The sequence below is a fragment of the uncultured Fibrobacter sp. genome (assembly GCF_900316465.1).
GTDB lineage: Bacteria > Fibrobacterota > Fibrobacteria > Fibrobacterales > Fibrobacteraceae > Fibrobacter.
On record NZ_ONDD01000007.1, the window covers coordinates 1 to 57,671 of the forward strand.

Here is a 57,671-nt window from a genome sequence, read left to right on the forward strand (position 1 = left end):
AGCCCGGCGACTACGTGAAGGTGAAGCTCGACGACATTCGCGGATGGACGATTCGTGGCAAGTTGGTTTAAAGGAATGAGGTTTTTGATATGAAGGCAAAATCAATTTCTGTTTTACTTGCTTTTTTGGCAGCAAACACATTCGCGCAGACGATGGCCGATGCACAAAAAGCATACGTTGCCGGCAACTGGAAAGAAGCTGCCGCCGCCTACGAAGCCGCCTGCCCCAAGGAACCGGATTCCCTGCGTGCCGAATGCTACCTGTGGAACGTACTCGCCCTTTCGCAGATGGGTAGCGCCCAGTCATTCAAGATTGCAGGCAACCGCCTCGACAGTTTGATCAAGACAACTAACCCGCAGCGTGCAATCTATGCGGACTTGATGATGACCAGCGCCCAGTTCCGACTTTACTTGGGCAAATACGACAAGGCCGCCGAAGACCTGATTCAAGCTATCGAGACTTCGCACCCGCACCAAGCCATTGTACTGCAAAAGGTTTGCAAGGCCGTCAAGGCAAAGGTAAAGTCGGAAGACCTGATCGACCGCTGCAACCTGTTGAACAATCCGGATTCGCTCAAGGCAATTCAAACCGCTTCGCAGGCCAAGGCCGCTCCTGCCGCCCCCGCAAAGGTTGCCACTCCGGAACCCAAACCCGCTGTTGCCGAACCAGCACCTGCAGTCGAACAACCTAAGGTTGTCGCTCCTGCTGCAACAGCACCTGTCGCCGCACCGGCTCCTGCTCCCGCAGTACCTGCAGCATCTGCATCGGCAGAATACTGGACCTTGCAGTTGGGCGCATTTGGAACAAAATCAAATGCAGATTTGCTGGTTTCGAATCTGAAAAAGCAAAAAGTCACTTGCACGATTATTGAACAGCCGCGAGGCGAAAAAACGCTCTATTTGGTGCAAACAGGCAAATTTGAAACCAAGGATCAAGCTGTCGATTTCGCAGCAAACAAGCTTGCACCCCTAAAAATTGAATATCAGCCCCTTTTGAAAAGGTAAATTTGCACAAAAAAGCGCTTTTTTCACGTTTTCCCCTGCAAAAAAAGCATAAATTGTTCTATATTTGAGCAAACCCCGAGCCGGGGTGGTGAAATTGGTAGACGCGCCGGACTCAAAATCCGGTACTCGCGAGAGTGTGAGGGTTCGATTCCCTCCCCCGGCATTATTTTTGAAGGAAGAAACTGATGGCGAATTGGTGCAAGATTCTCACAACGGTGCTTTTGTGCGGCTCCATTGCGTTCGCACAGTTTGACGACGACGAATCTTCCGAAGATTCCTATTCTTACGGGGCCTCCGAGGAAACAACAGACGACGGTTTTGCCGACGACAGCAACGCTGAAGAAACTTCTAGCGCAAGCGTTGGCGAGGCATCTGCCACTGCAGACGAATGGCAGGGATTCAATTACGAAGAAATGGGCCTCACCCAGTGGGAATTCCAGCAGGCCAAGCAAGAAGGTGTTTCGAGAGATAAGCTCACTCACCTCGTCGAAATGGGCGTTCGTCCGTCCGAATATTTGCAGAAGCCCTGGGAAAAGCTCGGCGTTTCTGAAGAAGAATGGCTCGCCCAGCGTTCTGGCGGTCTTGAAGACGCAGACATCGACCGCTCTTACCGCAACCACTCCGGCGACCAAGGCTACGCTTACCTTTCCCTCCTTGTTCCGTCGCTGTATCAGTGGCACAAGCAGGAATCCATGAAAGCCATTTGGATTGACGCTCTTTGGGGCGTAAGTGTCGGCGCAACGGTTTACCTTGCAATCGACGGCAATTCCGCTTGGTGGTATGGTTTGATTTTTGTGGCTGGCGCACACATTTGGTCCTTTGCTGACGCTTTCTTCAGCACCCAATGGGACAGCAACCCGGACGCAAACCGCTTCAGCTACGGCATTCTCCCGACCCCGGAAAAGGGTGTTGCGGGATTCTTCAATGTCAAGTTCTAAGCGCATCATGCAGCTAGAATTACTCAAGAGCAAAATTCATCGCGCAACTGTAACCGACGCAAACCTCAATTACGAGGGGTCGATTACTATTGCCCGCGACTTGATGGACGCCGCCAATATTCTTCCCTTCGAAAAAGTGGGCGTTCTTGACGTGAACAACGGCAACCGCCTGGACACCTATGTGATTGAAGGCCCAGCCGGTTCTGGCGTGATTTGCCTGAATGGAGCCGCCGCCCGACTTGTTCAGCCCGGCGATCTCGTGATTATCGTTGCTTATGCAACCATGAGCGAAGAAGAAGCCAAATCGTGGAAGCCTACAGTTATCCACGTCAACAACAAGAACGAAATCGTCTAATTCGCATTTGCTATATTCTAGCCATGCGATTTTTATTGCTAACCATAGTCCTTACTGCATTTGCTTTTGCGGAAAGCCCCGTAAAGGCAGACTCTGTTGTTAGCAAAAAAGATTCTTCCCTTGTGAAAACCGCCGCAAAGGACACCATTGTTGATACAGTCTACGTGGTTCCTGACGACGGAATTCCCTGGAACCGGGAGCATTTTGACCCCGATCGCCTGGTAAGGCACGAGACTTTTGACCCCGCCCTTAAAGTCGCCTACACCTATTCCGTGAGCTTCATGGGTGGCACCTTCGGTAGTTTTGCCCAGCAAAGCTACATGGCACATCTCGCCTACGAGTTTACTCCGGAGCTTCATTTATATGCAAACGTGGGGCTTTGGATGCCGCTGTATTCAAATTTTCGCTTTGGAACACCAATCGCCAAAGAAGACGCCCGCCAAGGAAACGTAGGCGTTGTCATACCAGACATAGCCTTGGAGTACAAACCCAACGAGAACATGTCTTTCAGGCTCATGTTCGTGAACGAAAACGATGCATTCAAGGCTTACGGGCCCTACCGCTACTTGTATGGCGGATGCCCATGGAGAACGCCTTATTACTGCAGGTAAGACAAATAACATTATGACATCAGTTCACATTTTTCTAGATTTGCACTAGAAAATGAACAAAAGCCGTTCCAAAACATTTCCTTTTTCATTCGCCATCATGGCCGTTTTAGCGGCATTTCTTTTTACAGGTTGCGAAGAAGAAAAAAAGCCCCAAGTCGTAAAGGTCAAGAGAACCTACAAGGGCGATGTCGAAGTGTTGAATAGTTGCGGCATGCAAGGGGCTGCAGCCAAAATGCGCTCTTACCTGCGCGATAACGGCTTTGACATTGTAAGTTCAAGAAACGACCGTCTGCAGAATTACGACGAGACCGTTCTTGTTCTTAGAAACCCCGAATGGGAAGGCGCGAAGGCGCTCGCCCAAGCGCTCAAGACCGACAACGTGTTGATTGTCCATAGCGACCGCGCTGTCGTCGATGCCGCCGTATACATCGGAAAAGACTTTAATCAAATCATTGAACCCGAACAGGGAGAAGAAAAATGACAACAAAAATCAAAGACCTGCCAGAGTCCGTAAATATCGGCGCTAGCATTCTTTTTGAATTGCGCGCCCAAGACGTCCAATTGATTGACCTTCGCGGCATCAAGGACGTGACCGACTTTTTCCTTGTCGCCACTTGCGAAAGCGAAGCCCAGATGCAGGCTATTTTGAATGAACTCCGCAAGGAATTCAAGGCCGCCAACATTCCGTCCGTGGGCGTGGAATACAAGGAAGGCGTGCGTTGGGCCGTGTTCGACGCTGGCCTCGACCTGATGGTACACCTGTTCGAAGAAGAAAAGCGTAACGAGATTTCTTTGGACCGCCTGTACGCCGACGGCACGATTGAAACTCTCGATGAAAACGACTTTGTGAAGAAGACCTCCAAGAAGAAGAGCAGTGAAGATGAACTCGTTTGAGCAAGAAATCGCAGAAGCGCTCGCCGCTACCGGTTCCTTCGAAAAGGAAGCCGCCCTCAAGCTTATCTCTGTGCCGCCTGACACCACGCACGGCAACTTTACCATTCCATGTTTTTCTTTGGCAAAGGTGATGCGTAAGGCTCCGAAGATGATTGCCGAAGACTTGGCCGCCCAGGTGAAACTCCCCGCCGGACTTTCAAAGGTGGAAGCCGTGAACGGCTATCTGAACTTCTTTATTGACCGTGGATTCCTCGCGAAGTCTACGCTCGAAGAAATCGCCGCGAAGGGTTTGGAATACGGACACGCCGCCCCGAATGGCAAGGTCGTTTGCATTGACTTTAGCTCCCCGAACATCGGTAAGGAACTCGCCTTCCACCACCTGCGCTCGACAATGATCGGAAACTCGCTTTCCCGCATTTACAAGGCTGCAGGCTACAAGGTGGAACGCATCAACCACCTCGGTGACTGGGGTACCGCTTTCGGCAAGCTCATCGTGATGTACCTCCGCGAAAAGCGCCCCACCGACGACGCCACACTCGACAGCCTGACCGTAAAGGAACTCAACATCCTTTACGCCGCCTTCTCCAAGGCCAGCAAGGAAGAGCCGGGTCTCGAAGACGAAGCACGCGCCGCATTCACCAAGCTCGAACAGGGCGACGAATTCTACCGCAAGCTTTGGACCGCCTTCCGCGCCGCAACGCTCAAGGAACTCATGCGCATCTACGACATGATGGGCGTGGGCTTTGACCACTACACCGGCGAATCCTTCTTTGAAGACAAGATTCCGGCCATCCTCGACGAACTCCGCGAAAAGAATTTGATGGTGAAGAGCCAGGATCTGGACGTGGTGATGCTCGACGAATTTGACCTGAACCCCTGCCTGATTCGCAAGAGCGACGGCTCTACGTTGTACGCTACCCGCGACCTCGCCGCCGCCTGCTACCGCAAGAAGGAATACAACTTTGACAAGTGCCTTTACGTGGTGGACCTCGGACAGGCGCTCCACTTCAAGCAGGTGTTCCACGTGCTCAAGAAGATGGGCCGCGAATGGTACAAGGACATGTACCACATTCCGTTCGGCGTGATTCTGCAATTGGTCGACGGCAAGTGGGAAAAGGGCAAGACCCGTACGGGTACCGCAAGCCTTCTGCGCGACGTGATCGAAGCCGCCCAGAAGAAGATTCTCGAATTCATCAACGAGAAGAATCCGGAACTCGAGAACAAGGAACTTATCGCCCGCCAGATCGGTATTTCCGCCCTCACCTTCAACGACCTGAAGAACAGCCGCTTGAAGGATGTGCGCTTTGACTGGGATGCCGTGATGAGCTTTGAAGGCGACACCGGTCCGTATGTGCAGAACGCCCACGTGCGTCTTTGCAGCATCATGCGCAAGGCCGGCTACACGGTGAACATCGCCGATGTGGATATGGCCCAGCTCAGCGACGATGCCGCTTACAACCTCATCAACATTCTGTCGAAGAAGGGCAAGAAGATTCTGGATGCTGTCGCTGGCGATGAACCGAGCGTTCTCGCCCAATATGCCCTGGAAATCGCAGAAGCCGCGCACAAGTTCATCCACGAAGACCGCGTGCTCGGTTCTGCCGAAGAAAAGTCCCGCCTGTTCTTGGTTCAGGCAACGCAGATTGTGCTCGAGAACGTGCTCGACCTGCTCGGACTCTTCCCGATCCGTCAGATGTAAGCCGCGCCTTCGGCGCGAGCTTCTCGCTACATAATACAGAAAGGGCTCCCGTTCGGGAGCCTTTCTTTGTTGAATGTCAACTAAAGATTAGTTACCGTTGATGCAACGGACGGAGTAGGCGTTGGTCTTGCTCGGCACCAGCTGGCGGACCATCTGGTCGCTCATGCGGCCCATTGCCCAAATCCAAATAGTTTCGTTACGGCCATTCTGTGCAGACCAGAAGCCGGCGTATTCACCCATGTCTTCGTAGCGGACGATAGACTTACCCACCATCTTGCGGTAACCCGAAGAGAAAATGGAGAAACCGTATTCGTCGGTACCGCCACCGCCCTGCCAACCGGTGGTAGCCTTCATCTTGTTTGCAAACTTTTCGCACTTGTCGACACCGTCATAGCACTTGGTGAGGCCAGTCAGCAAGTCCATCCATTCGCGGTCACGCGGCAGGTGCCAACCTTCGGGGCAAGCCTTACGGGCGCCTTCCAAGTCATACAGACGACCACCGCGGGCGCAGTAGTTTTCCTTGTCTTCGTAGCACCAGGAATGGCCTTCGACATTGTAGTTCACGTTCTGGGCGAACCATTCACGGCCTTCGACCTTGATGGTGCGGTAGACCTGGCCATCACGCGGGTCCTTGACCATGCCCGAAACGTCGCGGAGAGAAGCGCGGTGTTCCTGTTCGGCGCGGCGGTATTCCACCACCTTTTCGCGCTTGTACTTTTCGCGGGCTTCCAGGTTTGTCGCCCAGGCTTCTTGAGCCTTGGGGTTCGTGAACTTGATTCTCAGATCGCCCACGGCAAAGAGTTCATCGCCACAAGCGAGGTCAACGCCAGCAATGTTAATGACAAGCTGTTCTCCACCGAAATCGCGCGGCTTGTTGAAGAAAGAAATCCATGCTTCCATGGTTTCGTTACACTTGTTATAGAAGCCTTCCTTTTCAATCTTGTCAGCGGGAACGGTCATGTTACCGGCTACAGAAAAAGCGAACAAGCTGTCAGCAACCTTGAAAGAAACCGGCTGGACTTCTTTATAGTGCGTGTACTTACCGAAACGAATCTTGCCTTCGATCTTGGCAGCAGAATAATCACCTTCGCCTTCGGCATTATAAATAGCATCCCAGGACTTTTGCGGAACAGCAACGGCCTGGACAACAGCCATACCGAAAACAACGGCAATCATAGACTTGAAAGAGAATTTACGACTCATTTTTCCTTCTCGTATAAAGTTTCCGGTTTAAAGTTAGAATATTTTAGATTTTCGGAAGGAGAGCAAAGACTTAATCCCTGCGATTTTATAATTTTGGGCTATGGCTATTACTCGTTATATTTTGCAGATTCATTGCCCTGACCAAAAGGGCCTTATTGCCGGAACAACCCAGGTACTCGCCAAGGCGGGTGCAAACATTGTTGATTTACAGCAACATACGGCAAAAGATATCGAAACTTTCTTTCTACGTGCCGTTTTTGAAGCGGAATCCGAAAATATCGAAGAAGTCCGCAAGCACCTGGAGACCCTGGAAGGTCACCTCCACCTGAACTGGAAATTGTTCGATACCACCAAAATTGAACGCGTAGCCATCTTCGTCTCGAAGACGGACCACTGCCTTTACGACCTTTTGCTCAAGAGACGCGATGGAGACCTCCCCTGCGAGTTCAGTTGCATTGTGGGTAACCACCCCGACCTGGGCCCCGTGGGCGGAACCTTCGGTGTACCGTTCTACTATGTGCCGTCGAACCCGGACAAGAGCATTCCCGAGAACCGTTTCCGCGAAATTATCGCCGAAACCAACACCGACACGGTGGTTCTCGCCCGTTATATGCAAATTTTGAGCGAATCCTTTACAGAGGAATTCAAGTACCGCATTATCAATATCCACCACGGATTCTTGCCGGCATTCAAGGGCGCCAAGCCCTACCACCAGGCATGGCACAAGGGCGTGAAAATCATCGGTGCCACGGCCCACTTTGCCACCGAAGACCTGGACCAGGGTCCAATCATTTGCCAGGACATTCAACGCGTGCCCGAAACAGCAAGCATCGACGAACTGGTTGAACTGGGTAAGGATATCGAAAAGCGCACGCTTTCGGCAGCCCTCAAGCTTTGGCTGGAACACCGCGTATTCGTTTATGCGGGCCGTACCTTTATCCTCTAGAATTTTACAGGAGACAATATGTCCGAAGAACTGAACCAAAACGAAACCCCAGCCGAAGTCCCTGCTGAAGTCGCTCCGGTTGTTGAAACCGAAACTGCTCCGGCACCCGAAGCCGATATCGTTCCGCAGGAAGGCGCTGTAGAAGAAGCCATTGCAACACCAACCCAGCCCCAGGTGATTGTCCAGCGTGAACGCGGTTTCTCGCATTACGTCGGATTCGCTCTGCTGAGCGTCTTGTGCATTTGCTTCTACTTTATGCCGGGTATCGCAATCACTTTCGCCATCAGCTTGATTCCGGGCATTTCGCTCGGCGCCGTTGCCGCATGGACTTTCAGCGCTATCTTCAGCGTGATTGCCTGGGCAATTTTCAAGATGAAGATCAAGGGCTTCAAGAAGTCTTTCTATTTCTACATCGGACTTTGCGTGCTCATTTCAATCCTCTTGGTTGTCATTGAAATCCTTACAGAAGAAACGAACGTGTTTGCAAAGATCGTAAGTCTTCTGTGCGGGGCCGCATAACCATTCACTCTTATAGACCTTATTATGAATAACAAAGACCAATTTGTTCATTTTCTCGTTGAAGCCGGCGCCCTCAAGTTCGGCAACTTCGTGACCAAGAGCGGTCGCGAAACCCCGTACTTCATTAATACCGGAGAATTCCGTACCGGGCGCACGCTTTCCAAGCTCGCCGAATTTTACGCCGCTGCATTCATGAAGCATTTCGACGGCAAGGCCCAGAACCTTTACGGACCGGCCTACAAGGGCATTCCCCTGTGCGCCGCCACCGCCATGAAGCTTTCTGACGTGTACAGCCAAGACCTCACCTTTACCTACAACCGCAAAGAAGCAAAGGACCACGGTGAAGGCGGCATGCTCGTCGGTTACAAGTACGCCGAAAAGACGAACGTCGTGATTATCGAAGACGTGATTACGGCCGGTACCAGCGTGAACGAAACGATGCAGGCACTTTCGAAGATCGAAAATGCAAATGTCATCGGTCTCTTGATCTCGGTAGACCGCAAGGAAAAGCTCGACAACGGAAAGTCTGCACTCCAGACCGTGCAAGATGAATACGGCATCGAAGCCCACTCTATCGTAAACATCAACGACATCATCGCATTCCTCGAAAGCGAAGAAAATCGCAAGAAGATCAACGCTCCCGAAGGAATCCTCGACAAGGTGTACGCCTACCGCGAAAAGTGGGGCGCTCCGTAATCAGCAAGGATTAATGGCACGCCTTTGGGGAACATTGTTTGTGATGGCGGCGCTACTCTTCACGGGTTGCGCCGATTCTTACCAATGGTCCGCAAAGCACCCCGCTTACAAGCAAGCCCCCTACGGAGAGCTTACGATAGCGGGACTTCAGAAGGCGTTCGTCATTACCCGAACCAAGTGGTTTGCAAATCGTCTGGACTTTGGCGATAGCACGCAAATCAAGGCGACCGAGTTCTGCGCAAAGGCCATGGAACATGAATTCCGCGGCGGTTACAGCAAGCTCAGCGTGTTGCCCGATTCGCTTTTGGCAAACTTCCCCGAAGAAAGCCAAAAACTCGATGACAGAATCTTCATGAAAGGCAAGCTTCCAGAGCAAGGCGTAACAGTTATCGCCCCCGATGGAACCACGCCCCCGCAAATTCTGTTGATTCACGAAGTCATTATCGGCACCGACCTGAAGCGTGAGAACTTCTTTGATTACGCCCTGATTCATAACGAATTAGAAGACAAGCGTGACGTCAAGAATATCAGCGCCATTGTATCGTATACATTGTGGGACAATGTAAAACAACGTCCGTTGTTTAGCGCCGTCGACGAGATCCAGCACCCCGTTATCAAGCTGACCCTGAACGACCTTGAACAGTTGATGCGTTTGACAGTCCAGCAGATTCGCAAGAACATGTACACGGGGGCAGGCAAATGAAACACCTCTCCCTAGTCGCATTTGTCGCCGTCATTTTGACGCAGGCATTCTTGGCCGGAACCGCACACGCCAAGGACATATTCTTTGATTCCCACTGGACTCTTTGGCAAAACGCAGACATTCTGATTTGGACACCCGATAAAGACCCGGCAATCGACCCCAAGGAATTCTGCCTGTCGCTACGCCGCAACAATTCTGGCATTGGCGAACCCAAATGCAGACTTTACGGCGAATGGGAACGCGACACCGTCGCCATGCGTTACGCCACCTGGCTTTCTAACAATATCGAGCCCGGCCTCAACGCGCACCTTTTAAAGGCCCGTCACCCCGCCATGATGGCTAAGCTCCAGGCCCTCGAAGACAAAATCGTTTTGTTCATCGCAGACAAAGGCGACAATCTGCAGATTGCCATTTTCGACGAAACGACGCTTGAGCCAAGAACTGCTGGCACCGTCAAAAAGAACAACGACAAGATCGCCCTAGGCGACGACATTGCAAGCGCCTTCTTCGGTCGCAACACCAAGCGCCGCTTGACAAAAGAAGAACGACTCAAAATGGAATCGGAACCCGACGACCTATACAAGGAAACTCCGACGTTCCGTTCTTGGGCAGGCGTTTCGGCCGGCTATGCCCAGGCCCACATCCCGTTCACGCCTTACAGTTGGTACAAGCACAAAATCAGAAGCCGCGTTTCTAATTACCGCGCCACCCGCGACTCCGTAAGCCTCTGGAATTTCATGGACGATTCCACCCCGCTATTCACATTGTATGCAGGCGGAATCTGGTTTGGCTTTATCGGTGGCGAAATCTTTTACCGTTATTCAAACCACGACGTTAAAATCGACGACCGAGACGAAGTCTACGACGAACTGGACCACTGGAATTTCACCCAGCATGAAATCGGTCTGAACGTGATGTTTGCAAGATCCTACGCTCCCCTCAAATGGCTTGATTTGCACCTGTTCGCATTCCTTGGATTCCAATACAGTTTCTATTCCGAAGATATCGATGTCAAGGATTCCAAGAAAAAGCCCTCGAGGGAATACCAGACCCGCTTTAAGACCGAAGACCCCTACAAGGGAGCTCTCTTTGGATTTGGCACGCAATGCGTGTTCCTGCAGCACTACGGTTTGAGCGTACGTACGGGTATTTCAAGCCGCGGCAAGGATGTCTATGTGGAGCCTTCTCCCGATGCCGCCGCCGAGCCCACTACCATTGGGGCCACCACTGTTGACTGGTTTATCAGCGTTGGGTTGGAATACCACTGGACTCCATTCAAATAGAATTTTCTATCATTGCACTCCTTTGGAGTGCATTTAGTACGGCTCGGCCATGCCAAAGCAATAAATTGCTTTGCCGCGTCACTCGCCTTTTACTAAATTTGCGCTCACTATGAGTGAAGAAGTAAAAGAAGAAAAGAAAGAAGAGAAAGTTAATCCGTTTCTGACTCCCGTCAAGATTATCGAGCCCGAACACAAGCTACCCGACTACACTTTTGACATGCTGCCCGAAGAACAGAAAGCAATTTTGGCGCAGCACGGCTGGACCGACCTGATGCCGGTACAGCGCAAGACGATGCCTTACATGCTGGCCGCCCGCGATATGCTGGTGCAATCCAAGACCGGTTCGGGAAAGACCGGCGCCTACGTTCTTCCGCTTTTGCAGGTGATTGTTCGCGACCACGTTTTCCCGCAGGCACTTATCCTGGTGCCGACCCGCGAACTCTGCTTGCAGGTGCAAGACGAAATTGAAAAGCTCTCTGCCGGAACGGGCATTCGCTCGGTCGCTATTTTCGGCGGTGTAAGCTATGAGCCCCAGCTCAAGGCACTCCGCGCCGGCGTGCATATCATTGTGGCAACCCCCGGTCGCCTGATGGACCATGTGCAGCGCGGCAACGTGGACTTCCTCGACATCCGCGACTTGATTCTGGACGAAGCCGACGAAATGCTCTCGATGGGTTTCTACCCCGACATGCAGAAGATCCGCAAGTACCTGCCCAAGGCAATTGCTTGCACCATGTTCAGCGCCACCATTCCGCAGACGGTGAAGAGCCTCGCCCGCGAATTCCAGCGTCCGAGTGCCGAATTCCTTTCGCTCAGCTACGACAAGGTAATCGCCAACAACCTGGAGCACCGCTGGTATCCCTGCGACGTAATGGACAAGGATTCCATGACCATCAAGGTGCTGGAATACTACAATCCTGAAAGCTGCATGATTTTCTGCAACAAGAAGAGCGACGTGAGCTACCTGGAACAGGTGCTTTCGGGCTACGGATTCAACGTAGGCGCTCTGAGTGGCGATGTCGCCCAGAATATGCGCGAAAAGACCTTGAACGCTTTCCGCGACAAGAAACTCCGCATTCTCATTTGTACGGACGTGGCAGCCCGCGGTATTGACGTGGACCACGTGACACATGTGATCGTGTACGACCACCCCGATGACCACGAAGTGTATGTGCACCGTAGCGGACGTACCGCCCGTGCGGGCCGCAGCGGACTTTGCATTTCGCTGATTACGCCGGTCGAAGAAATCGACATGAAGCAGACTGCTGCCGACTTCGGCATCAACTTCATCAAGATGGAAGTTCCGACAAACGAAGAAATTGCGAAGAAAGTAAGCGAACGCGTGCGCGCCAAGCTCGAACAGGAAAAGAACCACTTTGGAGGCCAAAAGGCCCGCGAACGCATCAGCCGCGTTATCCCGCTGGTAAAGGAACTCGCAAACGGTACCGAAGAAGACCAGATGCTGCTCGCCTACCTGGTTGACCGCTATGCGTGGAAGAAAAATTAATTAGAAGGCAATAAAAATGGCCAAAATTAAAATCAAATCCGCAAAAGAAATCGAACTGATCCGCGACGCAGGTGCCCTCGCCGCAGAAACACTCATTCGCGCAGGCGAAATGTGCAAACCGGGCGTATCCACTCTGGAAATTGATGAATTCATCGGCGACTATACCCGCAAGAACAAGGGTATTTCTGCCTGCATGGGCTATCACGGTTATCCGCGTTATGCCTGCATTAGCATTAACGAAGTCGTGTGCCACGGTATTCCGAGCGCAAACACCATCCTGAAAGACGGCGATATCGTGAACATCGACATCACGACGATTCTTTCGGGCTACCACGGCGACACATCTGCCATGTTCTGCGTGGGTCGCGTGAGCAACATCGCCCAGGAACTGGTGGACACCGCCAAGTTCTGCATGGAAGAAGGCATTCGCGTTGCCGGCGAAGACGGCGCCCGCTACTACGATATCGGAAACATCATTCAGGATGTCGCCGAAGAACACGACTTTAGCGTAGTGGAAGACTACTGCGGTCACGGCATCGGTCGTGGATTCCACGAAGAACCGACCCTTTACCACTTCCGCAACAACGTTCTGAAGCAGTTCATCGAAGTCGGTCACGTGTTCACCATCGAACCCATGATTAACGTGGGTCGTCCGGGCACCAAGACTCTCAGCGACGGCTGGACTGCAGTGACCCGTGACGGTTCTTTGAGCGCCCAGTGGGAACACACCGTGGCCCGTACCAAGAACGGCATCGAAATCCTGACGCTCCCCCGCTAACCCATGTCGATACTCGGGAACTTACGCAACAAGGCGGTGGAAGCCTTTGTCAAGAACCACGAACTGGTCAAGCGCTTTGGCGATGTCCAGTCCGTGTCTATTGATTCGGACAACGGCACCGCCGACGTGAGTGTTCTTTTGCACGGCGAAATTTTCCCGATCAAGTTTCGCGGATACTATTATTTTGACGATACCGACACAGGCACCGATATCGTCGTCCGCAAAATCACCTGCGAACGCCAGTGGATTGACCAGGCACTTTCGTACTGGCTCGAAGGCAAGACCCTCCGCTACAACCTCCCCGGACTCGCCGGCGGCCTCGCCAAGATTATCTTCTAAAATCGCATATTCCTCATTTCACATTTAATAATGTATATTAGTCTCGTAAGGAGACTTTTATGAGCGATTGTACCGACGAAAAGATGGAAAAAATCAAGGAAAAGCTGAGCGCCTTGTTGTTCGAGCTGATTACCGATATTCCAGAATCCCTGCACTCCCCCACTGAAAATTCTGACGAAAAAATCAAGAAACTGATCCGCCAGGCCGCCGTCAAGGCATCCCTGGTGAGCGCCACCCTTTCGGTTCCGGCCGGTGTCACGGGCGTTTTGACCTCCATTCCGGACATTGCCGCCATCTGGCGCATTCAGGCCCAGCTGGTGTCTGACATTGCCGCAACTTACGGAAAATTCGCCCAACTGAGCCGCGAAGCCATGGTCTGGTGCCTGTTCCGCCACAGCGCCGCCCAACTTGTCCGCGACATTGCCGTACGCACCGGCAGCCGAATTGTGGTCCAGAAGGTCTCTTTTGCCGTCCTCGAGAAGCTTCTCAAGAAAATCGGCGTCAAGGTCTCTACCAAATTCCTGGGCAGAGCCGCCCTCCGAGCCATTCCGGCCATCGGGGCTCTCGGAAACGGAGCCTATTCCTTCTACGACACCACCGAAGTCGGTAAAACGGCCGCAAGCTATTTCAAGGCTCTGGCCGACAATCCCGACGATTCCCTTGCCGAAGAAGCAGACGTAATCGTCGAAAATGCCGAAAATCAGGTTTAAAAGCCAATCTCAAGCCTATTCCCATAATCAAGCCCTTGAAAGGGGGCTTTTTTTTTCTATCTTTGGGCGCAACTCAAACAAACATCAACTCCATTTGTGGAATAAAATATGAAAAACATTGAAAAGCACAGAAATATTGGTATTTCTGCCCACATCGACTCCGGTAAGACCACCCTTACCGAACGTATCCTCTACTTCACAAAGCGTATCCACGCTATCCACGAAGTTCGTGGTAAAGACGGCGTCGGTGCCACGATGGACTCCATGGAACTTGAACGCGAACGCGGCATCACGATTCAGTCCGCTGCTACGTTTGCAAACTGGACCCACACCAAGTCTGGCGAAGCCGACTCCATCAACATCATCGATACCCCGGGGCACGTGGACTTCACGATCGAAGTGGAACGTTCTCTCCGCGTGCTCGACGGTGCTATCCTCGTGCTCACCGGCGTGGAAGGTGTTCAGTCCCAGTCTATTACCGTTGACCGCCAGATGAAGCGCTACCATGTGCCGCGCGTCGTGTTCGTGAACAAGTGCGACCGCTCCGGTGCAAACCCGCTCCGCGTGGCTGTCATGCTCAAGGAAAAGCTCAACCACAAGCCCTGCGTCATGCAGATTCCTATCGGTCTCGAAGACCAACTGAAGGGCGTGGTCGACCTCGTCGAAATGAAGGCCTACTACTTCGAAGGCGCTAACGGCGACGACATGATCGAAAAGGAAATCCCGGCCGAACTCGTTGACCAGGCCAACGAATACCGTGAAAAGCTGATCGACTGCTGCGCAGACTACAGCGACGAAATCATGGAAAAGGCTATGGAAGGCCAGTATGGCGTCGACGAAATCGACAAGAACCTCATCAAGGCCACCATCCGTAAGGCTACCATCAGCCTCGAAGTGACCCCGGTGTTCATGGGTTCCGCTCACAAAAACGTTGGTGTCCAGAAGCTCCTCGACGGCGTTATCGACTACCTCCCGAACCCGACCGAAGTTGAAAACAAGGCTCTCGACCTCGACAACAACGAAGCCGAAGTCGTGCTGAAGTCCGAAGACAACGCACCGCTCGTCTGCTACGCATTCAAGCTCGTGAACGACCGCTATGGCCAGCTCACCTACATCCGTATTTACCAGGGTACCCTCAAGAAGGGCGACATGATCACCAACATGGCCACCGGCAAGAAGGTGTCCGTGGGCCGTCTCGTGCGTATGCACGCTGACGAAATGGTGGATATCACCGAAGCCGGTGCAGGCGACATCGTTGCTCTGTTCGGTATCGACTGCGCTTCCGGTACGACCTTCACCGACGGCAAGAACCACTACAACATGACTTCTATGCACGTGCCGAATCCGGTGATCGAACTCGTGATCGAAGCCAAGAACCGCGACGACCTGGACAACATGTCCAAGGCTCTGAACCGCTTCACCAAGGAAGACCCGACGTTCCAGGTGGAAGTCGACAAGGAATCCGGCCAGACCATCATCAAGGGTATGGGCGAACTTCACCTCGACGTTTACATCGAACGTATGCGCCGCGAATACAAGTGCGACGTGACGACCGGTGCTCCGCAGGTGGCTTACCGCGAAACCATTACCCGTCCGGCCAAGTTCGACTACACCCACAAGAAGCAGACCGGTGGTTCTGGTCAGTACGCTAAGGTTGTCGGCGAAATGCGTCCGATGGCTGTCGAAGGCGACCAGGAAAAGGTTTACAACTTCGTGAACTCCGTCGTGGGTGGCCGTATTCCGAAGGAATACATCCCGTCTTGCGACAAGGGTTTCCAGAGCTGCATGGAAGCCGGTTCCTTGATCGGCTTCCCGGTTGTGGGTATCGAAATGGAAGTCCAGGATGGTGCATACCACCCGGTCGACTCTTCTGATATGGCGTTCCAGGTTGCAGCCCGTATGGCCTTCCGCGAAGCTTTCGAAAAGGCTGGCGCTCAGATCCTCGAACCGATCATGAAGGTCGAAATCCAGACTCCGACCGAATTCCAGGGTTCTGTTGTTGGTAACGTTTCCCAGCGTCGTGGTACCATCACTGGTACGAGCGAAGAACTCGGCATGACCACCATCACTGCCGAAGTTCCGCTTTCCGAAATGTTCGGTTACGCTACCGACCTTCGTTCTATGACCCAGGGTAAGGCTGAATTCACCATGGAATTCTGCAAGTACCTCCCGGTTCCGAAGAACATCCAGGAAGAACTCATCAAGAAGTACGGCGACAAGGCCAAGGCTCGTGCCTAACAGACCGCACGGCTCTATCGCATTCATAAAAATGTGATATCGCCTTGCTCTCGCCACCACGACTCGTTAATACAAGTCGCTTGTGGCTCACAAAAAAGCTAAAGCCAAGCTTCTTAGAAGTTTAAAATCCTCGGTGCAACGCACCGGGGATTTTTTTTGTTTGAATAAAAACTTTCTATGAGCCACAAAAAGTCCCGCAGAAGGGAGACCTCTGCGGGACAAGTGGAATTAGAAGAAAACAAGCGTGCTTCCGGTCTATTCTACCCCGTGATTTGCTCCAGCATCCCTTCGCTAAATCAGAATGGACTGGAAGCACATTACTTAATATACCATCGGGATCAGGAATGCGAAAATATTTTTTCAACTTTCGTATTCCAACATGGAATGCTCCAAATTAGAACGACCTGGATGCAGCCTTCGCTTGTTTCCACATTTCTTGCAGGCCTTCGAGGCCAACGTCCTTCATTTCCTTGCCTTGGTCGCGGGCCATCTGTTCTACCACGCGGAAGCGGCGTTCAAATTTCGAATTCGCACGTTCCAGCGCCAAGGCCGCATTGAAGCCACAGTGGCGCGCCACATTCACCAAGCTGAACATGATATCGCCGAATTCATCTTCCATGCGTTCCACATTGCGATTTTCCGGCGAAGCCGCTTGCATTTCGGCACGGAATTCACTAAATTCTTCCACAGCCTTGTTAAAGACAGGTTCAGCCTCGGTCCAGTCAAAGCTCACTTTGGCGGCACGGCGCTGAAGCTCTTGAGCACGGGCAAGCGTCGGCAAGCTTTTGCTTACTTTGTCCATAGCGGACTTGCCTTGCATTTTTAGATTATTCGTTTCTTGCGCCTTGATGCGTTCCCATTGGCGAACTACGCCTTTCGAATCATCAACCTTTGCATCGCCAAAAACGTGCGGATGGCGTCGGATCATTTTTTCGCAGATTCCCTGCACCACGTCGTCGATTGAAAAATCGCCGTTCTCTTTAGCAACCTGGGAATGGAACACCACCTGGAACAAGACGTCGCCTAATTCTTCGGCCATGTGAGCCTTGTCATTTGCCTGGGCGGCATCAATGTATTCGTGGGATTCTTCGACTAAATACGGGAGCAACGACTGGTGCGTCTGTTGCTTGTCCCAAGGGCAGCCTTCCGGGGAGCGGAGGGTCGCCATAATTTTCACCAAGTCATCAAAGGAATATTTCATGACAGACAAAGATAGAAAGTACGAAACACTTGAACCGAAACAATTCCCGCTTTCCCTCAGGGAATCTCCATTAGCGCCACCGTTACTATACGTTCGCGGTAACTTGCCTGCAAGCGATTGCATCGGGATAGCCATGGTAGGCACACGCCGCCCCACCAGTTCCGCCCGCGAGCTTTGTCGACGCTTGGTGAAGTCGTTGCAAGGGACTCAAGCCGTCGTTGTTTCTGGGCTTGCGCAAGGCATCGATTATTATTGCCACGAAGCGGCGCTTGATTTTGGGATTCCAACGATTGCTGTTATTGCGCAGGGACTGGGCGTTCCTATTCCAGGAGACCGAGCGACACTCGCCCGCCGCATTATTGATGCCGGTGGGTGCATTATGACCGAATACGAAGAAGACTTTCCCTCTTTCAAAGGAAACTTTCCTGCACGCAACAGGATTATCAGCGGTCTCAGCCGCGCCACAGTTTTAGTACAAAGTAAAGCTAAAGGCGGTGCACTCATTACCGCCGACTATTGCCTGCAAGAAAACAAGCTATTGATAGCCGTTCCCGGGGACTTCGATAGCGAAGCTGCCGCCGGGCCAAACAAGTACTTGGATCAAGGAAAGGCCAAACCTGTCTTTGTACCCGAAAGCCTACGAGTAGTCGCGGGACTCCCCAAGACTCAAACGGAAACTCATGAAAACGCGGCCGTCAGCCTAAAGCAAATCGAAGCAATCGGTTGCAATCTTTCTCTCGAAGCCCTTGCGCTATTTAAGCAATTCAATGGTTTCAAGAAGACTTTTCAGGAGTTGCAGAACGAATGTAACCTCAAGTCCAACAATATTTTAGCTATATTAACAGAGTTAGAACTTTCGGGTCTAGTCCATTCACCGGACAACTTCCAGTTCTACTTTAATGGAGCAACTTGACGTGAAAAAGCGTTTTTTCTGGATAATCCTGTTTACGATTGTCGCAACATTTGCGATTGTCATTTCGCAGTTGATGTTCGGAAAAAACAGCTTGAAGCAGCAGCAAAAAATCACGCAGGACATCGCCAAGTACGAAGCGCAGATCGATTCCCTGCAGCACGCCATTGACTCTTGCAACATTGAGATTGAACGCCTCAAGAAAGATTCCCTGTACAAAGAGAACCTGTTACGCACGCGTTATGGCATGAGTCGCAAAGGCGAGCGCGTATTCCAGATGGTGAAATAATCTCACGCCATCTTGGAGGCGTCGGTACTCTTCATGGCATCCATCGAAACCTTGCCCGCAAAGAAGCTGTAAGCTGCCGGCACAATAAAGAGCGTCATAAACGTCGCAAACGTAAGACCGCCTGCGATGGCGACACCCATCGCGATACGGCTCGGGGTGCCCGTGAGAATCAAGGGCACAGCGCCCAATACCGTCGAAAGGCTCGTCATGAGGATTGGGCGGAAGCGGCGTTCCGCCGCTAACCGAGCCGCCTCAAGCTTGTTACAGCCCGTATTCGCCGCAATCTGGTTTGCAAATTCCACAATCAGAATGCCGTTCTTCGTCACAAGCGCAATCAAAAGAATCAGCGCAATCTCGCTAAAAATATTGAGCGTCTGGCCCGTAATGAACAAGCAAGCGAGCGCACCCGCCAAAGCAAGCGGCACCGTAAAGAAGATGACAAACGGAGCGCGGAAACTTTCGAACTGGCCCGCAAGCACCAAGAACACCAGCGCAAGCGCCAAGAGGAACACGATATAGAGGCCGCTGGAACTTTCTTCGAATTCCTTCGACGAACCACTCAAAGCCGTACTCACGTTCGGGTAATCCTTCAGCAAGTGCTTTGCGATACGGCGCATCTCTTCCACGCCGTCGCCAATCGTCTTGCCCGGCACAAGGCCCGCCTGAATAGTCGCTGCGCTAAAGCGATTGAATCTCGGGAGCGACGGCGATGCGGACTGTTCGCTAAAGGTGATAAAGTTTTCAACGCTCACCAGTTCGCCCTTGCCATTCTTCACCGAAAGCATTGCAATGTTTTCGGGCATGCTACGGTACTGATAACCCACCGCACCGATAATGTCATACTGGCGACCATCCTTGTAGAATTCGCCGTAGCTTTGGTCGCTAATGGCAAGTTGCACCGCCTGCGCAATATCGTTCACCGACACGCCTTCTTCGTTGGCCTTGTCGCGCAAAATTTCAATATGAAGTTCCGGCTTGGTAAAGCGCAGGTTCGTATTCACCACGCTGAAGACAGGACTATGGCTCGCTTCTTCTTCGAACTTGGGAACAAGCGTACGCAATATTTCGATATTCGGGGCCTGCAACACGAACTGCACCGGAAGGCCACCGCGTTGCGTACTGATACTCTGCGGTTCAAACACCATCACGCGCAAGTCCGGGTATTCGTTACCGAGCAGCTGGATTTCGCGAGCAATCACGCTCTGCGGGCGACGCGCCTTTTTGTTGTCATTCAAGGTCAAGCGCATTCTTGAATTACCCGCATTCCATGCACCCGCCTGGAATTCAGTGTATTCGTTGCTATCTAGCAGGGCAATCACTTCTTCGGCAAAGGCATCGGCCATGCGCTTGGTTCGCGTCAGCGTCACGCCTTCTGGCATATTCAAGTTCACCATGACGGCATTCGAGTCTTCAGTCGGAGCCATTTCGCTACTCATGTTATTGAAGCAGAAATAGGCCGCCACCAAAAGGCCCGCCACAATCGGGAACAAGAGCAAACGCATTCTGAGGAAGCCCCCGAGAAGCACCGAATAGATTCGGTTCATTCCGTCAAAGAACGGTTCCGTCACACGGAAGAACCATCCCTGCTTCTGCTTTTTCAAGAACTTGGAACAAAGCATCGGCGAAAGCGTCAGAGCGCACAACGTCGAGAGGAATACCGTACCAATCATCACCGCCACGAATTCGCGGAACAAGAGACCCGTCGTACCGCCCAGCGCAAGCACCGGTACAAACACGGCCATCAGCACCACAGAGGTCGCAATCACGGCAAAGAAGATTTCATTCGTACCCGCCACAGCTGCCTGCTTAGGAGTCATTCCCTTTTCAATCTTGTGGTAAATATTTTCCACAATCACAATGGCATCATCCACCACAAGTCCAATGGCGAGCACCATGGCAAGCAAGGTCAGCACGTTGATCGAGAAGCCACACAAGTAAAGCACAAAGAAGCTACCGATTACAGAAACCGGCACCACCACCATCGGGATAAGCGTTGTGCGGCCTTCGCGGAGGAAGGCAAAGATAATCGCAATCACCAACAGGAATGCAATGAAAATCGTCTCCACCACTTCTTTAATAGAAGCACGGATGTTGATAGAAGTATCGCGACCATAAAGAAGATCAACGCCTTCGGGAATTTCGCGGCGAATGTCTTCGACTCGCTTGTAAAATTCATCGGCAATTTCCACGTGATTCGACCCGGGCTGCGCCATCAACGCAAGCGTAATGGAATTCTTGCCGTTGCGCCTAAAGCCAGTACGAGTATCCTTCGGTTCGTAGTGAATGTCAGCCACATCGGAAATGCGAATCACGGTGCCGTCAGCAGCCGTCTTGATAGCGATGTTTTCAAAAGCCTTCGGATCAAGGATACGACCGAGCGTGCGGATCGAAAGCGTGGTTTCGCTACCTTCGATAGAGCCCGAAGGCAGTTCCAAGTTCCCCTTCTTGAGAGCCGCCGACATCTCGGCGCCAGAAACGCCCAAAGCCTGCAAGCGCACCGGATCAATCCACAAACGAACCGTCGGACGTTTCTCGCCCCAGATTGCAATTTCGGAGACGCCATTGATGGTCTGCAAGCGTTCCTTCACAAAGTTGTTCGCCAGTTCCGAAACTTCCATCGGATCGAGCTTGTCACTCACAAGGCTCACCATCAAAATCGGGTCGTTATCGCTGTCAGACTTGTAGACGGTCGGTTCATCGACATCATCCGGCAACCGACGGCGCACGCGGCTCACGCGGTCGCGGATTTCGTTGGCGGCCGCTTCCAGGTCCATCCCGGTTTCAAATTCAATATTGATGAAGGAGAATCCATCGCGACTGGTAGAGGTCAGAGCCTTAATGCCAGAAGCACTGTTGATGGATGCTTCCAATATTTCGGTGACTTCGGCTTCGACCACGGCAGCGTTTGCGCCCGGGTAAGAAGTACGCACCTGAATGAGCGGGTAGTCTACGTTCGGGTATTCACGCACGCCCAAGTTAGAAGCACCGAAGGCGCCAAGCAAAATAATCACGAGCGCCATCACGGTCATAAGGACCGGGCGACGTACGGAAAGGTTCGCGACACTCATCGTTCACCTACTCCACTTCGTAATCGGTGTTATGACGGATTTCGCGGATACGGACGGAAGCCCCTTCGCGAAGGCTAATCAAGCCAGAGGTGATTACCGTATCGCCTTCATCGAGACCACCGGTGACATCGACTGCAATCGGAGTGCGGAGGCCAGTTTCGACATGCTTGATTTTGGCCTTACCGCCAGTCGCTACAAATACGTAGGCGCCATCTTTATCGAGAGTAAATGCTTCTGCCGGAATCGGGATGCTTTTGGCCATGCCCGCCTGCATCGTAACATTCACCTTGGCGTAAGAGCCTGCCAAAAGTTCATTGCCGGCATTTTCGACTTCGACAAGCACCTGACGCGTGCGGCTGCTTTCAGAGAGCGCAGCTTCCAACGCCTTCACCTTGCCGGACTTTGCCACATTGCGTTCTTCGTCCTTCACATCTACGGCATCGCCCACTTTAAGCGTCGAGGCGTAGCGCTGCGGGAGAGCAAATTTTGCCTTGAGTTTTTTCACTTCGCTAAGAGAAGCAATCGACGTACCCGTCGTAAGCCAAGCGCCCACGGACACATTCACAAAGCCGAGCTTGCCTGCAAACGGGGCACGCACTTCGGTCTTTGCAATTTGGGCCTTGATGAGTTCTACAGAAGCCTCGGCAGACTTGAGCGAAGCTTCGGCAGATTCCATGTCAGCCTTGGTGGCTCCGTCTTTTTCGAAAAGCGTCTTGACGCGATCAAACTTTTGCTGAGCAAGCTGTTGATTCGATTCCGCCTGCTTGAGTTGCGCACGGAGTTCGGAATCGTCAATTTTAGCGAGGAGCGCACCCTTTTGAACTTGGGCGCCATCTTTTGCATAAAGGTTCGTGAGTCTGCCCGACGCGGCCGCCGTCAGCTGCACATTGTTCAGCGGTTCAAGCGTCGCCATTGCGGAAAAAACTTTGCCCGCTTCATGGGCTTCGGCAATATAGCCTTCTACTGCGATTTCGCGAGCAGGCCTGCCACCCGGACCACCGGGACCGCCCTTGCCTGCAGCACCCTTACCAGGGGCCCCTGCACCGGGAGCGGAATCATTACCGCCACAGGCAATCAAGTACAAGGAAATAAACAACAAAACAAAAAACTTCATATAATTTAGATGCTTTTCAAAACCTTTTGGTTGCCAAATATACCTATTTTACTTTATATATTCACATTTACCACTTTCATGTACAAGCTCAATTTACAAATTCAAACGGCATTTTCAATATAGAATATGGAATAGACTGGATTTGAGTTACACCAAAGCCCCAGCCCTGAACACCATCATTGTCACTATCAAGCACAACCTTCAGTTTCGTAGACTTTACCTTTAATTTCTTTCCTGCAAGCGAATCAGCTACATATTTCCCAAGCAAAGATTCATTCGCATCATAAAGAGATATCGTATCCCCTGTCCCAACAAAGGTACTTTCGGCAAAAGTAACATAGTTGGCAGAATTCCCATCAAATAGATATTCACACACATAACGACTTTGGGGCAAATAGTTATGCTCCGTTTGACATTGAGATTTTTTGAGTTCAAAATCAGACACTAAAGAAGCGATTTGAGCAGTCCCCGTTTCATTATTTTCATAGCTAATTCGTGTTCCACGAATTACAACCTGCCAAACACCATTCTCTGGATTTTCCACATCGACAACTTCGACATTGTTCAAATGGTCAAAACATAATGAATCTAACAAATTCGAGGAACTGCAATTGTTGTAGGCATCACGAACATCCTGCATCCTTATTTTCTCAAGACCAGATGAAAAATCATCAATAAAATTTCCATTTATATCAATGAAATCCGTCGGCAGCGGGTCCAGTCTCCACGGATAATAATATCTTCCAGATGGACTGATAAGATACATATCCAAATCGTTCATTAATTTTGAATCTAAAAAATTATGTTCATTGGTAACAACTTTATAAATTCCAGGCGCATCATCCCAAACAAGGGTAGCCCTCATTTTTTCAGGACTTCCATTCACATAAACATTCCATCTTTTTTCCATTCCATTGGCAATTTCAAATTCCTTAAATCGGGGAAACTCCTTTGTCTTTGCTTTATAATTTTCAATGGTATTCAAAGTTGCTGCGGCATCAATCTTTCCCCAACCAGTTGCAAAGTCGGGGCCTTTACCATAGGGCGTAAAATAACCACTATTATTATGATGCGCAAACGTAATATCAGGATTCCATTCGAAATGGGCGTTCTCGGAATCCTCCATATCAATTGCAGAATGAATGATGAGTGACTTGACCGTAGAATTTCGCATAGACATTTTATCCAAGGGTTCGCCCGTGCACTTTTTGAATTTTTGATACATCAAGGCCGCCAAACCCGACACCTGGGGTGCCGACTCAGAAGTGCCACCATCACTTAAATACGCATACCCACAACTATCCCCCTGACATGAATATGGAGTAACAATTCCTTTTACAAGACCAAAATCAAGGCGTATAAAGTACGCCGCAAGGGTATCTGGCAACTGATTCAAACTCACACGAGTTGTTGCAAAATTCGTATCCACATTCCAAATCGTATTAATAAATTCAAACCAAGAATTTCCTCCTTGAGGATTATAAAACGAGGATTCATGGGTTCCAAAGAAGACACTTCCATACATTATATTATCTAATACGGATCCTTTCGCAAGTTTCATCCGAATTTCCAATTCATCCGTTGACAAAATATTTATCCGATTATCAAATTTCCACCCATTATATAGAGCTACAAAATTAGGTTCATTAACGCCTAACTGAAATAAGCTGTCATTATTCACATTTGGATTGACAATTGAACCACGATACGAAGAATAAAGATTTGCAGAATCAAGGCTTAATCGATTACTGCTAAAATCTAGCACCATATACGGCAAAGTCTCTCCTGCACGGAATAATTTTACATAATCAATTAGAATTTCAAACGGATTCTCTTGATTAACGAGTATTTCACTTGTCGCTCCAGGAGCCATCACATCCGGTTTTATTCGACCATCCCAAGTGGGTCCCATACTTGATGAATAAAACCGAACACCCTCTTTACTGGTAATATTTCCAACAGTAATCGCATTCTTTGAATTTGCCAACACAGAGTGGAACCCTTTTTGCACATCTTGAAAAGGTTTCCCTTCAAGTCCACCACTATTTGCAGCGGCATATATAACCGTTTTCGTAAGCGAATCCCCTTCAACACAACTAGAAGATTGATGATTTACATTACACCCTTTTTTCCAATTATCAAAAATAGCCTTATCAATTGTGTAAGCATCATTTCTATAAACACCGTTTATTTTTGTAGCATCCATATGCGAATGATTTACAACATGCCCTATTTGCCAATAAGGATTCGTTTTCCCTGAAAAAAAATGGACTTTCGGGGCAATTCCCCGATAAACACGATTCCTAGAATTCGTCCCATTACCACCAATAATCCCTGCCACACCCGTTCCATGCCACTCAACATCTTCTTTTATTTCATTTATTACAGAGTCAAAAGCCATATATCCAAAGTATTCATCTTCTCTAATAAATCTTTTTTTCATAATTCCGCTAGAATCCATTTCCTGAAAGTCTGGATGACTAAAATCAATACCTGTATCATAAACCCCTACAACAATCCCCTCGCCCGTATAATCTACGCCATTAAGCCATTTTGTGGAATCATTCATCGCAGATAAAAATGCTGCAGTGTTTTGAATGTCTGATAAATTTATCGCAAACTTTGAGTTATCATTCAAAGGAACGCCCTCGTACTGTTGCAAAACAAAATAAACATCACTATTTTTTTCGATACACTGAATTGAATCTATTAGCATTTTAACAAGTACATCATTTCTTGCATACTCAACATTCTCGCCCCCGCAAGTTTGCACAAATCCAATACAATTTGCAAAATCTACATCAGGCCAACACCCTACAATCAAAGGCAAGGTATCACTCATAGAATGTTCTGACACATTCAAAGACAAACGTGTCGTATCATTTACAGGTATCGCATTATAAAATCCATACAAAACACTATCCAAATACGCCTTGCGAACATCTGAATCCGATTTAAAAAGAATCAAGTCCTTGCCAAGATGTCGCCCCACTTCATATCTTACTATTCCGCTCTGGTCCAAAATTTCACGTTCCTTCAAAGAAAGCGGAACATCCTTGAATAACCAAAACCGCCCTGCAGGTACAATTTCCGAAGCATCTCCAGAATACCGTTCAACAACCATATTGACGCCTCTTTCGCTCCACAAAACGACATCCGCATTGACCTTCCCATTCAGCGGGTCATAGCCCCACATTAAATTATGGTAATCATCGTAAACCGGCATAAAGTAATTACGTTCAACCACATTCTCGTTATGCTGATAAGACCAATCCTGACTAGAATTCAATTCAACCAAATATTCATCTCTATATATTCGGAAATGAATCTCTACAGAATCCCCCGAATATAGCATTGCGTTCACTTTTAGTTTTACAATGGAAGTTTCGTCTAACGAAGTAACACTTGCAACAACAGGATAAAGCCATGTTGAGTAATCAACAGTTGCAGAAAGCAATTCTCCCTTTGCATAATAACGAATTTCGGGATTAAATATGATATCAGACGACGTATTTTTTAAGGTTAATCGATATTCTATCCAATTCCACTCTGTACGATAACGTTCACTCATCAGTTGAACTGATGGAATAGTGGCAAAAGCAATTTTTGTACAAAACAAAAAGAAGAATACAATATATTTACGTTTTTTCAAAACATACCTTTTTATTCAACGTTTTTTTCATCTTTTACACAACGAACTGCGTAATACTCTTTCTTAGATGCATTAATCAAATCTCTCACTTCAGATTCTAATACCACGCGATATCCATAATTATCAACAATTCCATATGCAAAATTTTCTTCCTCAGCAAGCCAAAAAACAGTTTCCTTTATTCGCAATTGTTCTTCACAAAACACATCATCACAAATCTCATTTTCTTCAAAAAAAACATCATCACAAGCCCAAAACATGTCTATAGAAGTTCGCGCAGGAATCAACTTACGATAATCACTGTATGTAGGAAGACGCCATCCTTCTGGACAAACTCCCCGAATATTTCCCTTACTATCGCATTTTACCCATTCATCTGCTGTTTCATAATAACCGCATCCCCTCGTTTTATCCGAAAAAATGGCTGCACTATCCATCATCGCGGACCATAGATAAAGTCGTCCATACTCGTCACATCCTGTTGACCAATTACCAAGGCACCGACTCGAAGAATCCAAGTCTGCGGTCGGTTGCAGATAAGCATAGTTCAAATTTTTTGCCATCCAAGTAACTTCACCACCTATAGTCACAGTTCTATATGTTTGCCCATCCCGTTCGTCAACCATTTCATCACAAACGATTGTAATTCTAGACGAGGAAGACGAGCTATATAAATAGCAGGCAGGTCCGGTACAACTTTGCGGCATCGAAGAAGAGCTCCATTCCATATCCTCACTGGACGAAGTAATCAAGGAAAATGATGAAGATTCCACTGCCAACGAAGATAGTTGCAAACCTGAGGACGATTCCTCTATAACAACCTCGGAACTCGAAGAAGCAACAGGTTCGGCAGAATCCGAAGACTCCACGAACGGATTAATTTCTGGACTGCTGGAATACGAAACATCGCCGGGGCTTGGTTTAGCCTCGTTCACGGACTCGTTGCCGCATCCGGCAAGAAGAAGCAATATTGCAAAGAGCAACCGTATCATTTCTACTTCACCTTGTTTATGCTCAGCAACTTTATTCCACCATATTCAACGTTATGATCCTGCTTGTAAATAACATATACAGGCTCCTTACTATTGGAAGCAGACAAAGCAAGGGATCCTGCAAGAGTCAAAGACAACGGACTTGCATTAAATTCATCCTCTATCAAGAATAATTTCAAATAGGGGCTGTATGTTGCACTACCTGGATAAGTATAAGTTCTCAACGCACTCGATAACAAATCATTACAAGTTGTATCCGTCCCTAGATTAAAGAACATTACGTTTTTTCCATTACTCACATCAAAGCCCAAACCGCAAACATAACCTATTTGCGCACACGAGCCCGCAGGCATACCTAGATCGTTTTGCGTATAACAAGTCTCCGTCGAAAAAACAGACGAGACGCAAATTGCGGCAATAAAGAGTATAATCTTTTTCATTTTAAACTTTTCCCTTCTTTTGAACAAATATAAATGTATATCCTAATATAATTTTTTTCAATCATTCATTTATTTTTCTTTTCCCCAAACGAAGAAAACAGCAAACTTAAATATGTAACAAACTCGTTCAAAGCCAATAGGCCTTTGGACAAGTCAATTTCTGGACTGCTGGAATACGAAACATCGCCGGGGCTTGGTTTAGTCTCGTTCACAGACTCATTGCCGCTCACTGCAATTTATCCCACCGGATTCAACCGAGGCGCAAGACCACCACTCCCTGAATTCCGAAATCTGATTTTCCTTAGAATTTCACGTTCATCAAGATGCCGCTGCCGTCCTCGTAGAATTCAGGCACAAATTCCATGCGCTCGGTAAAGCTCTTGGACGATGTCGCTCGATAAACTCTGATGGTATTAAGCACTGAAACTACACGGTTCAAAAGAAGGGCACCGACCGATACCTGGAACACGATTCGGCTCACGCGGTAATGACGCATGCGGCTCTTGAATTCATCAATATGTTCTGTCGTTTCAGGATTGTCGCTAGAGCCCCAGTCCCACTGGATGTCCGCAGACAAATCCTCGTCAATTTTTTTGCCAGCGCGGATCATTGCCTGGTTGTAGTCTTCGTCCATGTCGGGCGAAGAATTCTGGCCTTCGACGCCGCTGCGGCTACGGTAGTCACCCACCGTATTGAGCATAGAAACATCCTTGCTGCTGGAATTGAGTCCCGCATGACGCACGGCATAGTTATGGGCAGACGAAATATAACGTTCGCCAATAACGTAAGAACTGATTGCCGTAAACCAGAGGGCGATATCGGTCCACACGAACGGTCGCACGAACTGCTGTTCGCCGAGATAGCGTTCGCCCATACCAGGCAACACGGCCGAGGCACCCATTGCCAAGAGCCAACTCTTGTCGGAGTTCTTGCTCACATTCTCGTCAACGGAAATCACCGTCTGCGAAAACGCAGACACCGTCGCAAGCAACAGGACCAGGAACAGTTTCATTAAAAGCCCCAGCTTGCCTGCACGTTAAAACCAAAGCCGTCTACAAAAGACAATCCGCTATCGAAATGCAAGTGGTCATACCAAGAAAGTTCTTCTTCGTACAGAGCCTTGTTGTGCGAATTAGCCGTAATTGCAGCATCGACTGCAGAAATGATATGGTTCAGAATGAGACCGCCAAAGAACCAAGCCTGCATGTCGGCGTAGTCGTTGGCCTTGCCACGCATGCTGCGGTATTGCTTTTGGTGGTCCGATTCAGTCTTTGCCAACGGTTCGGTGGCGCTGTTCGGATCATCAAGAGCAAGCGACGTTGCCACGGAGACATCTTCGTCGCCAATGTCGTCCCAACCGAGAATATAGGCATCGTCTGCAATCAGCTGATAAACTTCGGACGGAGAATCGAACTTGACCTTTTTCATTTCTTCCTTCAAGCTCTTCGGATTCTTCACGAAATCGTTCACGTATTCCGCATCGCCCGAATAAAGCTTGTCGCGGTCATAGCAACGGTGCGTTGTAGCCGTTCCGAAAATGCCTTCGCAGAACGTTTCACGCGAACCCAAGTAGCGACGGCGGAATTCAGATTCGTAGTTCACGGCATCGGCATTATACAGACCGCGCATGCGCTTTTCGTACTGGCCAATGGAATAATGCGTCTGAGCGTACTTCTTGTACCTGTCGACCTGTTTGTCGTACTTATTCACGGAGTAATAATACCAGCCGCCCCAAAGGCCTGCTTCCAATGCGAGATAAATACCACCGCGGACGTAAGTGAAATTGGAACCACCCACATACATCTGACCGGAACCCGGCACAACCAAGGACATGAACAAAGCCTTGCGCGGGCTCTTGTAGCGGCCCTTCATTTCGTCGATACCGTTCACCTTGGACACCTTGACAGGGCCCAGCAGTTCGCGACGGTTCACGCTGCTAGAGGACGGAACATCGGCGGCAGAAGAAGAGGAACCTGCCATCGCAAGAGAATCGCGGATGCGGTTTTCTTCGTTATGCCTTCTCATTTCGGCAGCGTAAGCTTCTTCAGGAGTCATTTCCCTGACGGAATCGCCAGCGAGAGTATCTGCAAGGGCGGAATCTGCTTCAGCCGGCGCCTCGGCAACTGCCGCGGCAGAATCAACCGGAGCGGGAACTTCGCTACTGGAAGAAACAACGACTGAGCTAGAAGATGGTGCGACGCTAGAACTAGAAGCAACAACGCTACTAGAAGACTGCTTGACACTGCTGGAAGAAGCTACCGAGCTAGACGAAACTTTTACACTGCTGCTAGATGCAGGAGTTTTTACGGCAGGAGCTTTTTCTGCAGGAGCAGGCTTTGCTGCAACGCTACTGGAACTCGGAGCGGCTTGGACAGCCGCACTGGACTGAGCCGCTTCGGCTTCGGCCTCGAACTCCGCAAAAAGGTCACGGGGCTGGGCAAAAGACTGGGCAACAAAAACACTAGCCACACAGGCGATCAATGAATAGGCAAACTTGCGCATATAACGCTAAAATAGCAAAATAAGGGCATTTAGACGCATAAAAAGCCACTAGTTATTGGCTATTCGTAACTGTTTTTCAACAAAAAAGAAAAATTCCCCGATAAAGGCGGAGAACAGGCACAAACCAACACTTTTATACAAATACGAAGAACCACCTAGCGAGGGATTACCCCGTTAGGCGGCGAATCTTGGCAAACCTTAGAAAATCTAGATTAGATGCCGAGTTCCTGAGCAACAGCCTGGATACCAAGCTTGTTGATCGTGCGGAGACCAGCAGCGCTAACGCGGAGGGTCACCCAGCGGTCTTCTTCAGGAATGTAGAAACGCTTCTTCTGAAGGTTCGGCAGCTGCTTCATCAACTTCTTGCGGTTAGAGTGGGAAACCATGTTGCCCACGAGGCCGGCCTTGCCGGTAACTTCACAAATGCGGCTCATAATAAACTCCGTTGTTTTATAACGGACGCAATTTTAGAAAAAAATCGCTATTCCGTCAAGGTTAAATTATCAATCTTGCAATGCCTTTGGCAGGTTAAATTTGGTAGATTCGACCAATTTTACGAAATTTTCGATTTCTACGGGTGCAAATTTCTCTTTTATCCAGTCTACCACCCCCTGAACGAGCACTTCGGGAGCACTTGCGCCACTCGAAATACCCACCGAATCGATATTATCGAACCAACTCATTTCCAAATCCTCGACCGAGGCAATCAAATGGCTCGGAATCCCCTGTTCAAGACCAAGCTCCATGAGACGGCTGGAATTGGAAGAATTCTTGGCGCCCACCACCAAAAGCATGTCTACCTTGGAGCAAAGATCGAGGACTGCCGCCTGACGATTGCCCGTCGCATAGCAGAGGTCACCCGCATCAGGACCTATAATATTGGGGAAACGTTCCTTGAGCGCTTCAATAATTTTGCGGGTTTCGGCCACCGAAAGAGTGGTCTGCGTAATGTAGGCGAGTTCCTTGTCAGCGGGGACTTCCACCGTCCGTGCGTCGGATTCGTTCTTGATAAGTGTAATGGCGCCCGGCGGGAGCTGGCCCAGAGTGCCTTCCACTTCGGCATGGCCCGCATGCCCAATCAGAATGATATGGCGGCCGGCGGCATAATGGCGCTTGGCGCTGTAATGCACCTTGAGCACCAGCGGGCAACTGGCATCCAGCACCTGCAGTCCGCGTTTTTCGGCATCGGCATAAATTTCTTCGGCGACCCCATGGGCAGAGAAAATAACCACCGAGCCCGACGGGACTTCGTCCAGTTCATCAACAAAGACAACTCCCTCGGACTTAAGCGTATCGACCACAAACTTGTTGTGCACGATTTCATGGCGCACATAAATAGGGGTTCCAAATTTTTCAATAGCGCGTTCCACCACATGAATGGCGCGGTCTACACCGGCACAGAATCCACGGGGTGTCGCAAGAATCACCTTTTTCATAATATCCCTTTTATAAAATTCAACAACAGCTTATAAGAATTCAAGACCTTCATTCTTTCGGCCATCAGGAACGTCCGCACCGCATCGGGCGAAGGATGACGGCGACGCAAGAAATCCGCCGGAGTAAGAATCTGGGCAACCACGTGAGCATCGACCAGTTTCGCCACAACATCGTCATGGCCCTTAGCGTAAGGACCCACGCAAGTGGAAACACCCATCTGCAGCGGTTCCCAAAAATCATGGATGCCGAGTCTACGGTCAAACGAACCGCCCACGACAGCGCTTCTGGTTTTCAAAAGAATTTCACGAGAAAGTCCAAAGCGAGTCACCAAAGAAATGACACCGTTTTGAATGTTCGGATAATCTACCACAGGCAGTCCAGCCTCTTTCAACATTTTACGGAACAAATTCAGTTCCGAAAGTTTGCGTGGCATGAGCACCACCGCGTCGTGCTTGTCCACAGAATCTTTCGCCATGGCCACAAACGCCTCGGCTTCTTCTTGGTGGAACGACAAGAACGCGACATCGATTTCAGGCTTTTCGGGAACGCAGACCAAGCCTCCATCACGGGCCCAGTTTAAAAGTTTCCAGTCACCGCCCACGGTGCACGGGACAAAGCCCTTGCTTGCATACGTGAAGCGGCCAAGGTCAGCAGCCGTCTGCATGCAGGCATACCCCATTCCCGAAAAATTGATGAACGGGAACGACTTGCGATAACGCCCCGAAACAAGAGCAATGTTTCTGCGGGTCGAAAGTTTGGACATGGTCGAAAGGTAGCCCGGCCAAAGTTCGTTTTCGGCGAGAATCAAGCCGAGCGGCTGTACCGAACTCGCAAACAAATGCAATGCCGACGGAACATCGGCCGGAGCCATCGCCACTTCGACTGCGCCGGCACAGGAATCCTTTAAGAAAGCTACCACCTCGACCTTTTGCGAGGTAATCAAGATTTTTGGGCAATTCGGCAAGTCCTCTTGGAGTGCATACGCAAGTCCAAGAAGCATACGGCATTCGCCAAGGCTTGCCCCATGAAGCCAAAGGTACGGGCCATCACTCGGCCATGGGCCCAATAGGCGTTCTTCGATATGATATTCGCGATCAAGACGAGGTAACTTGCTTGCAGCCTTCGCCACCGTCTTAATGGCAGTTCCTACAGCAAGACGTCCTAAGTTCTTTACGTTTAAGTCCATAGCATGAACGCAATCTTACGGACAACAATCAGCAAAAGGATCATGATCATCCAGAGCCATGTAAAATGGTCTGCAAGGAACGCCTCTTTTGCAGAACGCATCGGTCCAGAGCGGTGGAATTCGCGCGGGAAAAAGGCAGGGGTCTGCTGCGCCCAGATTTTCCACTCGTCACCGAACTTTTTCTCCAAGAAGCGGTCGTCGAGTTTGCCCAGATAGACTTCAAACGCGACAAGAACCACAATGAACGGAATGACGCGCAGACTTAAACCCAGGTGCAAGAAGATCAGCGAAATTCCAAACGCCGCGTTGGCGACGTACAGCGGATGGCGCAACCTGGCGTAGGCACCCCAGGTCACCAACTCATCGGCTTCCTGGATGTCACCACGAGTATGTTCGCCAATGACGCGGCGCGCCTTGACACGCAGGTAAAATGCCAAGATGAAGATATTGATAAAAATAAGGAACATGATGAGTTCAAGGTCCGCCGGTTCGAATACCAGCATGATCAACGAAAGGATACCCAGGACCCACCCGCGATAGCGGAACAGGAACTCGCGTTTCGGTTCTTCTTCAGCAAGCGGCGCCGCCCCCGATTCCTTTGATTCAGCAGGCACATTCTGTTCGGCAGGATTTTCAATCGTATTCACCTGTTCTTGCTCTTTTTCCATTTGTCCATCCATAATTGCCTCCGCTAAAGCTTTGCAACATTAAATATACATTCAACTTCGGGAGATAGCACATCGTGACTTACAATAATTGTCCATTTGCCAAGCGATTCAGCCGTTTTTAGGTACGCTTTAAGTAGGGGTTCGCGGTCAACAAGAGCGACCGAAGCGAAAGGCTCGTCCAACAGTACCGTCCGACAGTCCGAAGCAAGCGCCCAAAGGAGCGCCACACGGGCACGTTCACCGCCCGAAAGGCCCGATTTCTGGAGGAGAGATGCCGCCCCGGAAGCCTGCATAAAGGACTCGATTGCCTGCGCAGCCTCGGCACCGCGCCCTTTTTCCAAAAGTCGCGAGAGCATCCATTTGGGCGGAAGTTCCAGGTCTTGGGCGACAAAGAACACATCGCTCGGGGTAAAAGCGTCGGCAAAATTCCAGCGTTCAAGTCTCGAAAGCAGACGCAAAAGAGTGGATTTGCCCACCCCGTTTTTACCACGGACAAGAACCGGCTTTTCGCGGGACCAATTGAGCGCAAGATCCGTAAATACAGGAGTCTCGGAGCCTTCGTAAGCGAATTTACCGCTGCGAATCGAGACTGCGCCGGAGGTTGCATCGGGCGTCGCATTAGGGGCCGCGGCAAAATCCTTGCCAGCGGATTTTCCGGACAATTCAAGCCGTTCAAATTCTTCGAGGACATTGATCGCCGAGACCGCCGAGCGGAACTGCGGCATGACGCGGGCGCATTCCTTGACCGGCTTGTAGCATAGGAGCACCGCCGAGGTAAACAGTACAAGGCCAGAGGCATCCATGTAGCCTCGGTTCATGAGGAGTGCGCAGAACGCCAGCACCAAGACCATCGCAAGTACCGAAACCGTTTCGGTCAAAAGCGAAAGGCCCGATTTTTTGATGGCAGCAGAGAGACCCGCATCACGGAGGCCGCGAACTTCTTTCAAGAGGCCGTCCGAGATTTCTTTGCGTTCATCGCGGCCGCTCCACTGCCTAAAAAGCCTACGGGCCAGCGACAGATTTCCGCGAAAGTCGGAACGGGACCGCAACAGGGATTCTTCGGCAGGGCCAAGCTTATGCAGTTTACGTTGAAGGACCGCCACTAGCGGCACAATCACCACGAAAAGGAATGTGGCGAGCGGCCAAGAGATGTAGAAAAGCACCGGCAAGAAAACCAGCAGTTGAAGCACCGCCTGCACGGCCTGAAAAAAGACTCCTCCATTATTCTGCAGCACGACCGTCGCCTCATAAGCGGATTCGACCATGCGTTCGCCCTCGGGCGTGTGGAAGTTCTTAGGAGCCAAATCGCGGAGCCTGTGCAGGAACCATGCCTGCACCCGGGCAGACACCTTATAAAGCCAACCCTCGGAAACTTTGGACTTGCCGTACAGGAATAATAGACGAAACATGGCGAGCACCACCATTCCCCCGACCCAAGCCGCCAGCGGAATATCTGCCTTGCCCCCGACAATATCAATAAAGGAGCGTATCCCCCAAAGCACCGCCGCATCGGCAGCACTTGCCAAAAGCGCCATCGGCAAAAAGCGGATTACACCGCCTTTCAGGGATTTTTTTAGCCATTTTCGCAAATTCACGCAGAAAAATTAACTTTTTTCGAGTAGCACCCTTGACTAAAATTAAATAGTTACCTATATTTGGCCCTACTAAACGCCCCTATCGTCTAGTGGCCCAGGACTCGGGATTTTCATTCCCGCAACAGCGGTTCGAAACCGCTTGGGGGTATAAAAGGAACCTTTCGAAAGAAAGGTTCCTTTTTTCAACCGCGACAAAGGGTATAAAAAGAGCTGATCAAAAGATTAGCTCTTTTTTTATACGCCCAAGCCAACCGCCTCACAGGGTAAAAAAGGATTTCTTTACTAGAGAGGGATTGGACAAAGCTTTCACTTCGTTTCAAGCTTTGCCCGCCTTACACTTTTTTCAAGGAGAGAGAGGGATGGGACTACAAGCTCATTTCATTTCGCTTGTAGCCCTTCGGGTTACGGCCGTTGGCCGTAATCCTTAACTGCACTTTGTTCGCTTCGCTCTCGCGCAGTTAATCGAACCCTCTCAAGGGTTCTCATCCTATTTTCAGTGAAACAAAAAGCGGGGCCTTACGGCTCCGCTTTTTGTTTCAAGGAGAGAGAGGGATTCGAACCCTCGGTCCTGTGACAGACTCCGGATTTCGAGACCGGCCCAATCGACCACTCTGGCATCTCTCCGAGGTTCGCACAATGTAGTAAAATATTTTTCGGTTGTCTACACCCATTTCTAAAGAAAAGCTTGCAACCCTTTGAAATCAGCCCCCATATTTCTACATTTGGCCGCAAATCCAACAACACGGATCCAAAAAAACTTCAGGTTTATAAGCGCGAGTGCGCTTCGGGGCTTTTCAAGGTTCAGCCGGGTAACCGGCGCTAGAACCATTCGATGGTGCGGCATGGGCCGCAGATGAAGTTTACGGGTCCCTGAAGGTGCATTATGACGAAGAATACTGAAGAACGTATTCCTGAAGAAGCTATTGACCCCAAATCCAAAATTGCCCGCGAAGCAGACGCGTTTTTGAACGCTATTGCAGGCGGTGCCGACGAAGACGAAGCTGATGAAGCCGCATTCCTGGAACTGAATCCGAACGGCGTGGTCGTCGACGAAGAAGGCGACGTACTCAAAAAGGGCAGAAAATCCGCCATCGAAGTCGGCACAAAGGTCGAATTTGAAGAAGGCGAAGTCGAACAGCCCGAGGAAGACGAAAGCGCCGAAGATTACGCCGAATCTAAAAAGAGTTGCGCAGAACCGGTAGTCGCTGAAGAGACTCCGGCCCAGGAAGAAGCCGCCGAAGAGATCGCAGAAGATTCCTCCAACGATTCTGACGATGAACCGGGCGATGAAGCCCTCGTGACCTTCGAAGACCTTGGACTTGCAGACGAAGTTCTTGAAGCCATCAAGGCCATGGGCTACGAGACGCCCTCTCCCATTCAGGCGAAGGCGATTCCCGCCCTTTTGCAGGGTGGAAACCTGCTCGGCACCGCCCAGACCGGCACCGGCAAGACCGCCGCATTCTCGCTCCCGCTGCTTTCGAGGCTCGACTTTAACGGTCACGAAACCTCGATGCTGGTACTCACGCCGACCCGCGAACTTGCGATCCAGGTGGCCGAAGCCATCCAGCAGTATGCCGCCAAGATGCCGAAGGTGCATGTGGTTCCGGTTTACGGCGGACAGGACATCGCCGTGCAGTTGCGAGCCCTCAAGCGCCAAGCAAACATCGTGGTTGCCACTCCGGGTCGCCTGATTGACCATATCAAGCGCGGCTCCATCGTGCTTTCGGGCGTGAAGGCCATCGTTCTCGACGAAGCCGACGAAATGCTCGACATGGGATTCATGGAAGATGTCGAAACCATCCTCAAGGAAATCCCGGCAAGCGCCCAGCGCGCCCTCTTTAGCGCCACCATGCCTAAAGAAGTCAAGAAGATTATCGAACAGCACTTGGGCGAATACGAAGAAGCCTGCATCGAAGGCAAGACGACGACGGTGGAAAATATCCGTCAGCGTTACCTGTTGGTGAAAAACGAACACAAAATCGAAGCGCTCGCCCGCGTGCTCGAAGGCGAAGACTTTGACGGCGTGCTGATTTTCGTACGCACCAAGCAGAACACGACCGAAGTCGCCGAAAAGCTGGAAAGCCGCGGCTTCAACGTGGCACCCTTGAACGGCGACCTCGCCCAGTCCATGCGCGAACGCACCATCAACCGACTCAAGATGGGCAAGCTCGATATCGTCGTCGCCACCGACGTGGCCGCCCGTGGCATCGACGTGGACCGCATCACGCACGTGGTGAACTACGACATTCCGTACGACACCGAATCTTACGTGCACCGCATCGGCCGTACGGGCCGCGCAGGCCGCAGCGGCAACGCCATCCTCTTTATCACTCCGCGTGAAAAGAAGATGCTGAAGATTATCGAAAAGGCGACCCGCCAGCCGATCGAGACCATGGAATTGCCGACGGCAGAAATCATCAGTGCAAAGCGCGTCGCCGCCTTCAAGGGCAAAATCAAGAGTGTGATTACCACCGGCGAACTCGACAAGTTCAAGGAACTTGTGGAAAGCATGGTGAGCGAAAGCGCTACAGAAGGTGCAGAACCGCTGACCGCCGCAGACATCGCTGCCGCAGTCATCAAGATTTGGCAAAAAAAGCAGCCGCTCTTCCCGGAACTCAAGCCGCTTGACGTTCCGCGCGAAAGAGGGGAACGCCGCGACCGCAGCAATGACAACTTTGGACTCGACCGCGAAGAAAAGAGTAGGCTCCGCAAGGAACGCAACGAAGGCGCTAACGGCGTCGAAGAAGGCTACTTGCGCTACTACCTGGGAGTCGGCCGCCGCGACCATGTGACACCGCGAGACATCGTAGGCGCCATCGCCGGCGAAGGCAACATCAGTAGCAGCAACATCGGGCGCATCAAACTGTTCGACAAGTTCAGCACTGTAGAACTCCCCGAAACCATGCCGCAGGAAGTCCTCGACATTCTCGCCGACATGACAATTCGCGGTAACGAATCCAGATTCCGCCTGATGACCGACGAGCCGCCAACCGGCCCCGCTCCGGGAACCCGCCCGCGCGCCAGCCGCGAAGACCGCCGTAGTTTCCATCGCGATGGAGACCGTCGCAGCAAAAAGTTCGACGACAAACCTTTCGAAAACCGCAAGGCCCGCCGCGAAAAAATGTTCGGCGACAAGAAGTTCGGCAAAAAAGAAGACCGTTTTCACAAAGACCACGACGAACGTAGCTTTGGAGACAAGCCCTTCCGCAAAACTCGCCGTTTCGGAAGAGTTTAAGTAAAGACAAGAGGTTTGCTCCGGCAAGCCTCTTTTTTACTATACTTGCGGCATGACTTTTTCGACTCTCATCGGCATCATTCTGTTGCTAGCCCTTGTCTTTTTTAAGATCAAGGGCAAATCGCCGAAGAAGAATCCGAAAATGTACCACGGCGATGGCCGCCGCAAGACATTCCGCGATTTTGAGCAGGAACGCCGCAAGGGCCTGAGCGATGGGATTCGCGGGCTAGACAAACCTTTTGAATTGGGCGGTTACGGCATCACGCATGCGCCTACCCGCAGCGAGAACTTCTTTAAGCCGGACCCGAAATTCAACGACGAGCGTATTGCAAACGACCCGCGAGGTATTTTTGGCGAAGCCGCCATGATGGCTTTGACCGCACGCGTCTGCGACACCGACAAGCGCCGGTATGTACTGATGCGAAACTTGTACATTCCCGCCCGCGCTGGCTACACCGAAATCGACGCCTTGCTTTTGCACCAGTCGGGTATTTACGTTCTAGAAAGCAAGAACCTTTCGGGCGAAATCGCAGGCGATCTTGAAAGCGAGCGATGGAACCAGCACTTGAACGCAAGCACCGAGCATACATTCCACAACCCGATTCGTCAAAACATCGGGCACATTTTGGCGCTAGAACATTTTCTGAAAATCCGCCATGAACAGGCGCACTTTATTTCGTTCGTGGTATTCAGCGACCGCTGCACCTTACGAAAAGTGCCCAAGGATAACGAATTCTGGAGTATCGTTCACTGCAGCGAATTGCAAGACGCTCTACTCAAGCGCATCACAAGCCGCAAGACCATTTACACTATGCAACAGCTTGAAGACTTTTATTATAAATTGCAAGGTTGCATGAACGTGAGCGAAGAAGTAAAGAAGCAACATAGAGATTACGCAAGCAAGAAAAATCATGAAGCAAACAGTTAAGAAGACTACCCTCGATAACGGAATCACTATTTTAACAGACTACATGCCGCACGCTTACTCGGTTGCAGTTGGCGTCTGGGTGCCGCGCGGATCGCGACACGAATCTAAAGATGAATTTGGCCTGAGCCATTTTTACGAGCACTTGGTATTCAAAGGGACAGAAAACCGCAGCGCCCTTGAAATCGCCCGCGCTATCGAAGACAAGGGTGGAAACCTGGAAGCCTACACCACTCGCCAAGAAACAGGCTTTTATGCGCAAATCGAACGCAGCCACTTGCCGCTCGCCATTGACGTGATTGCAGACATGCTCATGCACCCGCGCATGGACAAGAAGGAAATGGAAAAAGAACGCCGTGTGATTATTGAAGAAATCCACAGCTACGACGACATTCCCGAAGAAATCGTGGGCGACGTATTCAACGCCATTCACTTTAAGGGTTGCGGCATCGCGCATTCCATTACCGGAAACATCAAGCAAGTCAAGGCGCTCACCCACAAACAAATGCTCAAGTACAAGGAGCAAGTCATCAACGAGATCCCGCTCCTGATTTGCGCCTCGGGTAAAGTCAACCACGAAGAGCTTGTTGAACTTTGTGCAGAAAAATTTGCACAAAAGAAAATTAACGGCACGACCCCCACCGACATCTACAAGGCCCACGATAGCGTAAAGGTCGTACAGAAGCAAGACATTGCCCAGTCAAACCTTTTCTGGGGCTTAAGTTTTGACCGTTCCCTGGTAGACGAGCGAACCCGATGCGCGCTTTCGCTATTCAATGTAGCGATGGGTGCCGGAATGGCCAGCCGCTTATTCCAGAAGATTCGCGAAGATAAAGGCCTCGCCTACTCCGTGTATTCCACCGCCGACGTTTACCGCGACTGCACCGACTGGGGCGTATCCCTGGCTACCGAGCCGCACCAGCTGAAAACAGCACTCGATCTTTCGCTGAATGAGACACGCAGTTTCTTGAAGCACGGATTCAACAAGGGCGAATTCGAACGCACCAAGACAAACATCTTGGGTGCTATGTACCTGGGCGCCGACAGTCCCGAAAAGCGCGTCGTCCGCATGGCCGAACAGGTGTTGCACCTGGGCGAATTCCGCACCATGGAAGAATCCGAAAAGACCATCAAGTCCATGCCAGAAGAAGAAGTCGTCGAGATTACGAACCGCCTATTTGCAGCAGCCAAGTTCTCGGCAGCCGTCATTGAGCCCGCCGGACGCAAAAAGACTGCGCTTGATATAAACTTTTTCTAGAGCCCGTGGCCTAAGCGCCTAGTATTTGTTATAATTGAGTCATTATGAGAATATCTACCAAAGGCCGCTATGCACTCCGCGTCATGATTGACCTTGCTCAGCACAGCAAGGACGAATACGTGAAGTTACAGGAACTTGCCGAACGTCAGCAAATTTCTGAAAAATACCTCGAAGGTATTTTGGGTTCGCTCGTTCGCGGCAAACTGCTTACGGGCGCCCGCGGCAAGGCCGGCGGTTACAGGCTCAATTGCGAACCTGCCAACTGCAGCGTATGGCAGATTCTTTCGGTTGTAGAGACATCGGTTTCTCCCGTCGCCTGCCTTGACGAAAAGGAAAACTCCTGCGAACGCGCCGACATCTGCATCACGCTCCCAGTATGGAAAGAACTACACTCCATGATCAAGGATTACCTGGACGGAGTCAAGCTAGACCAGTTTTTGCGCAACAGCCCCAAGGCTAAGGGCAAAATTCCTGGCGGAAAGAACTGGAATTGCGGTTTATAGCGTTTAAACCGCATTTTTTTGAATACTAGTTATAGTTTAAAACTATTAGTAAGAAAAATGTAAGCAAATTTCTTGTACACCCAGTCATTTTCCTATTGGAATGGTGGGAATAAAGTTCTAATTTACGACGTGTCAAAAGAACAACGCTGATTTCGAACCGAGTTCGGAAAGACAGCAAAGAAAAATGCGAAACCGTCGCGAAGGAAGGATAGTCTATGAGTTGTGAATCTGATTGTCGAATGCGAGTCCAAGCATAAATAAACGGACAAGCCTACGGCAGAAAGCCGGGGCAACAAACAACAAACCATTTAATCGTCCCACCGCGGACAACAATCAAAAAAGGAATTTATACAATGACTACACAGAACAAGCTCCATTTCGAAACTCTCCAGGTTCACGTTGGCCAGGAACATGCAGATCCCACAACCGATTCTCGCGCAGTTCCCATCTACCAGACCACTTCCTACGTGTTCCATAGCGCTCAGCATGCCGCTGACCGTTTCGCCCTGAAGGACGCCGGTAACGTCTATGGCCGTATCAACAACTCTACGCAGGGCGTGCTCGAAGAACGTATCGCTGCCCTCGAAGGTGGTGTTGCCGCTCTCGCCGTCGCTTCCGGTGCAGCAGCCATTACCTACGCCATCACGGCTCTCGCCCGCAAGGGTGACCACGTGGTTGCTCAGCGCACTGTTTACGGCGGTACTTTCAACTTGCTGCAGCACACGCTCCGCGACTTCGGTATCGAAACGACTTTCGTTGACACCCACGACCTCAAGAGTGTCGAAGCTGCTGTCAAGAGCAACACGAAGCTCATCTTTATCGAAACGCTCGGCAACCCGCATTCCGACATCCCGGATATCGAAGCAATTTCCGAAATCGCCCACAAGAACAAGATTCCTCTGGTGATCGACAATACCTTCGGTACTCCGTATCTGATTCGTCCGCTTGAACACGGTGCCGACATTGTGGTGCATTCCGCTACCAAGTTCATCGGTGGCCACGGCACGACTCTCGGCGGCATCATCGTGGACGGCGGCAAGTTCGACTGGGCTGCATCCGGCAAGTTCCCGCAGTTCACCGAAGTGAACCCGAGCTACGGAATTCCTTTCACCGCGACGGGCGCCGCTGCTTACGTGATCTACGTTCGCACGATTCTCCTCCGCGACGAAGGTGCTGCAATTTCTCCGTTCAACGCATTCCTCCTGTTGCAGGGTGTCGAAACGCTTTCTCTCCGCCTGGATCGCCATGTGGAAAACACCAAGAAGGTTATCGAGTTCCTCACCAAGCATCCGAAGGTTACCCGCGTGAGCCATCCGAGCCTCCCGAACCATCCGGACCACGAACTTTACAAGAAGTACTTCCCGAATGGCGGCGGTTCCATTTTCACCTTCGACATCAAGGGCGGTCAGGAAGAAGCCTTCAAGTTCATCGATAGCCTGAAGATCTTCAGCCTGCTTGCCAACGTTGCCGACGTGAAGAGCCTCGTGATTCACCCGTACACCACCACGCACGCCGAACTTTCTCCGGAAGAATTGGCCGCAGCCGAAATTACCCCGGCAACGATCCGCGTGTCTATCGGTACGGAACACTACGAAGACATTATCGCTGACCTCGAAAACGGTTTTGCTGCAATTTAATTGTTTGCATTGAGTTTCCAGATCCGAGCGCGTTTTCACCATTAGGAAACGTTCGTCGGACTGGATTCTTTTTTATAAACTGCCATTAAGACAGTAACGGAGAGTATTAAATGATTGACTTCGAATATTATAATCCTGCAAAAATCATTTTTGGCGAGCACAGTGAACAGAAGCTAAAATCACTTTTGGCCGCAAACAATGTAAAGTCACTCCAACTCGTTTACAGCGGTGACTTTATCAAGACGCTGGGCATTTACGATGTGATCAAGGCAGCTGTCGCTGAACTCGGGATTCGTTTTTCGGAAAACGGGAACGTGGTGCCGAACCCTTCCATTGACCTGGTACGCGAACTCGTGAAGCAGGGCAAGGAAAACCAGGTGGACTTTGTGCTTGCCGTGGGTGGCGGAAGCTCCATTGACACGGCGAAGGCTGTGGCGCTTGGCATTCCGTACGACGGAGACGTGTGGGACTTCTTTGAAAAAGGCGTTTCGCCCAAGCAAGTGTTACCCATTGGCGTGATTGCAACGACCGCTTCGAGCGGTTCCGAAACATCCAATGCGGCAATTCTTTCTAGCGGTGAATGGAAACTCGGTTTTGAAGATGACCGAATCATTCCGAAGTTCGCCATCATGAACCCGAAATACACGGTGGGCTTGCCGGCATACCAGACTTTTGTAGGCATCGCTGACGTACTTTCGCACTTGTTGGAACGCTATTTCTCGGACGAAAAGAATTCCGACACGACAGACTACTTGATTGAAGGCGCGATTCGTGCATTGCTCGTGAATGCGGACAAGCTCTTGAAAGACCAAAAGGATGTAAACGCCCGTGGCGAAATCCAGTGGCTCGCCAGTGTGGCTCACGGCGGATTCCTGGACGCAGGTCGCCGCGCGGACTGGGGTTCTCACCGAATCGAGCATGAACTTTCGGCGCAGTACAACATCACTCACGGCGAAGGCATGGCGGTGGTGACGGTTGCTTGGACCAAGTACATGGCCGAGAAAAAGCCTTGGAGGCTCGCGCTTCTAGCAAGTAGGGTTTTCGGAGCCGATTCCTACAACTACAACGAAACGGAACGAGCTTACATTTTGTCTGAAGAACTTGCAAAATTCTTCAAGAAGTTGCACCTCGCCACAACCCTGGCAGAACTCAAGATTGACAACAAGGATTTTGACGCCATGGCCGCAAGAGCAGTAAGAAACGGCAATGTCGGGCATTATGTGCCTTTAGATGCAACCGCAATCAAGGACATTTTGACGTTAGCTTTGTAAATTTTAACAGGAAAAACAATTCAAAGATAAGGATTAAAAACATGTCTAAAATCTATACCTCCGCCGACCAGCTCATTGGTCACACCCCGCTTCTCGAACTCACCCATATCGAAGAAGGCCTCGGAGCCAAGATTCTTGGAAAGCTCGAATACTTCAACCCCGCCGGTTCCGTGAAGGATCGTATTGCAAAGGCGATGATTGACGAAGCAGAAAAGAGCGGTAAGCTCAAGAAGGGTGCCGTGATTATCGAACCGACTTCGGGCAACACCGGTATCGGTCTTGCATCTGTCGCTGCAGCACGTGGCTACCGCATCATCATCGTGATGCCCGAAACCATGAGCGTGGAACGCCGCCAGATTATGAAGGCTTACGGCGCAGAACTTGTGCTGACCGAAGGCGCCAAGGGCATGAAGGGCGCTATCGAAAAGGCCGATGAACTCGCCAAGGAAATCCCGAACAGCTTTATTCCGGGTCAGTTTGTGAACCCGGCAAACCCGGCAGCCCACAAGGCCACCACCGGTCCCGAAATCTGGGAAGACACCGATGGTAAGGTCGATATTTTTGTGGCCGGTGTCGGTACCGGTGGTACGGTGACAGGCGTGGGTGAATACCTCAAGTCCAAGAATCCGAACGTGAAGGTTGTCGCTGTTGAACCGGCAAGTTCTCCGGTGCTTACCAAGGGTACTGCAGGCGCCCACAAGATCCAGGGCATCGGCGCAGGCTTCGTTCCTGAAACCTTGAACACCAAGGTTTACGACGAAGTGATCGCTGTCGAAAACGAAGCCGCATTCGAAGCCGGCCGCGAAATCGGCAAGAAGGAAGGCGTGCTCGTGGGCATTTCTTCTGGCGCCGCTCTCTGGGCAGCCAAGGAACTCGCGAAGCGCCCCGAAAACAAGGGCAAGACGATTGTCGCACTCCTCCCGGATACCGGCGACCGTTACCTCTCCACCGCCCTCTTCGCAGAATAATTTTCACAGAATTATTACTTTATTTACAACAACGCCCATTAGAAATTATCTAATGGGTATTTTATTTATTTGTAGCGAGACAGATATTCCATCGTTAGATAAAATACAAACGGCAAGATAACAAAAGCGTCGGCCAAGGATGGGCAACCTGTGTTTATTTTCTACATTTTTTCAAAATGCATTTCAAGAACATCATCTTCGATTTAGGCGGAGTCATCCTCGACATCAACATGCAAAAGGCCCTAGACGGCTTTGCAGCACTCGGGCTCCACGAAAGCGAACTCCGCTTCGATAAAGGCGAAGCCGCCGACTTGATGCACCGTTACCAACTCGGACATTTTTCTACCGAAGACTTCTGCAAACTCGTTGCCGCCAGGTGCAATCCGGGCACAACTCCCGAACAAGTCGCCCACGCTTGGAACAGCATTTGCATCGGCATTCCCGAACGAAAGCTGAACGCCATCAAGGCTCTCAAGCAACGCGCAAACGTCTACCTGCTCAGCAACACCAACGACCTTCATTGGCAATACTGCCTGGACCATTGGTTCAACACAGGCGACAACCGCTGCGAAGATTTTTTCCATCAGGTGTTTTTAAGCCAAGACTTGCACCTCGAAAAGCCGAACGTTGAAATCTTTGAACACGTCATCAAAGCCGTCGGCGCCGTCCATGGTTCTGAAACCTCGGACACCATCTTCCTCGATGACAACATCGATAACGTAAATGCCGCAAAAAAATGCGGCATTCAAGCGGTGCAAATCACACCCGATTTCGACTGGGTCGAATACTTTAAGGCGTTAAATTAAAACGCCTGGTAAATCTTGAAGATAGCGAGAATCTTTCCGATAATAGCGGGGATTCCCGGGCACAAGAAGCAGAGAATCACGCGAGTCACGCGGTTTTTCCACCAGCGCTTGACCTGCCAGATATCGTCTGTCAACGTTTCCATTTCGGACACGCGCGGCGGTCTCATGTAGACCTGCGTGAGCGCCGTAAAGAACCCGACACCGATAAGAGGCGTAAGTCCCGTAAACGGAGCTGCAATAAGCGCCACCAAAACCGTCAGCGGATGACCACCAGCGATAATCGTACCCAGCATGGCTCCACCGCCGGTGAGCATCGCCCACTGCAAGCTGAGTTCGCCCGCCTTTTCGGCTCCCGTATGCACACCCACAGCAATAATACTTGCAATGATTGCAACAGGAATCGCCCAGCCGATAATCTTCCAAATCGGAGCGCTCTTCGGAATCACGCTAATAGATTCTTCGCTCGGGAGTTCGCGGTCTTCTTCGATAATTTTAGCGATACCGTTCATGTGACCGGCACCGACAACTGCCACGATCTTTTTGCCCGGAGCGTTTCTGATTTTGCTTGCGAGGAACTGGTCGCGTTCGTCGATAAGCACTTGCTTGACTTCGGGGAACGACTTTCCGAAATCCTGCATCATGGCGCTCAAGGCATCTTGCTGCTTGATTTTGGCCAAGTCTTCTTCGCTGACTTCGGTGCGGTCAAAAATGCTTGCGATGAGTCCGCCCAAAAGGCTTAGCTTGCGGTACCAAGGAGTGCAGGCCCAAGTACGCTTGAGCGTAATCTTGATATCGCGGTCGGCAAGCACCAGTTCGGCATTCTTTTCGCCGGCGACATCGACCGCTTCCTTGAGTTCGGAACCCGGCTTTACACCTGTCTGCGCACCCATGCGCTTTTGGTAAGACCCGAGCACCAGGTTGGCAATGAGGGTCGCCAATTGCTTTTTCTTGATAACTTGCTTGAGGTCGGTCTTTTTCCAGCGGTCCGGATCCTTAATGGAATTCAGGCGTCCTTCGTCCAATTCAACACAAACTGTATCTGGGGATTCTGCTTCAATAGTTGCCCGAACCAGGTCCTTGGAGGCCTGTGAAATATGGGCTGTACCAATTAGAATAAACTCTCTATCGTCTTTTTTTATGCGGCAAATGTCGGATTTTTCGTTCATCGGCATAAATGATAGCAAGAAAATGGCTTGCAAATTGAAAAAAATTATTCTTTTTTGTTGACTTTATCAAAAAATGTTTATATTTATGTGGAAAATTTATTTTTTCGGAGGTTTCATCCTATGAAAAAAATTTTGGCATATGTTTCTTTGGCCGCGCTGGTTCTGACCGGCTGTGCAGGTTCTAGGTCTGATGATCCCGAGGCCTTGGATAACGCTCTCGTGGGTTTCACCTCTTGTGTGCAGGGTTCCCGCTGGCAGGAAGCTTTGGAATACGTGACCCCGAGCGAAGCTGATGTTATTGCCACTTCTGATGGTTACGAATTCAAGGACGAATACAAGACTGCAGCTCGCAGACTTCCGCTTTCGACACTCCGCCGCGCCGGTCTCCAGGTCGACGGCAGAGGCCGCCTGGTCGGCATCAAGGACGCCATGGACGAAGCCAATGGCCGCTACGTGATGTCTGAAGAACAGGCCAAGGTCGGTACGAACCTGAAGCAGATGGAAGACGAACGCGTGAAGCGCCGCATCGAACAGGGTCAGAAGATCTTGCAGGAAGAAGAGGAAGAAGCTAACCAGGAACAGGAAGAAATCGTCTATTCCAACAAGCTGACCGACGAAGAAAAGCGCAAGTACGGTAGCACCCGCGACCTGCAGGCTCCGGAAGCTTACGAAGACGAAAGCACTCAGGAAGCTGAAGAAACCCTCTACAGCGGCGACTACGACAATCCGTAATGCTTAACCTGTTTCACAAAAATTTGACAAAGACGGCGCTTTTAAAGGCGTCGTTTTTTGCAGTAGTGTTCGCCCTCTTGGCTAGCTTTACCGCCTGCGATTTGGGACCTGACCCGGCCGCCGACGGCGCTCGCTTCAACAGGCATTTTCATTACTACTATGTACAGGATTGCCGTGCCGATGCCTTCGGCCCTTACGATTGCGGAACAATCCACGCTTTGAGCCCTTCCATGACCGTGGGGCTTCGAATTGATAGCGACGGATTGGCCTCCTTGAACCTCGATGGCGACCGCTATTATTACCTGGAATCGGAATATACCCAAGGCTGGGACAGCCAATACGGTTCCTATTTCAGTTTTGTGCAAGACAATGACGAACTGACCATCTATAGTAGCGGCGAAGTCATGGCCTATTGGGACAACAATAACGGCCTTGTTACCTACTACTTTTACGACATCTTTGATTGACGTCGGGGCTTCAAGTTTCTATTTTTAGCCCCACTCATGAGCAATTCTGAAAATTTTGTCATCGCCCTTGATGGCGGTTCGGGTACCGGCAAGAGTACCACTGCAAAAATCGTTGCAAAGACTTTAGGTATTACCTATTTGGACACGGGCGCCATGTACCGCGCCGTGACACTTGCCGCCCTCGACGCAGGACTTGCTGCCGAAGAAGGCCCCGCAATGGACAAATTGCTCGAAAACCTGACCCTCGGGTTCGATTCCGAAAACCACATCCTCATTAACGGTGTCTGCCGCGAAAACGAAATCCGCGGCATGAAGGTATCGAGCAACGTGAGCATCTACTGCGCACTCCCGTCGGTCCGTGCCGCCATGACCAAGCAGCAGCGCGAAATCGGCAAGAAGCAGAGCTGCATTCTGGATGGCCGCGACATCGGAACCGTGGTGTTCCCCGATGCAAAGTACAAGTTTTTCATGGTTACGGATGTTAAAGTCCGTGCCGAACGCCGCTACAAGGAACTCCTTGAAAAGGGCGAAAAAGTGACTTTCGAAGAAGTCCTCAACAACCTGGTCGAACGCGACCGCCTGGACTCTTCCCGTGCCACAGCCCCGTTAAAAAAAGCGGACGACGCTATTGAAATTGACACTACACACATCTCAATCCAACAACAGGTTCAAAAGATTCTCGACTACGTAGGTGTAGTGGCGTAGCCTGAATCCTTTGTTCCGCAACCCAATTAAACAATATGTCTCAAAATCTCAAATTCGGTACCGCTGAAGATCTCGCTGAAATCCTCGCCGCTCAGGGCGAATGCAGCCCCGACTTCCGTAAGCAGAACGCTGACGTTTACGCCGGCATGGATTGCCTTGAACAGGGCAAGCTCGTCACTGGTAAGATTAGCCAGGTGAACGACCAGGAAGTCTTGATCGACGTGAACTACAAGTCCGAAGGTGTCATTGACCGTGCTGAATTCAAGGACACGGACTCCCTCGAAATCGGTTCCGAAATCGAAGTGTTTGTCGAAAAGCTCGAAGATGAAGACGGCCGTCTCATCCTTTCGAAGCAGAAGGCCGACTTCGTTCGCGTGTGGGATCGCATCCACGCTGCATTCGAAAACAACGAAGTCGTGCGTGGTACGCTCACGAAGCGTATCAAGGGCGGTGTGGTTGTCGACCTGTTCGGCATCGACGCCTTCCTCCCGGGTTCCCAGATCGACCTCCGTCAGATCCCGGACATCAACGCCCTCATTGGTCAGGAATACGACCTCAAGGTTATCAAGGTCAACAAGGCTCGCCGCAACATCGTCGTGTCTCGCCGTGTTGTTCTCGAAGAAGAACGCAACAAGCAGCGTGGCGACGTTCTCGAAACTCTCGAGAAGGGTCAGGTCCGCAAGGGTATCGTCAAGAACATCACCGACTTCGGTGCATTCATTGACCTCGGCGGCGTAGACGGCCTCCTCCACATCACCGACATGAGCTACAAGCGCATCAACCACCCGACCGAATTGCTCCAGCTCGGCCAGGAAGTCGAAGTTATGGTTCTCGACTTCAACGACAAGAAGGAACGTATCTCTCTCGGCATGAAGCAGCTTAAGCCGCATCCGTGGAAGGACATCGCCGAACGTTATCCGGAAGGCGCTATCGTTAAGGGTAAGGTTGTTTCCATTACCGATTACGGTGCATTCGTTGAACTGGATAGCGGCGTTGAAGGCCTCATCCACGTTTCCGAAATGTCCTGGACTCAGCATGTCAAGCACCCGTCCAAGATCCTCACTGTTGGTCAGGAAGTCGAAGCTGTCGTGCTCAAGGTTGAAGAAGATGCAGAACGTATCTCTCTCGGCATGAAGCAGCTCGAATCCGATCCGTGGGATTCTATCGAAACCGAACTTCCGCCGGGTGCCCGCGTGGTTGGTGAAATCCGCAACATCGCTTCCTTCGGCGCCTTCGTCGAAATCAAGGAAGGTGTTGATGGCCTCATCCACGTTTCCGACATGTCCTGGACCAAAAAGATCACTCACCCGAACGAAATGGTCAAGAAGGGTGACAAGGTCGAATGCGTCGTGCTCGCCGTCGATAAGGAAAAGCGCCGCATTTCTCTGTCCATGAAGCACCTCACCGAAGATCCGTGGGACACCATCGACAACACCTATCCGGTGAACTCCGAAGTGAAGGGCAAGATCGTTCGCATGCTCGACCGCGGTGTCGTGGTTGAACTCGCTGACGGTATCGAAGGCTTCATCCCGGTTTCCAAGCTCACCGCTGAATACATCAAGGTTCCGGCCGATGCATTCAAGGTTGGCGACGAAGTTCCGGCTGTCGTGACCGAAATCGATCAGAACAACCGTAAGATCTTCCTCTCTGTGGTTGACTACTTCAAGAACCGTGAATCCGCTGAGCTCAAGGCTTGGATGGACTCTCACAAGCCGGGCGAATCTGGCACCACCATTGGTGAAGCCGCCGCTCCGAAGAAGAAGGCTTCCAAGAAGAAGGCTGACGCTGAAGCCGAAGCTTAATTCGCTTCTTTAAAAGCTTAAAGGAATCCCGTGGGCAACCGCGGGATTTCTTTTTGTATCTTTGGCACCATGGGAAGAATCGCATGGATAGACAACTGCAAGGCTCTAGCGATAAGCATTGTCGTTTTGGGCCACCTTGAATCAATCTACCTTGTGAACGAGGTTCTCTTTTCGTTTGCGATGCCCGCCTTCTTTTTTCTTTCTGGCTATACATTCAAGCGGTCCGCAAGCGCCCCGTTTATCGAATTTATCCGGAAAAAATTCCGCAGCCTTATCATCCCCTATTTTGGTTTTTCGGCAATCCTGTTCGCCTTTTGGTTTTTGGTCCGCCGGAATTTCGGCTTGACCGGACAACAGCCCGGAATTACGGTGCCTGACGTGCTATTGCAAATTGTCCGCGGAGTGAACAGCGAATCTTTCGTGACTCCGCTATGGTTCCTAACATGCCTTTTCGTGACCGAGTTGTTCTTTTGGGGACTACAGAAGTTCATAAAGAAACAGCCCGCTATTTGGGCTATAATTCTAGTCCTTTTCGGTTTCGGAATTTATTACTGGTTCTACATGGACATCCAGCATTTTTCGCATGCCTTTTGGAACGTCGATCAAGCCTGTTTTTACCTTTACTTTTTGAGCATCGGTTTTGCATTTTCGAGCCGCAATTTAGCCGAGCGTTTATTTTGCAACCTAAAGCGAAACCTTGCAACCGCGCTCGTTTTGCCGGCGGTGTTCACAGTTGCTTTTATCGCCCGTGAAAGCACCACAACCACTTGGCAAATCCTGCTGCTTCAGGCAGTCATGTGTAACGCTAGTTTGTTTGCATTCATCGCCATCGGGAACGCGATTCCGCAAAACAAAATCTTGAATTTTATCGGGCAGAACACCCTTACGATTCTTGCACTGCACATTATAGTGCAAAGTCTCTTGCGCGGCACCTTGCTTAAAGCGGTTCACCTGGATCCGGAGCTATTGCAGAATTCACTAGGACTAAGCCTCCTGCTGACTCTCGTGACACTTGCCGCACTCGTTCCCGCGATTCTATTGATAAACCGATTTATCCCGTGGTTAGCCGGGAAACGCAAAGTCAGATAAGTCCGCAATTTCTAATTTTCATTCCATGAACCTCGCTGGAAAGAAAATTTTGCTCGGAGTCTCGGGCGGCATTGCCGTTTACAAGAGCTGCGAGCTGTTGCGCCTGCTGCAGAAGAAGGGCGCCGAAGTACGCGTGTGCATGACCGACGCAGCCACTGAATTCGTGGCGTCGCTGACTTTTGCAAGCCTTAGCAAGTGTCCTGTGTACCTGAAGAACGGAGCCGTCGAGGCGCGCCCCTTCCAGCATATTGATTTTCCGCGCTGGGCAGACCTCTATTTGGTGGTGCCCGCGACCGCGAATGTCATCGGTAAATTCGCCTGCGGCATCGCCGACGATCCGGTGAGCCTTTGCTTTATAAGCTGCACGTGCCCGCGCGTGATTGCGCCCGCCATGAATGTGGCGATGTATAATTCGCCCGCCGTAAAGCGCAACCTCGAGATTTTGCGCGGCTTTGAAGACACAACCGTACTTGAATCCCCTGCAGGGGAACTCGCCTGTGGTGAAGTCGGACAAGGTCGCCTGATGGAACCAGCCGAAATCGTGAAGTGGTTGGAAGGGGCAAGCCTGCCCCTCGCTGCAGCCGCATGCGCGTCTTCCGCTACCCCATCGCCTAAGGGCACGGCCCCTAAAACCCCCGCGCCGGCAATTCCTGTCGCTGTCGATATTCCGCCGACACAAGACGCGAGCCTTCCTGGCTATGGCAAGAAAGTCCTGTTGACCGCAGGCCGTACCGAAGAAGCCATCGACCCGGTGCGTTATATCAGCAATCGCAGCAGCGGTAAGACTGCCGTTGCACTCGCCTCGGTATTCTTCGCCAACGGATTTGAGGTCGAAGTGGTCGCAGGCCCGATGGAAGCGAAGTTCCCTGGCGGAGTGAAAGTGACTCGAGTAACAAGCGCCCGCGACATGCACGACGCCGTCCTTGAACGAATGAAGAGTGCAAGCGCGCTCGTTCACTGCGCCGCCGTTGCCGACTACCGCCCGAAAGTGGCCGCCACCGAAAAGATTAAGGATAGCCGGAGCCAGCTGATTCTGGAACTGGAACCGAACCCGAATATTTTGCGAGACAGCGTCGCCCAAAAACGCGACAATCAAGTGATTGTCGGATTCGCACTTGAAACCGATCACTTTGAAGAACACGCCGCCGAAAAGCTTGCAAAGAGCGGCGCCGACGCACTGCTTTTGAACGCGCCCGTGGCCGCCGACTCCGGCTTTGGCCGCGACTGCGTGCGGTTCGCCCTGGTGGAAAAGGGCAAGCCCGTTCCACCACTCGCCATGGGCGAGAAGGTCGATTTGGCCGAGACGATTTTGAACTTTTGCCTGGAGCGCCTGAATGGCTGACGAATTTGACTTTAGCGAACTGCGCAACTACCTTTCAGGACAAATCGACCTGGGCGAAGCGGAACTCTTGCTAGACGAGCCGTGGACGCTCACCCGCAAGCCCGCAGTTCCTGGAGCGCCTGCAGCACGCCCGGCAGCCCCGCGTCCTGTCGCACCGAGCATTGTTCCGCCGACTCCGGCCGCAGCCCCCGCAGCACGCCCGGTACCGCGCAACTTGCCGCCTCAATTCCCGAACAGTTCCACAGCCGCACCAACCGAAGCTTCGCAGGCCCCGATTCCAGACACCACCGGATTTGCGCCTTCGCTCTTCGGCGCCGTCGATTCCAAGGCTACCGCCATTCCGGCTGTCAACATGCCGACTGAGCGCGTCGTAAAGCGCACGGCATCTGCCTTCGAATCTGTCAGTTCTCTTGATGCATTCTACGAATCCATCAAGGGCGAAGCCATGTACGCCAAGGAAGCAGCACTCGCCCGCTATGTTGGTCCCGCCAAGCCGAAACTGCTTTTTCTGCTCCCCGCCATTAAAATGGCCGAAGCAGCAAATATCTCGGCAACAAGCACCAGCGCCTTCTTCGGGACTCCCGTCGGCGAAATGCTTTCACGCCTGTTCGCAAGTTTGAGCATCGAACAAAAAGATATCGGCATCACGTACTTCTTCAAGTCGACCGAGCGCCCGCTCGCGCCGCTTCTCGAAGCCGCGCTCCGTAAAATGCTCACCAAAGAACTCAGTTTCATTCAGCCCGAAATCATGGTGACCTTCGGACAACCGCTGTTCTATCAAGTATTTGGCAAAGGCAAAAATTTCGACGACAACGCCGGCACCGCCATGGACTTTGCCGGCACCAAGAGTGTCGCGCTCGTAGACCCCTACCTCATGGTAAACGACAAGCAGATGAAATGGCTCACGTGGAAGGTTCACATCCCGCGCAGCGGCATGTTCACCATCGCGGCGAAGTAGCTACACTTCAATGAGCGTTGCCACGAGGCAGCTGTCTTTAGTGTGGCCGGAGCCGACAAAATCGATGTCCTGCGACTTGCTCCAAAGAGTTTTCGCTTTCGGATGGACGGACGCAACCGACGCGAGCGCATTCCGCGAGAAGGCGGACAAATTAAATTCGCTGTAATTGGAACTCACCATAAAGAGGCCGCCCTTGTTCAGGAGCGTGGCGCAGTCGGCTACGAGCGGCATCAAGTGTTCGCGCACGTTGAAGTTCTTGCCCTTGAAGCGGGCAAAGCTGGGCGGGTCAAGCACGATGGCATCGAACTTGAGGCCTTTCTTTTGCGCCCAGTGAACGTATTCAACGGCATTGCCTCTGAAGAATTCGCCCTGCTTGGGTTCGAGCCCATTAAGGGCGTAGTTTTCGCGGCCTTTGTCCAGAATCTTCGCGCTGATGTCGGCGTTCGTTGAAATATCGGCGCCACCTAGGCGGCCATGCACCGAGAAAGCGCATGTATAACTGAACAGGTTCAGCATACGGCGCCCTGCAGCCCGAGACCCCATCTCCAAACGGATTGCACGCATGTCCAGGAACAGCCCCGGATTCACCGTATCAAGCAAATCAATGTGGAACTTCGCAGAACCTTCGCGGACAACGCCCGTAGAATCTTCGGGACGGCCCACCAACACTTCCATCGGCGGGTTTTCCAGCGACTTGCCGGAACGGGAAAGGCGTTCCTTTACCACAAGGCAAACGGGAGAAAACTTCTGCGCAATCGCATCGGCAATGGCAGGCTTTTCACGGAGCAATTCATCGCCGAAAAACTGAATCTGATAACGGTCTCCGAACTTGTCGAGCGTCATGCCGGGGAATCCATCCGGCGCCCCATTCACAATGCGAAAAGCCTCAGTAACCCCCAGCAAAGGAGCACGTCTTTTATAAGCAGCATCTAGTTTTTCGGCAAAATTCATAAGCATGGACTAAAATTACAAATGTGAGATGTGGGATTATCCATCTCACATTTCTCATTACACATTATTTATTAAGGATGACACATCGTGTCACTTATCCATGCTCTTGATTTGGTCCACGAATTCGCCGACTTCCTTGAATTCGCGGTAAATCGAGGCAAAGCGCACGTAGGCGACGGCATCGAGTTTCTTGAGTTCCTGCATCACCAGGTTGCCAATCTGTTCGTAGCTGACTTCGAAGTTTTCAGTCACGGTCAGGGCGTTTTCCACGTTAGTCGCGAGCTGTTCAATGTCGGCGACCGAGACGGGGCGCTTTTTGCAGGAGTTCATGATACCGCGCAAGAGCTTTTCGCGCTGGAACGGTTCATGTTCGCCGCTGCGCTTGATCACGGTCAGCGGCTGAACTTCGATGTATTCACGAGTGGTAAAGCGTTTGCCGCATTCGCAACATTCGCGACGACGACGAATGGACGACCCGCTCACGCGGCTGTCCACCACCTTGTCGTTATCTTTCTTGCAGAATGGGCAAATCATCTTAAACCTTAGTTGAACTTCTTGAATTCAGCGACGTTGGCCTTGAATTCAGCGAGGTATTCCTTCGCGGCAGCCACAACAGCTTCCGGAGTGTAACCGAATTCCTTTTCGAGCACGGCTGCCGGAGCAGAGGCGCCAAAGCGTTCGAGACCGGAGACCTTGCCAAAGCCACCCACGACCTGGGCGAACAGGAGCGGAAGGCCGCTGGACTTTGCAAACACCGGAGTCCAAGGAACTATCACGGATTCGCGATAAGCCTTGTCCTGAGCCATGAAGAGGGCCGGGCTAATCATGGAGACCACGCGAACCTTGAGGCCTTCGCCACGGAGGATTTCAGCGGCGTCGTGAGTCAGGAGCACATCGGAACCGTTAGACACGAAGGTCAGGTCCGGGCGTGCGGAACCGCAGTTGTCGCTCACGATGTAGGCACCCTTGCGGCATGCCTTGGAAGCTTCGTAGCGCTTGTCACCAGGAAGCGTCTTCACGTTCTGGCGGGTAAGGATAATCGCGGTCGGGCGGTCGTTGTTTTCAAAAGCCATTTCCCAAGCGGTCACGGTTTCGAAGGCATCGGCCGGGCGAAGCACCAGCATTTCGGACTTGCCGTCTTCGCGCTTGAGACCTTCGAGCAAACGGATCTGGGTTTCGTGTTCAATCGGCTGGTGCGTCGGGCCGTCTTCGCCCACGCGGAAGCTGTCATGCGTGTACATGAACTTGACCGGGAGCTTCATGAGGGCTGCCATACGGATAGCCGGCTTCATGAAGTCGCTGAACACGAAGAATGTAGCACAAATCGGATAGAGGCCGCCGTGCAGTGCGATACCGCAGCAGATGGCGCCCATGGTAAGTTCGGCAACACCCACCTGAACGAAGGCGCCCTTGAAGTCGCCTGCGCGGAAGATGCCGGTCTTGTTAAGGAAGGCCTGGGTGTTGTCGGAGTTAGAAAGGTCAGCAGAGCTGCAGATGCAGTTCTTCACGTTTTCGGCGAGGTAGCCGAGCACGGTACCGGAAGTGACGCGGGTAGCGACACCTTCCTTGAGTTCGAGGCCAGAAAGGTCGATCTTCGGAGCCTTGCCCGAGAGCCATTCCTTGAGGGTGGCAGCCTTTTCCGGGTTCTTGGCGTCCCAAGCAGCCTTGGCCTTCTTCCATTCGGCAACCTGCTTGCGGAGTTCTTCCTTACGGGCTTCGAAGCCAGCCTTCACGTCGTCAAAAATCTTGAATGCATCGGCCGGATCGCCGCCGAGGTTCTTCACGGTTGCATCAGTAGAAGCGCCTGCTGCGTTCAGCGGCTGACCGTGGGTAGAAACGGCTCCTTCGAAGGATTTGCCGTCTTCGGCAATGGCGCCCTTGGCCATAGTGGTGTGACCGATGATGATGGTCGGCTTTTCGGTTTCGGCCCAAGCGGCCTTGAATGCCTTGCGGAGTTCTGCAATGTTGTGACCGTCGGCCACGTCAATCACGCGGAAGCCCCATGCTTCGTACTGCTTCTTGAAGTCGTGGCTCATCACGTCTTCAACCTTGCAGGACAGCTGCACCTGGTTAGCGTCGTAGAAGAAAATGAGGTTAGAAAGCTTGAGGTGACCGGCAATACGGCCCACGCCGTAAGCGATTTCTTCTTCGAGGCCGCCGTCAGAGACGAGGCATACGACCTTGTGCTGCAGAATGTCGCCAAAACGTTCGACCATGAATCGTTCGGCAATAGCGTTACCGAGGGCTACGGCATGACCGATACCGAGCGGGCCCGAGGAGTTTTCGATGCCGAGGGCGACTTCGACTTCGGGGTGACCCGGAGTGCGGGAGCCGAGCTGGCGGAAATTCTTGAGGTCTTCCATCGAGAGGTTGCCGAGC

At 51.2% G+C, this 57,671-nt stretch carries 52 protein-coding genes and 3 tRNA genes (1 of these 55 running past the window's edge); 36 read left to right on the forward strand and 19 right to left on the reverse strand.

Annotated elements, in window-relative coordinates; translation table 11 throughout:
• Window positions 1–89 precede the first annotated feature (89 nt).
• From QZN53_RS03830 to argS, 8 genes are all read left to right on the forward strand, one after another.
• The gene (locus QZN53_RS03830; protein WP_163437602.1) at window positions 90–1,004 is read left to right on the forward strand and encodes an SPOR domain-containing protein; all 915 of its coding nucleotides are present in this window, start codon (window positions 90–92) and stop codon (window positions 1,002–1,004) included.
• A gap of 79 nt (window positions 1,005–1,083) precedes the next feature.
• Window positions 1,084–1,167 (forward strand) — tRNA-Leu (locus QZN53_RS03835).
• A gap of 22 nt (window positions 1,168–1,189) precedes the next feature.
• Window positions 1,190–1,942: a hypothetical protein gene (locus QZN53_RS03840; protein WP_163437603.1), complete on the forward strand. Its 753-nt coding sequence runs from the start codon at window positions 1,190–1,192 to the stop codon at window positions 1,940–1,942.
• A gap of 7 nt (window positions 1,943–1,949) precedes the next feature.
• Complete coding sequence (panD, locus tag QZN53_RS03845; protein WP_163437692.1) at window positions 1,950–2,297, forward strand: aspartate 1-decarboxylase; 348 nt, start codon at window positions 1,950–1,952, stop codon at window positions 2,295–2,297.
• Between the two features lie 122 nt (window positions 2,298–2,419).
• A complete protein-coding gene (locus QZN53_RS03850; protein WP_294651748.1) occupies window positions 2,420–2,908 on the forward strand; it encodes a hypothetical protein in 489 nt (162 codons plus the stop codon).
• A gap of 97 nt (window positions 2,909–3,005) precedes the next feature.
• Window positions 3,006–3,389 (forward strand): LytR C-terminal domain-containing protein, encoded by a 384-nt coding sequence (locus QZN53_RS03855; RefSeq protein ID WP_294651750.1) that lies wholly within the window; start codon window positions 3,006–3,008, stop codon window positions 3,387–3,389.
• On the forward strand, window positions 3,386–3,802 hold the full coding sequence (gene rsfS, locus QZN53_RS03860; protein ID WP_163437606.1) for a ribosome silencing factor: 417 nt from the start codon (window positions 3,386–3,388) through the stop codon (window positions 3,800–3,802). Before QZN53_RS03855 ends, rsfS begins: the two co-directional genes overlap by 4 nt.
• A complete protein-coding gene (gene argS / locus QZN53_RS03865; RefSeq protein WP_163437607.1) occupies window positions 3,789–5,501 on the forward strand; it encodes an arginine--tRNA ligase in 1,713 nt (570 codons plus the stop codon). The genes rsfS and argS overlap by 14 nt, the downstream gene beginning before the upstream one ends.
• 87 nt (window positions 5,502–5,588) lie before the next feature.
• Here the strand turns inward: argS and QZN53_RS03870 are convergent, their stop codons facing one another.
• A complete protein-coding gene (locus QZN53_RS03870) occupies window positions 5,589–6,704 on the reverse strand; it encodes a fibrobacter succinogenes major paralogous domain-containing protein (RefSeq protein WP_294651758.1) in 1,116 nt (371 codons plus the stop codon).
• 100 nt (window positions 6,705–6,804) lie between these two features.
• Between QZN53_RS03870 and purU the strand changes: the two genes are divergently transcribed.
• From purU to fusA, 10 genes are all read left to right on the forward strand, one after another.
• On the forward strand, window positions 6,805–7,650 hold the full coding sequence (gene purU, locus QZN53_RS03875; protein ID WP_163437608.1) for a formyltetrahydrofolate deformylase: 846 nt from the start codon (window positions 6,805–6,807) through the stop codon (window positions 7,648–7,650).
• An 18-nt stretch (window positions 7,651–7,668) separates the two neighbouring features.
• Window positions 7,669–8,169 carry a hypothetical protein gene (locus tag QZN53_RS03880; RefSeq protein WP_163437609.1) on the forward strand — a complete coding sequence of 167 codons (501 nt, stop codon included), beginning with the start codon at window positions 7,669–7,671 and terminating at the stop codon, window positions 8,167–8,169.
• A 24-nt stretch (window positions 8,170–8,193) separates the two neighbouring features.
• On the forward strand, window positions 8,194–8,865 hold the full coding sequence (gene pyrE / locus QZN53_RS03885) for an orotate phosphoribosyltransferase (RefSeq protein ID WP_163437610.1): 672 nt from the start codon (window positions 8,194–8,196) through the stop codon (window positions 8,863–8,865).
• A gap of 13 nt (window positions 8,866–8,878) precedes the next feature.
• The gene (locus QZN53_RS03890) at window positions 8,879–9,568 is read left to right on the forward strand and encodes a hypothetical protein (protein ID WP_163437611.1); all 690 of its coding nucleotides are present in this window, start codon (window positions 8,879–8,881) and stop codon (window positions 9,566–9,568) included.
• Window positions 9,565–10,851 carry a hypothetical protein gene (locus QZN53_RS03895; protein WP_163437612.1) on the forward strand — a complete coding sequence of 429 codons (1,287 nt, stop codon included), beginning with the start codon at window positions 9,565–9,567 and terminating at the stop codon, window positions 10,849–10,851. Before QZN53_RS03890 ends, QZN53_RS03895 begins: the two co-directional genes overlap by 4 nt.
• 109 nt (window positions 10,852–10,960) lie before the next feature.
• Window positions 10,961–12,358, forward strand: coding sequence for a DEAD/DEAH box helicase (locus tag QZN53_RS03900; protein ID WP_163437613.1), 1,398 nt, complete (start codon window positions 10,961–10,963; stop codon window positions 12,356–12,358).
• Window positions 12,359–12,374: 16 nt separating this feature from the next.
• Window positions 12,375–13,136 carry a type I methionyl aminopeptidase gene (gene map, locus QZN53_RS03905; protein ID WP_163437614.1) on the forward strand — a complete coding sequence of 254 codons (762 nt, stop codon included), beginning with the start codon at window positions 12,375–12,377 and terminating at the stop codon, window positions 13,134–13,136.
• Between the two features lie 3 nt (window positions 13,137–13,139).
• Window positions 13,140–13,475, forward strand: coding sequence for a hypothetical protein (locus tag QZN53_RS03910; RefSeq protein WP_163437615.1), 336 nt, complete (start codon window positions 13,140–13,142; stop codon window positions 13,473–13,475).
• 59 nt (window positions 13,476–13,534) lie between these two features.
• Window positions 13,535–14,185, forward strand: coding sequence for an EcsC family protein (locus QZN53_RS03915; protein ID WP_163437616.1), 651 nt, complete (start codon window positions 13,535–13,537; stop codon window positions 14,183–14,185).
• 108 nt (window positions 14,186–14,293) lie between these two features.
• Window positions 14,294–16,423 (forward strand): elongation factor G, encoded by a 2,130-nt coding sequence (gene fusA / locus QZN53_RS03920; RefSeq protein ID WP_163437617.1) that lies wholly within the window; start codon window positions 14,294–14,296, stop codon window positions 16,421–16,423.
• A gap of 394 nt (window positions 16,424–16,817) precedes the next feature.
• On the opposite strand, the gene mazG is transcribed toward fusA, so the two are convergent.
• Window positions 16,818–17,624, reverse strand: a complete 807-nt coding sequence (gene mazG, locus QZN53_RS03925) for a nucleoside triphosphate pyrophosphohydrolase (protein ID WP_163437618.1) — start codon at window positions 17,622–17,624, stop codon at window positions 16,818–16,820.
• Between mazG and dprA the strand changes: the two genes are divergently transcribed.
• Together dprA and QZN53_RS03935 are read left to right on the forward strand one after the other, a co-directional pair.
• The gene (gene dprA, locus QZN53_RS03930) at window positions 17,623–18,537 is read left to right on the forward strand and encodes a DNA-processing protein DprA (RefSeq protein ID WP_163437619.1); all 915 of its coding nucleotides are present in this window, start codon (window positions 17,623–17,625) and stop codon (window positions 18,535–18,537) included. The genes mazG and dprA overlap by 2 nt on opposite strands.
• A gap of 1 nt (window position 18,538) precedes the next feature.
• Window positions 18,539–18,823: a septum formation initiator family protein gene (locus QZN53_RS03935; protein ID WP_163437620.1), complete on the forward strand. Its 285-nt coding sequence runs from the start codon at window positions 18,539–18,541 to the stop codon at window positions 18,821–18,823.
• A gap of 2 nt (window positions 18,824–18,825) precedes the next feature.
• On the opposite strand, the gene QZN53_RS03940 is transcribed toward QZN53_RS03935, so the two are convergent.
• From QZN53_RS03940 to QZN53_RS03995, 12 genes are all read right to left on the reverse strand, one after another.
• A complete protein-coding gene (locus tag QZN53_RS03940; RefSeq protein ID WP_163437621.1) occupies window positions 18,826–21,891 on the reverse strand; it encodes an efflux RND transporter permease subunit in 3,066 nt (1,021 codons plus the stop codon).
• 7 nt (window positions 21,892–21,898) lie between these two features.
• Complete coding sequence (locus QZN53_RS03945; protein WP_163437622.1) at window positions 21,899–23,005, reverse strand: efflux RND transporter periplasmic adaptor subunit; 1,107 nt, start codon at window positions 23,003–23,005, stop codon at window positions 21,899–21,901.
• An 88-nt stretch (window positions 23,006–23,093) separates the two neighbouring features.
• Window positions 23,094–26,657, reverse strand: a complete 3,564-nt coding sequence (locus QZN53_RS03950) for a S8 family serine peptidase (protein WP_163437623.1) — start codon at window positions 26,655–26,657, stop codon at window positions 23,094–23,096.
• 11 nt (window positions 26,658–26,668) lie between these two features.
• Entirely contained in the window at window positions 26,669–27,283 is a 615-nt protein-coding gene (locus QZN53_RS03955) for an FISUMP domain-containing protein (RefSeq protein WP_294651783.1), read from the reverse strand.
• Between the two features lie 368 nt (window positions 27,284–27,651).
• Complete coding sequence (locus tag QZN53_RS03960) at window positions 27,652–28,089, reverse strand: hypothetical protein (RefSeq protein ID WP_163437625.1); 438 nt, start codon at window positions 28,087–28,089, stop codon at window positions 27,652–27,654.
• Between the two features lie 301 nt (window positions 28,090–28,390).
• The gene (locus tag QZN53_RS03965; protein ID WP_163437626.1) at window positions 28,391–29,101 is read right to left on the reverse strand and encodes a hypothetical protein; all 711 of its coding nucleotides are present in this window, start codon (window positions 29,099–29,101) and stop codon (window positions 28,391–28,393) included.
• Window positions 29,101–30,591, reverse strand: a complete 1,491-nt coding sequence (locus QZN53_RS03970; protein WP_163437627.1) for a hypothetical protein — start codon at window positions 30,589–30,591, stop codon at window positions 29,101–29,103. Before QZN53_RS03970 ends, QZN53_RS03965 begins: the two co-directional genes overlap by 1 nt.
• A 212-nt stretch (window positions 30,592–30,803) precedes the next feature.
• Window positions 30,804–31,025, reverse strand: coding sequence for a 50S ribosomal protein L28 (rpmB, locus tag QZN53_RS03975; protein WP_014546602.1), 222 nt, complete (start codon window positions 31,023–31,025; stop codon window positions 30,804–30,806).
• A 69-nt stretch (window positions 31,026–31,094) separates the two neighbouring features.
• Entirely contained in the window at window positions 31,095–32,027 is a 933-nt protein-coding gene (ispH, locus tag QZN53_RS03980) for a 4-hydroxy-3-methylbut-2-enyl diphosphate reductase (protein WP_163437628.1), read from the reverse strand.
• Window positions 32,024–33,214: a glycosyltransferase N-terminal domain-containing protein gene (locus QZN53_RS03985; RefSeq protein WP_163437629.1), complete on the reverse strand. Its 1,191-nt coding sequence runs from the start codon at window positions 33,212–33,214 to the stop codon at window positions 32,024–32,026. Before QZN53_RS03985 ends, ispH begins: the two co-directional genes overlap by 4 nt.
• Window positions 33,205–33,894: an isoprenylcysteine carboxylmethyltransferase family protein gene (locus QZN53_RS03990; RefSeq protein ID WP_294651790.1), complete on the reverse strand. Its 690-nt coding sequence runs from the start codon at window positions 33,892–33,894 to the stop codon at window positions 33,205–33,207. Before QZN53_RS03990 ends, QZN53_RS03985 begins: the two co-directional genes overlap by 10 nt.
• A gap of 11 nt (window positions 33,895–33,905) precedes the next feature.
• Window positions 33,906–35,477, reverse strand: coding sequence for an ATP-binding cassette domain-containing protein (locus QZN53_RS03995; protein ID WP_294651793.1), 1,572 nt, complete (start codon window positions 35,475–35,477; stop codon window positions 33,906–33,908).
• A gap of 75 nt (window positions 35,478–35,552) precedes the next feature.
• On the opposite strand from QZN53_RS03995, the gene QZN53_RS04000 reads away from it, so the two are divergent.
• Window positions 35,553–35,625: transfer RNA gene (locus QZN53_RS04000), tRNA-Glu, on the forward strand.
• 391 nt (window positions 35,626–36,016) lie between these two features.
• Here QZN53_RS04000 and QZN53_RS04005 read toward each other — a convergent pair.
• Window positions 36,017–36,101 (reverse strand) — tRNA-Ser (locus QZN53_RS04005).
• A gap of 259 nt (window positions 36,102–36,360) precedes the next feature.
• Between QZN53_RS04005 and QZN53_RS04010 the strand changes: the two genes are divergently transcribed.
• From QZN53_RS04010 to QZN53_RS04045, 8 genes are all read left to right on the forward strand, one after another.
• On the forward strand, window positions 36,361–38,712 hold the full coding sequence (locus QZN53_RS04010; RefSeq protein ID WP_163437630.1) for a DEAD/DEAH box helicase: 2,352 nt from the start codon (window positions 36,361–36,363) through the stop codon (window positions 38,710–38,712).
• A gap of 52 nt (window positions 38,713–38,764) precedes the next feature.
• Window positions 38,765–39,640, forward strand: a complete 876-nt coding sequence (locus QZN53_RS04015; protein ID WP_163437631.1) for a nuclease-related domain-containing protein — start codon at window positions 38,765–38,767, stop codon at window positions 39,638–39,640.
• Window positions 39,624–40,895, forward strand: a complete 1,272-nt coding sequence (locus QZN53_RS04020) for a pitrilysin family protein (protein WP_163437632.1) — start codon at window positions 39,624–39,626, stop codon at window positions 40,893–40,895. The genes QZN53_RS04015 and QZN53_RS04020 overlap by 17 nt, the downstream gene beginning before the upstream one ends.
• Window positions 40,896–40,939: 44 nt before the next feature.
• Window positions 40,940–41,398 (forward strand): Rrf2 family transcriptional regulator, encoded by a 459-nt coding sequence (locus QZN53_RS04025; protein WP_072800489.1) that lies wholly within the window; start codon window positions 40,940–40,942, stop codon window positions 41,396–41,398.
• A gap of 353 nt (window positions 41,399–41,751) precedes the next feature.
• Window positions 41,752–43,035, forward strand: coding sequence for an O-acetylhomoserine aminocarboxypropyltransferase/cysteine synthase family protein (locus tag QZN53_RS04030; RefSeq protein ID WP_163437633.1), 1,284 nt, complete (start codon window positions 41,752–41,754; stop codon window positions 43,033–43,035).
• A 110-nt stretch (window positions 43,036–43,145) separates the two neighbouring features.
• Window positions 43,146–44,306 (forward strand): iron-containing alcohol dehydrogenase, encoded by a 1,161-nt coding sequence (locus tag QZN53_RS04035; RefSeq protein ID WP_163437634.1) that lies wholly within the window; start codon window positions 43,146–43,148, stop codon window positions 44,304–44,306.
• Window positions 44,307–44,347: 41 nt separating this feature from the next.
• Window positions 44,348–45,274, forward strand: a complete 927-nt coding sequence (gene cysK / locus QZN53_RS04040) for a cysteine synthase A (protein WP_072800492.1) — start codon at window positions 44,348–44,350, stop codon at window positions 45,272–45,274.
• Between the two features lie 176 nt (window positions 45,275–45,450).
• Window positions 45,451–46,080, forward strand: coding sequence for an HAD family phosphatase (locus QZN53_RS04045; protein ID WP_163437635.1), 630 nt, complete (start codon window positions 45,451–45,453; stop codon window positions 46,078–46,080).
• Here QZN53_RS04045 and QZN53_RS04050 read toward each other — a convergent pair.
• Window positions 46,077–47,246, reverse strand: coding sequence for a TraB/GumN family protein (locus QZN53_RS04050; protein WP_163437636.1), 1,170 nt, complete (start codon window positions 47,244–47,246; stop codon window positions 46,077–46,079). The two genes, QZN53_RS04045 and QZN53_RS04050, sit on opposite strands and share 4 nt — an antisense overlap.
• A gap of 120 nt (window positions 47,247–47,366) precedes the next feature.
• Here QZN53_RS04050 and QZN53_RS04055 point away from each other — a divergent pair, with 120 nt between their 5' ends.
• The 7 genes from QZN53_RS04055 (at window position 47,367) to QZN53_RS04085 (ending at window position 54,341) form a co-directional block, all read left to right on the forward strand.
• On the forward strand, window positions 47,367–47,978 hold the full coding sequence (locus QZN53_RS04055) for a hypothetical protein (protein WP_163437637.1): 612 nt from the start codon (window positions 47,367–47,369) through the stop codon (window positions 47,976–47,978).
• 65 nt (window positions 47,979–48,043) lie between these two features.
• Window positions 48,044–48,445 carry a hypothetical protein gene (locus QZN53_RS04060; RefSeq protein WP_163437638.1) on the forward strand — a complete coding sequence of 134 codons (402 nt, stop codon included), beginning with the start codon at window positions 48,044–48,046 and terminating at the stop codon, window positions 48,443–48,445.
• 36 nt (window positions 48,446–48,481) lie between these two features.
• Window positions 48,482–49,150, forward strand: a complete 669-nt coding sequence (gene cmk / locus QZN53_RS04065; protein ID WP_163437639.1) for a (d)CMP kinase — start codon at window positions 48,482–48,484, stop codon at window positions 49,148–49,150.
• Window positions 49,151–49,185: 35 nt separating this feature from the next.
• Window positions 49,186–50,952: a 30S ribosomal protein S1 gene (rpsA, locus tag QZN53_RS04070; protein ID WP_088627403.1), complete on the forward strand. Its 1,767-nt coding sequence runs from the start codon at window positions 49,186–49,188 to the stop codon at window positions 50,950–50,952.
• Between the two features lie 69 nt (window positions 50,953–51,021).
• Window positions 51,022–52,041: an acyltransferase family protein gene (locus QZN53_RS04075; RefSeq protein ID WP_163437640.1), complete on the forward strand. Its 1,020-nt coding sequence runs from the start codon at window positions 51,022–51,024 to the stop codon at window positions 52,039–52,041.
• A 25-nt stretch (window positions 52,042–52,066) separates the two neighbouring features.
• Complete coding sequence (locus QZN53_RS04080; RefSeq protein WP_163437641.1) at window positions 52,067–53,383, forward strand: phosphopantothenate--cysteine ligase family flavoprotein; 1,317 nt, start codon at window positions 52,067–52,069, stop codon at window positions 53,381–53,383.
• Window positions 53,376–54,341 carry a hypothetical protein gene (locus QZN53_RS04085; RefSeq protein WP_163437642.1) on the forward strand — a complete coding sequence of 322 codons (966 nt, stop codon included), beginning with the start codon at window positions 53,376–53,378 and terminating at the stop codon, window positions 54,339–54,341. Before QZN53_RS04080 ends, QZN53_RS04085 begins: the two co-directional genes overlap by 8 nt.
• On the opposite strand, the gene QZN53_RS04090 is transcribed toward QZN53_RS04085, so the two are convergent.
• The 3 genes from QZN53_RS04090 to QZN53_RS04100 form a co-directional block, all read right to left on the reverse strand.
• A complete protein-coding gene (locus QZN53_RS04090; RefSeq protein WP_163437643.1) occupies window positions 54,342–55,298 on the reverse strand; it encodes a class I SAM-dependent methyltransferase in 957 nt (318 codons plus the stop codon).
• Window positions 55,299–55,382: 84 nt separating this feature from the next.
• On the reverse strand, window positions 55,383–55,826 hold the full coding sequence (gene nrdR, locus QZN53_RS04095) for a transcriptional regulator NrdR (RefSeq protein WP_072977912.1): 444 nt from the start codon (window positions 55,824–55,826) through the stop codon (window positions 55,383–55,385).
• An 8-nt stretch (window positions 55,827–55,834) separates the two neighbouring features.
• Window positions 55,835–57,671, reverse strand: partial view of a transketolase gene (locus tag QZN53_RS04100; protein WP_163437644.1) — the 3' portion only. 236 nt of this gene lie beyond the right edge of the window; only the last 1,837 of its 2,073 coding nucleotides appear in the window; the start codon falls outside the window, past its right edge; its stop codon occupies window positions 55,835–55,837.

Coding starts and splice junctions, on each gene's coding strand:
- QZN53_RS03830 (WP_163437602.1), top strand. CDS start 90: ATGAAGGCAAAATCAATTTCTGTTTTACTTGCTTTTTTGGCAGCAAAC.
- QZN53_RS03840 (WP_163437603.1), top strand. CDS start 1,190: ATGGCGAATTGGTGCAAGATTCTCACAACGGTGCTTTTGTGCGGCTCC.
- panD (WP_163437692.1), top strand. CDS start 1,950: ATGCAGCTAGAATTACTCAAGAGCAAAATTCATCGCGCAACTGTAACC.
- QZN53_RS03855 (WP_294651750.1), top strand. CDS start 3,006: ATGGCCGTTTTAGCGGCATTTCTTTTTACAGGTTGCGAAGAAGAAAAA.
- rsfS (WP_163437606.1), top strand. CDS start 3,386: ATGACAACAAAAATCAAAGACCTGCCAGAGTCCGTAAATATCGGCGCT.
- argS (WP_163437607.1), top strand. CDS start 3,789: ATGAACTCGTTTGAGCAAGAAATCGCAGAAGCGCTCGCCGCTACCGGT.
- QZN53_RS03870 (WP_294651758.1), bottom strand. CDS start 6,704: ATGAGTCGTAAATTCTCTTTCAAGTCTATGATTGCCGTTGTTTTCGGT.
- purU (WP_163437608.1), top strand. CDS start 6,805: ATGGCTATTACTCGTTATATTTTGCAGATTCATTGCCCTGACCAAAAG.
- QZN53_RS03880 (WP_163437609.1), top strand. CDS start 7,669: ATGTCCGAAGAACTGAACCAAAACGAAACCCCAGCCGAAGTCCCTGCT.
- pyrE (WP_163437610.1), top strand. CDS start 8,194: ATGAATAACAAAGACCAATTTGTTCATTTTCTCGTTGAAGCCGGCGCC.
- QZN53_RS03890 (WP_163437611.1), top strand. CDS start 8,879: ATGGCACGCCTTTGGGGAACATTGTTTGTGATGGCGGCGCTACTCTTC.
- QZN53_RS03895 (WP_163437612.1), top strand. CDS start 9,565: ATGAAACACCTCTCCCTAGTCGCATTTGTCGCCGTCATTTTGACGCAG.
- QZN53_RS03900 (WP_163437613.1), top strand. CDS start 10,961: ATGAGTGAAGAAGTAAAAGAAGAAAAGAAAGAAGAGAAAGTTAATCCG.
- map (WP_163437614.1), top strand. CDS start 12,375: ATGGCCAAAATTAAAATCAAATCCGCAAAAGAAATCGAACTGATCCGC.
- QZN53_RS03910 (WP_163437615.1), top strand. CDS start 13,140: ATGTCGATACTCGGGAACTTACGCAACAAGGCGGTGGAAGCCTTTGTC.
- QZN53_RS03915 (WP_163437616.1), top strand. CDS start 13,535: ATGAGCGATTGTACCGACGAAAAGATGGAAAAAATCAAGGAAAAGCTG.
- fusA (WP_163437617.1), top strand. CDS start 14,294: ATGAAAAACATTGAAAAGCACAGAAATATTGGTATTTCTGCCCACATC.
- dprA (WP_163437619.1), top strand. CDS start 17,623: ATGACAGACAAAGATAGAAAGTACGAAACACTTGAACCGAAACAATTC.
- mazG (WP_163437618.1), bottom strand. CDS start 17,624: ATGAAATATTCCTTTGATGACTTGGTGAAAATTATGGCGACCCTCCGC.
- QZN53_RS03940 (WP_163437621.1), bottom strand. CDS start 21,891: ATGAGTGTCGCGAACCTTTCCGTACGTCGCCCGGTCCTTATGACCGTG.
- QZN53_RS03945 (WP_163437622.1), bottom strand. CDS start 23,005: ATGAAGTTTTTTGTTTTGTTGTTTATTTCCTTGTACTTGATTGCCTGT.
- QZN53_RS03955 (WP_294651783.1), bottom strand. CDS start 27,283: ATGGTTGACGAACGGGATGGGCAAACATATAGAACTGTGACTATAGGT.
- QZN53_RS03960 (WP_163437625.1), bottom strand. CDS start 28,089: ATGAAAAAGATTATACTCTTTATTGCCGCAATTTGCGTCTCGTCTGTT.
- QZN53_RS03965 (WP_163437626.1), bottom strand. CDS start 29,101: ATGAAACTGTTCCTGGTCCTGTTGCTTGCGACGGTGTCTGCGTTTTCG.
- QZN53_RS03970 (WP_163437627.1), bottom strand. CDS start 30,591: ATGCGCAAGTTTGCCTATTCATTGATCGCCTGTGTGGCTAGTGTTTTT.
- rpmB (WP_014546602.1), bottom strand. CDS start 31,025: ATGAGCCGCATTTGTGAAGTTACCGGCAAGGCCGGCCTCGTGGGCAAC.
- ispH (WP_163437628.1), bottom strand. CDS start 32,027: ATGAAAAAGGTGATTCTTGCGACACCCCGTGGATTCTGTGCCGGTGTA.
- QZN53_RS03985 (WP_163437629.1), bottom strand. CDS start 33,214: ATGGACTTAAACGTAAAGAACTTAGGACGTCTTGCTGTAGGAACTGCC.
- QZN53_RS03990 (WP_294651790.1), bottom strand. CDS start 33,894: ATGGATGGACAAATGGAAAAAGAGCAAGAACAGGTGAATACGATTGAA.
- QZN53_RS04010 (WP_163437630.1), top strand. CDS start 36,361: ATGACGAAGAATACTGAAGAACGTATTCCTGAAGAAGCTATTGACCCC.
- QZN53_RS04015 (WP_163437631.1), top strand. CDS start 38,765: ATGACTTTTTCGACTCTCATCGGCATCATTCTGTTGCTAGCCCTTGTC.
- QZN53_RS04020 (WP_163437632.1), top strand. CDS start 39,624: ATGAAGCAAACAGTTAAGAAGACTACCCTCGATAACGGAATCACTATT.
- QZN53_RS04025 (WP_072800489.1), top strand. CDS start 40,940: ATGAGAATATCTACCAAAGGCCGCTATGCACTCCGCGTCATGATTGAC.
- QZN53_RS04030 (WP_163437633.1), top strand. CDS start 41,752: ATGACTACACAGAACAAGCTCCATTTCGAAACTCTCCAGGTTCACGTT.
- QZN53_RS04035 (WP_163437634.1), top strand. CDS start 43,146: ATGATTGACTTCGAATATTATAATCCTGCAAAAATCATTTTTGGCGAG.
- cysK (WP_072800492.1), top strand. CDS start 44,348: ATGTCTAAAATCTATACCTCCGCCGACCAGCTCATTGGTCACACCCCG.
- QZN53_RS04045 (WP_163437635.1), top strand. CDS start 45,451: ATGCATTTCAAGAACATCATCTTCGATTTAGGCGGAGTCATCCTCGAC.
- QZN53_RS04050 (WP_163437636.1), bottom strand. CDS start 47,246: ATGAACGAAAAATCCGACATTTGCCGCATAAAAAAAGACGATAGAGAG.
- QZN53_RS04055 (WP_163437637.1), top strand. CDS start 47,367: ATGAAAAAAATTTTGGCATATGTTTCTTTGGCCGCGCTGGTTCTGACC.
- cmk (WP_163437639.1), top strand. CDS start 48,482: ATGAGCAATTCTGAAAATTTTGTCATCGCCCTTGATGGCGGTTCGGGT.
- rpsA (WP_088627403.1), top strand. CDS start 49,186: ATGTCTCAAAATCTCAAATTCGGTACCGCTGAAGATCTCGCTGAAATC.
- QZN53_RS04075 (WP_163437640.1), top strand. CDS start 51,022: ATGGGAAGAATCGCATGGATAGACAACTGCAAGGCTCTAGCGATAAGC.
- QZN53_RS04080 (WP_163437641.1), top strand. CDS start 52,067: ATGAACCTCGCTGGAAAGAAAATTTTGCTCGGAGTCTCGGGCGGCATT.
- QZN53_RS04085 (WP_163437642.1), top strand. CDS start 53,376: ATGGCTGACGAATTTGACTTTAGCGAACTGCGCAACTACCTTTCAGGA.
- QZN53_RS04090 (WP_163437643.1), bottom strand. CDS start 55,298: ATGCTTATGAATTTTGCCGAAAAACTAGATGCTGCTTATAAAAGACGT.
- nrdR (WP_072977912.1), bottom strand. CDS start 55,826: ATGATTTGCCCATTCTGCAAGAAAGATAACGACAAGGTGGTGGACAGC.